A 57,457-nucleotide genomic window follows, 5' to 3' on the forward strand; every position below is an offset into this window, starting at 1 on the left:
AAGCAATGCTGGCCCTTTGTTGTAACAAGCATACCGGCAGCTTTCGTCGGCGGCTACTGGAAGATCGGAGCCTCTGCTTTTTTTGTCATTTTAGGCATCTGCCTGATCGTGGCGGCGTTGCTGCTGTGGCTCAAGCCGCAAAAGCTGACAGGCACCAAGTCTGATAACCTGTGGCTCAACGCCGCGCTGGGCGGAAGTGTAGGCTTTCTTTCGGGGCTCGTAAGCATTGGCGGCGGCATCTTCCTCTCCCCCATTCTTCACCTCATCCAATGGGACGATGCCAAAAGGATCTCGGCGCTGGCCAGCCTGTTCATCCTCGTGAACTCCATCAGCGGACTGGCAGGCCAGCTGGCGCGGTCGGCAACCATCGACTGGACCTTTATTCTGCCGCTCCTGCTTGCCGTACTGGCTGGTGGACAGATCGGCTCGCGGCTGGGTGCCCGAAAGTTCGACCCCATATACATCAAAAGGATCACGGCCCTACTCATTCTGGTGGCCGGAATTAATATTCTGAAGGATCATTTGTAAAAGTCCATGGCCGATGGTCCATAGTCCATGGCCGGGACAGTGCTGGATTTAGCGTAAGTCATTAACACGACCTTACAAGCAATCCCCGTGATTATTCACCGGTCTAACCATGGACCATCGACTATGGACCATGGACTATTCCCGACAATTTTCCCTATTTTGCGGCCTCTAAATCCCGGAAATGAAAAAAATCAACTTCCTTGAGCATGTCCTGCCCCATGTTGTGGCCGTGGGTATCTTCCTGATCGTAACACTGTTCTTTTTCAAACCTGCTTTCTTCGATAATAAAACCCTGGAGCAGCATGACATCCAGCAGTTCCTCGGGTCATCAAAGTCAATCGCCGACTACCGGGAGCAAACAGGGAAAGAAGCACTGTGGACCGATACTATGTTCAGCGGAATGCCCGCATACCTGGTGAGCGTGGAGTGGGGCAACAAGGCCGTGGGATTTCTGAAACGTATTCTTTCGCTGGGGTTGTCGCACCCCATCTGCAACATTTTTCTCGCATTCGTCTGCTACTACATTATGCTGCTGGCGTTCGGCATCCGGCCTTACCTGGCCATCGCCGGTGCGATCTGCTTCGGGCTCTCGTCATACATGATCATAGGCCTGGGCGCGGGACATAACGGGCGCATCGGGGCCATTGCATTCATGCCGCTGATCATGGCGGGCATCCACCTGGCTTTTTCCAACCGCAAGATCCTCGGTTTCGGCGTTACCACGGCCGGGCTGGCGCTTCACCTGCGGGAGAATCACGTGCAGATCACTTATTACTTCCTGATGATCGTAGCCATCTACGGCTTGATCAGGCTGATCGAAGCGATCCGGGAAAAGAACGGTATGGACTTTCTTAAGACCATCGGCGTGCTCATTCCCGCGGTGCTCATTGCTGTGGGAACGTTTTTCGGTCCGCTCTGGGCACTGACAGAATATTCGGCATACTCAACCCGTGGAAAATCCGAGCTTGTGAAAACAACACCTCAGCCGACCAGCGGGGTGAAGAGCGACAACGCGGCGGTGAAGAGCGATAACACAAAGGAGTGGGCGTTCGAATATAGCAACGGCATCCTGGAACCGTTCACCCTGCTGATCCCCAACTTCTATGGCGGAAGCTCCAATACATCGCTGGCTGAGAACAGAAAGAGTGAAACCTTCCAGGCACTGCAGAACCTTGCGAACCAGGGAAATGAGCAGATGGTGAACCAGCTTTACAACTTCACCCGACCTTACTGGGGGCCACAATCGAACACGGCACCGTATTATGGTGGCGCTATCATGGTGTTCCTGTTCGCCGTTGGCTGCGCCTTTGCAGAACGCAAGTATGTGTGGTGGCTGGCAACGGTCAGCATACTGGGCATCGTGCTCAGCTGGGGCAGCAGCTTCCCTTCGTTCAACTATTTCATGTTCGATTACTTCCCGGCTTACAATAAATTCCGCTCCGTTACCTTTACCATCATCATGGTGCTCTTCGCCATGCCGCTGCTCGGCCTCATGGGTGTAGAAAAATTATGGAAGCAGGGACTGGACAAGTCAGCAAAGCGAAAACTGCTCATCGCTTTCGGCGCCACCGGTGGACTGTGCCTGTTGTTGTGGTTGTTTGCCGGCATGTTCGGCTTTACCAGGGAGATGGAAAATCAGCTGCCGGCGTGGTTTGTTGACGCGCTCGCGGCCGACCGGAAGAGCCTGTTCAGGGCTGATGCCTTCCGTTCTTTCGCTTTCATCGCGGCAGCGTTTATCATGCTCTACTTCGATGTGCATAAAAAAATATCGCCGGTAGGATTCTATGCCCTGCTGATCTTTATGGCAACGGTAGATGTTGCTGTCGTGGATAGCCGTTATTTTTCCGAGAACAATTTCAAACGCAAAAGAGACAACACCTTTTTTGCCATGAACGAAATCGACCAGGATATTCTGCGGGATAAATCGTACTACAGGGTATACAATCTCCAATGGCAGGAAGCCCGTACCTCTTACTATCACCACTCCATAGGCGGCTACCACGGCGCGAAAATTAAACGGTACCAGGATTTCTATGATTCATGCATCACGAAAAATACGCAGATGCTGGGGGCCGATTATCAGCGGCAGCAGCTGGATTTCAACCGGTATACGGCGCTCAACCTGCTCAACATCAAATACATTGTTTTTGGAACAGAGCGTGGCGCCATGATGCAGAACACCGCAGCAAATGGTCCGGCATGGTTCGTTAGCAATATTCTTAAAGTCAACACTCCAACGGAAGAGCTTGAAAAAACGTGTAGTGTGGATACGAAGGCCAATGCAGTGATCGACGTGTCGAAGTTTCAGGTGTCATCGACGGAAGCTGATAGCACCGGCACGATCCGCATTGTAACGCACGAGCCCAACTATCTCAAATATGAAAGCAACGCCCAGGGTAATAGCCTGGCTGTTTTCTCCGAGATCTATTACCCGGGATGGGTCGCCACCATCGATGGCAAGGAAAGCCCCGTGCTCAGGGCCGACTACATTCTCCGCGCGCTGGAGGTTCCTGCCGGCACACACACCATTGAATTCCGCTTTGAACCGAAGCCATACACCGTCGGCAACAAAGTGACCACAGCGTCATCGTGGCTTGTGGTGTTAGTTTTGGTGGGAAGTCTTGGTTTCTCTTTGAGAAAAGAAACGCAGGCTGGAAAAAAGGTTTAGTGCTTTTTTTCTCGCCACAAACACACTAAGAACACGAAGAAGACACTAAGTGCTTTGTGCCTACTTTGTGTCATAGTGCCTTCGTGGCCTTAAAATCGAAGCCACGCCTATTAATTATGCTCAAATGAATTTTGAAAGACTCTCTCAAGAACAAGAAGCCATTGGCCAGGATGTAGTCAATGCTGCTTTTAAAGTACACAATGAACTTGGCCCTGGACTACTGGAAAAAGTTTATGAAGTATGCATCACTCATGAATTGAGAAAGAGCGGCCATATGGTTGCCCGACAGATCGACATTCCTATCCAGTATGATGGCATCGTCTTCGATGAAGGATTACGCCTAGATATTCTGGTAGACAACCTTGTCATTATAGAAGTCAAGGCTGTTGACATTGTAAATCCAGTCTGGCAGGCTCAGGTGCTGAGTCATCTTAAATTAACGGGACTCCGGCTCGGCTATCTGATCAATTTTAATGTTCCTAAGATCAAAGAGGGAATAAAACGTCTGATCCTATAATGCGCGGCGGTTCTTTTGCCACAGAGACACTAAGAACACAAAGAAGACACTAAGTGCTTTGTGCCTACTCTGTGTCTTGGTGCCTTCGTGGCCTAAAATACCGAAGCCATTATTTATTAATCGCCGCCAGTCTTTTCAGCAACGGCGGATGGGAATAATGAAAGAACACGTAGATGGGATGCGGATACAAATTGCTCAGTGAGTCCACGGAAAGTCTTTTCAGCGCCAGGGCCAGTGCCGGGCCGCTGTAGGTCTCGCGGGCATAGGCATCGGCCTCGTACTCGTTCCTGCGGCTGTACATGCTCATGAACAGGCCGGTGATACCCGAGATGGGCGTAAACAAAATGGTGAACGCTATCAGGTTAAGATGAAGGGAGAGCTCCCTGCCTCCCAGCGCGAGCGACAGGTTCTCGTTGTAAACCATCAGCGAAAGGATGAACAGCGTAAAGAAGATCTGCGCCACGGCAAGCACAAATCCCCATACGATATGTTTTTTCTTGAAGTGCCCCACTTCATGCGCCAGCACGGCCACCAGCTCGTCTGTGCTATGACGTGCGATCAGCGTATCGTACAAAACGATCTTCTTCTTGCGTCCTATACCCGAAAAGAATGCATTGGCTTTGTTGGAACGTTTTGATCCGTCGATGACAAAAATATTATCGAGCGGAAAATTCACTTTCCTTGCAAATTCTTCGATGGCCGATTTTAGCTCTCCGTCCTGCAGCGGTGTGAGCTTGTTGTACAATGGAAGGATCAGCGTAGTGTAAAACATATTCATGAACAGCACATACGCCGATGCGATCAGCGCAAACCAGATCCAGAAATTCTGTCCTACGGCCTGGATCATATAGATCAGCAGCGCAACGAGCGGCGCACCAATGATCACAGCCAGCAGGTATCCCTTAAGCTTGTCCATGATAAAGATCTTAGGGGTGGTCTTGTTGAAACCGTACCTTTCTTCGATCACAAAAATGGAATAAAGCTGAAAAGGTAATGTGAGTATGTCGGCGGCCAGCATCAGCACCCCAAAGAAGGCCAGCGCCAGCACGATCTCATTATTCGTAAATGTTCTCAACACACCGTCGAGCCATCCGAAGCCACCCAGCAGCAGCATCAGGGCCGACAGCAGAAAACCGAAAGCTGACGTGATAAATGAAAAGTTGGTGATATCACGATGGTAATCAAGCGATCGCAGATACTTGGCGCGGTCATAGAAAGCGGCAATATCATCAGGGATGTCTGAACGCTGTGCTTTCAGATTGATATAATCCAGGAACTGATCGAACAGGTAGCTGATCGTGGCGATGGCCAAAATAATGTATAAAATCGTCTGGGGACTCATCATCAGCAATTCTACGAAGAAAAGATGAATTTCGTTCAATTAGTCCACAGACCACGGTCCACGCCCGGATTATCCAAGACCGTCATCCAGAGCGGTGGTGGTGCGGTGGATTGTGTGAGCGACGGATCCCCCATTCGTTACTGCGTACTTAATTCGAGCACAAGCCTTACTGGATGCACTTCGCCATAAGAGGATTCATCGCTCCCCACATACCAACCCATATTCCTTGCTCTGAATGACGTAATGAGACCCCCCTTCGACTGTGGACCGTGGACTTTTGACTCATCTTTTAAACAGCTTATTCCCCAGAATGTGATTGATCACTTCATCTTTCAAATTTCGGCTGATGGGAATCCGTGCTTCGCCGATAAGGATCTCATTTCCTTCAATGGCTTTAATGTGGGGAACTGAAACGATGTAGGATTTATGCACTTTCAGAAATTGCTTCGCGGGCAGCTGATTCTCGAGGCTGGTCATGGTGATATAAGTGATCAGCTTTCTGCTCTGCGTGTGGATGATGGAGTAGTTCTGCATGGCTTCCACATAACACACTTCCTGAAAGAAGACCTTTTCAAACTTGCTATCACACTTTACAAAGAAATAATCAGCTTGTGCATCGCCGGACTGGCTGGCTGCGCGTTTCAGTAAGTGAATTTCAAGCGCTTTCTGTGCAGCCTTGAGAAAACGTTCGAAGGTGATGGGCTTCATCAGGTAATCGACCACATCGAGTGAATAACCTTCCACCGCATATTCCGAATAGGCTGTGGTGAAAATAACGAGCGGCGGGTTCTTTAACATCTTCAGGAACTCGATACCAGAAAGCTTCGGCATCTGAATGTCGAGAAAAACAAGATCGATGGCTTGTTGGTTGAGATACGCTGACGCTTTCACGGCATTCTCACATTGTCCTGCAAGGTTCAAAAAATCGATCTCATTGACATATTCCGCTACCCCTTTGCGGGCAACCGGCTCGTCGTCTACGATAAGACAATTCATCTTCATATCAGTTTACCGTTAGTTCAAGGTTCACTTCAAAATTCCCCGCAGTCTCACGAACGTCGAGCGTGTAACGTCCCTTATAGAGCAGCTCCAGCCTCCGCCGTACGTTCTTCAGGCCGATGCCATGGCCTTCGTTGTTGTTCTTCTGATTCGGGTCCAGTGTGTTTACAATGTTCAGGCGAAAGACCTTATCCTTTTTGCTCAGCGCGATGGTGATCTCGTTCCCTTTCGAAAAATGCGATACATGTTTGAAGGCATTCTCCACAAAAGGTATTAGCAGCAGTGGCGCAAGGGTAAATCCTTGCATGCCATCACATGAGAAAGTGATACGGTAATTCTCGTCTTTGCGGTGACGCTGAAGATCAACGTAGTTCCTGAGATAGGCCACCTCCTTCTCCACCGGGATCTCCTTGCCGTTGCATTCGTAAAGCTGATACCGCAGCATCTCTGAGAACGACGAAAGTGTTTCGCGCGCCAGCGTATTCTGCTTATCGATCTGAAAATAAATAGTATTGATGGAGTTGAAAAGAAAATGCGGGTTGATCTGGGCCTTCAGGTAATCGAGCTCCGTGTTGAGCTTTTCAATTTCAATTCTCCTGATCAGCTCCCGCTGTGCATACCACTCACGACTCAGCTGCAACGCCACGCTGAACGACATGTAGAAGATGGCAATCGAGAGATTATAGAATGTGTTATAGAAGAAATACCGCCTTCCTTCATCGCCTAAAAAATAACCGTAGAGATAAACATCGTGCGCGTTCTTGGCTGCCGCATAAAAGGCGAGGTCGAGCACCAGGAGCGCCGCGTAGATGATCCATTTCCGCTGCTGGGCAAACCTGGGGATGAGCACAAAGATGTTCAGGTAGATGACGAACGCGAGCAGCAGGTTACGAGCCAACACCTCCAGCAGGAACTGCCCGACCCCCACACTGGCGATCAGGTGAAGCCTGGTGAACATGTGGAAGGTCACGGTAGCAACCCAGAAGATCACATGGTCAAGCTTGTATTTCCAGAAGCGTTCCATAACGAAAATTACCGCTTTTATGAGCATGCGCCTAACATAGGATGCGCTTTTCGTCAAGAGAATGGTGCCGATGGAGGAGTCCACGGTCAACAGACCACAGACCACGGCTGGCCCGCGAATTACCAAAATGTTGTTAGAAGATCAATTGCCAGTTGAGACAGCGGAGGGCCACTCCGTACGGCCGTGGACTGTGGACTATTCGACAATCTTCCCGTTCATCAAGAATCCATTACACATCATCATAACTTCATGTCTTCGACGCCTGAAGTACCGTACTTACCATTATTAAAAGACAACCTATGAACAGAACCATGATCCTGACCATGATATTTTCGGCCCTGATGTTATCTGCCTGCGCGCAGAAAAAAGGCGGGACCGCGAAAGAACGCGTTGTTGGCGACGGCTGTGAAGGGTGCGAAGCTGTGCACGAATACGGCGCCAAAGCACTCACCTGGATCGATACACTGCCCGACTTCCACGAGCCAGGTCCAAAGCTTGAGATCAGCGGCACTATCTTCCGGAAGGATGGAAAGACACCGGCAAAAGATGTGATCCTTTACATCTACCATACCGATCAGTCAGGCGAATATTCAACCAAAGGTAATGAGACCGGGTGGGGCAAACGGCATGGCTACATCCGGGGCTGGATCAAAACCAACGCCGACGGACGATACAAATTCTACACGCTGAGACCGGCAGCTTACCCGGGCCGACAGAATCCCGAGCACATCCATCCGGTGATCAAGGAGCCTGGTATCAAAGAATACTGGATCGATGAATACCTCTTCGACGACGACCCGATCCTCTCTGCACGCGAACGCGCCAACCAGCCAGGACGCGGCGGAAAAGGAATCATTAAGACCACCCGGGATGCCAGCGGCATGCAGATCGCCAAACGGGATATTGTGCTTGGGTTGAATGTACCGGGGTATGAATAGTTTAAAGTTTCAGGTTTCAGGTTTAAAGTTGCTTCCGCGCAGGGCCGCGCTTCGGGCACTACGCTCCACCAACTTTAAACTTTAAACTTAAAATTTTCAACTACTTCAGCTTCGTCTCAAACAACTTCAGTATCCGCTTGTACTCGTCTGTCCAGCTGCTGGGTTCTACGAAAGCGTGGTCTTCCATCGGGTAAACGGCCAGCTCCCAGTCATCTTTGCCAAGCTCGATGAGGCGTTGTGATAATCTCACCACATCCTGGAAGTGAACGTTCACATCCACCATGCCGTGGCACATCAGCAGTGAACCTTTCAGGCCATCCGCATAGTAGATCGGAGAGCTTTTCGCATAAGCAAGGCTATCCATGTGAGGCACGTTGAGGATGTTGGACGTGTAGGCGTGATTGTAATGCGCCCAATCGGTAACAGGCCTGAGGGCGGCGCCGGCGGCAAATACATCGGGCGTTGTGAACATGGCCATCAGCGTGATGAATCCGCCATACGATCCGCCATAAATGCCGATGCGTTTAGGATCGATCTGGTGCTGGTCTATCAAATATTTTGCACCATCGATATTATCGGTGAGGTCTTTGCCTCCCATGAACTGGTAGATTCCAGTGCGCCAGTCCCTGCCGTATCCTGCGCTGGCGCGATAGTCAAGGTCCAGCACAGTGTATCCTTTGTCGGCGAGCAGGTTATGGAACATATATTCCCTGAAGTAGCTGCTCCACCACTTGTGCGCATTTTGCAGGTAACCCGCGCCATGCACAAAGACCACGGCGGCGCCATTGGGGTTCTTCGGTTTATAAAGTCGCGCATAAACATCTGCATTGTCGCGCGCTTTGAAGGTGATCAGCTCGGGGTCGCGCCACGCATATGCTTTAAATTCAGCCGACAGGGAGTTGGTGACCTGTACCGGTTTCGCTCCGGGTTTGTTCTCCATGATAAAGAGCTCCCACGGTTTGTTGCTGTACGAATAGCGGAAAGCGATGTATTTTTCATCGGGTGACAGCTCAACTTCATGCGCCCCGGTCATGGTGGTGAGGCGTTCGGCTTTACCTCCCGTGACCGGCAACCGGTAAAACTGTTTTTCACCCGGGTGCACTTCGTTGGTAACGATGTAAAAATATTTCTTGCTCGCGGGAATGATCACGTCCTGAACTTCATACTTCCCGCTGGTGAGCGCCTTGATATTTCCGTTTGAAACATCGGCCGTGTACAGATGCTGATAACCCGTTTCTTCAGAGAGGAACCAGATCTGCGTGTTGTTCAGCCATGCTGATACGGGCTCGCCGAAAGCCCTGCCTGCGTTAAAGTTCACCCAGGCATCGTCATGCAGGCGGTGAAGGGATGTGAGCTTGCGTGTGGCCGGATTCAGCAGACAGATCCACCGGTCTTTATTGTCCGAAGCCCTGATCACCACCGAAGCGTACTTGCCGTCAGGCGACCAGCTCAGCTGCGTAAAGATCACCTGGCGCGCATCATTCTTCTTATCCTTGCTGGCCCTGGGATCTTTTTCTGTGGATGGATTGAACAAGATCTTATCTGTGATACCGGGAAGATCATGCGCATTCACCTGGTACACTGTATCGCCGGCAATATCATAGAGAAACAATTCCTGGGTACCGGAAGCGCTGCCTACCTTGGTGCGGGCGTTGATGTCTTCCGTAAATCCGGTAGGCGTTACATAAGCCGGAACAACGGTGCCCCTGCCGCGGACGGACCGGGTGAGCCTGAACGTGATGAATTTCTCATCGGGACTGATCCGGATCATGTCCACATTTTTTTCGTCGAGGTAAATTTCTTTCGGACGCGCCGGGGCTTCGCTCTTGCGGATCTTGCTGGCCGCGGTTTGTTTGGCGTCGCGTTCTTTCAACACCTGCAACGTTCTGAGCTGATCGCGTTTCAACCACTGCTCCTGTTCAGAGAGCACTGTCGAGGCTACCTTCTTGCCTTTTCTGAAGTCGGTCAGCTGCGTGATCATGCCGGTGCCCGTCTCCCAGCTGTAAAGGTTCTGATCGCTGATGTAAAATATTTTTTGGTCATCGGCTGAGAAGCATGGCGTGAACTCGGAGGCCAGCGTTTTGGTGACCTGCGTTATTTTTTTCGAAGCAAGGTCATGCACGAAAATATCGCCGTATTTCTCAAAGACAACTTTTGTGTGCGCGTGGTTGAACTGCAACTCGCCTGACGGAAGTTTTGCACGTTCGCTTTTGTCGACCTTCACCGGGCTGGGATTCTGCGGGGTGACCTTATAGATCGAATCGGCGGCCGCATTCACAGGATTCCATAAGAAGTATAACGTGCGGGAATCAGCGGACCAGGCCGGTTTCGTTGGCAACGACCCCATCCACAGGGGGTCTCGCATGATCTTCTCAACGGTGAGTGTTTGCTGGCCAATGGCCGGAAAGGCGGCGATAAGCGCTAAGAAACAGGGAAGAAAGCGTCTCATGGGTTGCAATTAAACCGCCAATATGCTAAGACCCGGCGAGAATTAACAGCTTTTTACACAAACGGAAATCAATTGACAGTAGGCAATCCCGATAGTATCGGGAGCAGTAGACAATGGTTGTCAAGACCGAAACGTTTTGTGCTGACGATCACTATTGCGTGTTGGCGCGCCCCTGGTACCCGATAGCGATTAGGAGACTGTGGACAATGGGTACATCAAAGACTGAAACGCTTTATTTGATGGTTCCCCATTGTCTACTGAATACCGACGAAGTCGGTATTTTGTCTATTGTCAACTATTCTGCTACGGGTGCGGCTACCGGGGTATGGGGTGCCGCCTTTCTCATCACCTGTTTATGAATGAGGTACATCATGAGCATGGTGATGATCATCGCTCCTGTCACTACATATCCGAGGATGTCGTAGTGCTCAAGTTTTTGAGAAGGGGTTTGCACCACGATGAGGCCGGCGATCAGTGTGGCAATGCCTCCGGAGATCTGCTGAACCGAAGCGTTGATACCCATGAACGCCCCCCGGTCTGCGGGATCCGGCACGGCAGACATCAGCGCTGAAGAAGAAATGATCCTTGAGGAAACGCCCATGAACATGATAACACTGATGGCTACTACCACCCATAGCGGTGTAATGCCCAGGTTACAATAAATGAGCACAACGATCATGGTCAGGAGAGAACCTCCTACAAACACCTGGTATTTTCCGAGTGTATCGCTGAGCTTGCCGATGATCGGTCCTGTAGCGATGGAGAAGATCCCGGTAATCATATAGAGCAGGAACAATTTATCCACGGGAATGCCCAGGTTATGAACGCTGAACACGCTGCCAAACGGCATGAGCATAAAACCTCCCGTTGCGAGCAGGATCGTGGCGGCAAAGCCCCGGAGATAATCGGGACGTGATATGGTTTTCAGCAGGTGCACGAACGGATTCCGGGCCGACTGTATTTTCAAGTGCGCATCGACCGGCTTCATGTATAACACGATGAGCACACCAACAACAACGCTGACACCTACGATAAGAAAGAACGGAGCCTGCCATCCCCAATAGGGCGCGAGATAAAGCCCCAGCGGTATGCCCAGCACCTGGCTGGAGGCAAACGCCATCTGCACAAACCCCATCACGCGACCCCTCACTTCCATGCGGAAAAGGTCAGTGATAATGGCAAAGCTGATGGACCCGATCACACCGCCGAATATGCCCGTGACGATCCTGGCCACCAGCAGAAAGTGATAGCTGGTTGCCATGGCACACAATGCGGTGCCGACAATAAATCCAACATAAAAGAATAACAACAGTTTTTTGCGATCGAACTTATCGGCAAAACCTGCCGCAAGCAAGCCTGACGAGCCCGCGCTGAATGCGTAGGCGGAGACCACCATGGCAAACTGGGCCGGTGTGATCTTCAGCTCAGGCATAACGATAGCCCCCAGCGGCGACAATACCATAAAGTCAAGTATAATGGTGAACTGAAGAATGGTAAGGATGGCAATAATGAATACGTCGTATGAGTTAAATATTTTCTCTTTCATTAGTAATGGTTCGTTTTAAACGATAAATGGTTAGTAAATAGATCAGTCAAGGAGCTCTTCACAACGGAAGCCCGCCCTGGTGATCATGTGAATAATGTGTTCCGGATTATAGTCGTCTGACTCGATCCGCAACACACGGTCTATGTCATCACGGTCAATGTTCCATTTGCGCACGTGCAGGTCTGAATTCAGCAACTGCGCTACTTTTCTCACATCGCCCTCGGCGTGGATGTTGGTTTTGAAGATGAGTATTTCGGAGACCATATGTTGCAAATTTAAAATCGGTGTTCTGTCAACTACTGTCAGGGTTTCAATGCTTTTAAGACCAGCGACAACGTCTGGTTCATGATCTTTTCATCCAGCACAAATTTTTCTGCCCCACCACGCAGGCCCCTGCCAGACATGTGGAACTTCACCAGCTGATACAACGGGGCAAATGCCACCGACCAGTAAACTTCCAACGGTAGCCTTACCAGCTCTTTGTTCCTGATGGCGTTATGCGCAAACTCCCCCATAGTAGTCACAAAGGTATTGTTCAGGTGCTTGATTGTCAGGTGGTGATAGGGCGAATACTTGATCTGCTCCATGAAATGCATGCTGACAGGATTATCCATAAAATACTTCGCCCGGTTCATCCACTGCACCTTGAGGCCCTCGTCGAAAGGCATGGCCGGATCGAAATCTTTCAGGGTAATGCTAAACATCTTTTCCATCTCTTCCGTCCACAGCTGCACGATCAGGTCGTCGCGGTCTTTGAAGTAGATGTAGATGGTGGCCGGTGATACCCCGGCAGCTTTGGCAAGCTTCTGCATGCTGAGGCCGTCGAAACCCTTCTCAACGATCATTTTAAGGGCTTTCTGGCAAATTGCCATCCGTTTGTTCTCGTCGCGCGTCCGCATGATGGCTCAAATATAAATGAATGTTCGTTCTTTTATACAAGGGTGGAGCAGAAATTTTATCAGCCGCTCCTGGCACGCACGTATGCCGGATTTTACATACCTTTCGTCTTATGGAAACATCGCAACCGTTGCCGGACGGAGAAATATTGCTGAGCCTGGTGAGAATGAAAATGCCTTTCGGTAAATATAAAGGCACGGTGCTCTGCGATCTGCCGGTGAGCTACCTCGAGTGGTTTGCCAAAGAAGGATTTCCTGCCGGAAAGCTCGGTATGATGCTGGCCACCATCTATGAAATAAAGATCAACGGTTTAACATACCTGCTGCAGCCACTCAGAAAGAATCAACAGAACGCCACTTGAAAAAGTTATTCACCAACCTCACTTTCTGGGTCCTTACTGCCATCACGGCCGGAGCGCTGCTGGGCCATTTTGTTCCCGATGTTGCTGTCAAAATGCAACCCATCGGCACCGGGTTCATCGATATCGTCAAGCTCTTCATCAACCCCATTATCTTCCTTACCATTTCGCTGGGCATCAGCGGCATGAACGACCTGAAAAAAGTAGGCAGGGTTGGCGGCAAGGCCATTCTCTATTTCGAGATCGTAACCACCCTCGCGCTGATACTGGGTGTCATCGTAGCCCACGTGATCCGCCCCGGCGAAGGTATTGTAACGTCCGCCGCGAGCACGCAGAACATCGACAGTTATACCCAACGCGCGCAGGATTTCAGCTGGCTTCATTTCCTGAAAGAGAACATCACCATCCAGGTGTTGCTGTTCTCCATCCTGTTTGGCATTGTGCTGAGCAAGATCCCGTCATCAAAGAAAATCATTGACGTGCTTCGCAGCATCTCCAAATACGTCTTCAAAGCGTTGCACTTCGTAATGATCTTCGCACCGGTAGGCGCTTTTGGCGGAATGGCCTTCACCATCGGTAAATACGGCATCGATACGCTGGTGCCCCTGGCCAAGCTCATGGCCACAGTCTACACCACCATGGGACTTTTCATCTGCGTGGTATTGTACCTGATCATGCGATGGTATAAGGTGAACCTCTGGAAGTTCCTGAAATACATCCGCGAAGAGCTGCTCATTGTGCTGGGCACATCTTCTTCGGAAGCCGGGTTGCCCTCGCTGATGGAAAAGCTCGAACGCATGGGATGCTCAAAACCCGTGGTAGGATTGGTAGTGCCCGCAGGATACTCTTTCAATCTCGATGGAACCACCATCTATCTTTCCATGGCCGTGATCTTTCTGGCACAGGCGTTTGGCATCGAGCTTACGCTGTCACAGATGTTCTCCATTATCGGTGTATTGTTCATCACATCAAAAGGAGCCGCTGGTGTAACAGGAAGCGGATTTGTGGTGCTGGCCTCCACGCTGTCAGCCGTGAAGATCATCCCGGTGGAAGGGCTCGCCTTGCTGCTGGGTGTAGACCGGTTCATGTCAGAAGCAAGGGCGCTGACGAATTTCATTGGCAATGGGGTGGCCACCGTATGGCTTGCCAACAATGAGAAGGAGTTTGACCGCGCAAAGATGCACGAGGCTTTCGGCCATGTCAGTTATACAGAAAATATAATCGCTGACAACCTGGGCCAGCCCAATCCCGAGCAAGGAAGTAAAAAGCAAAACGCCTGACCTTTTGGGCCAGGCGTTTTTATCACTCCTCTCTCCCGCTCCGTTTCAACTTCACCTCTCCCCACTAGTCGTATCATTAGAGGTGTTCCTTCCGGTGATTTCCCGGGTGAACGCCTTATTATTTTTTCTGGAAATATCCAGCGTCTCAAGATCAACATGTACCCGTTCCATTTCTTCGTTCGGGTTTGTTACATCGTTACGCTCCGGGAAACCCACCTGTCTTTCAGGATAATCATGTCGCCTGCTTCCCTTCTTATGATCTGTACTGATTGTTTTTGTTTTCATGGCTTTTCACTTTAATGCTAAGCTTTTGCGCCTAACACATACGCGCCTCCGGGGCTCTGAAAATAAAATCGTATGCCGTAGAGCAGATCTGCGGCTGTCCGGAATTTTAAGCAACAAAAACCTCAGCTTTACAGCCGGATGAGTACCTAATTCCACAGGAAAGCACCGGTATCTGAAAAAAGCAGCAATAACGCTACCGTTGCTTACTTCACAAGGCGGGCGATTGTTTCTCTGTATGATTGAAACTGAAAGGAGTCGAGCACAGCAAGCATGGCCGAACGGATCTGCTCAAGCGCCAGGTTGCCAATGCTCCCTTCGTGGGTATGCTTTACTGTTGTTTGAGGATGGTAGTTGTTCGCCTCGATATCGAGACCTACCTTTTTATAGGCGTCGCGGAATGGCATCCCCGAAAGCACAAGTCGGTTCACCTCTTCCACACTGAACAGGTATTTGTATTTTTCGTCGGCCAGGATCTGCTCTTTTACCTGGATGTTGCTGAGCATGAGCCGGGCTATGCGCAGGCAGTCTTTCAGGCTTTGGATGGCGGGGAACAGAACCTCTTTCAACAGCTGAAGGTCACGGTGATACCCTGAAGGAAGGTTGGCCGTCATCAGGGCAATATCGTTGGGTACGGCCTGCAGCTGGTTGCAGCGTGAGCGGATCAGCTCGAACACATCCGGGTTCTTTTTATGCGGCATAATGCTGGAGCCCGTGGTAAGCTCGTCAGGGAAGCTGATGAATCCGAAGTTCTGGTTGAGGAAAAGGCATGCGTCCATCGACAGCTTGCCCAGCGTAGCGGCAATATTCGATAAGGCGGCAGCAACAATACGCTCCGTTTTGCCCCGTCCCATCTGCGCGTACACCACATTGTAATTGAGGTCCTCAAATCCAAGCAGCCTGGTAGTCATGGTGCGGTTCAGGGGAAACGACGAGCCATAACCGGCGGCGGATCCCAGCGGGTTTTTATTGACCACACGGTAAGCGGCTTGCAGGGTGATCAGGTCATCCACAAGGCTTTCCGCGTAAGCGCCGAACCAAAGTCCGAACGACGAAGGCATGGCCAGCTGCAGGTGCGTGTAGCCCGGCAGTAAATGTTCCTTGTATTTATCGCTCTGGCTTACCAGCAGGTCAAACAACTCTTTCACCTCATGGACCACCTGCTCGATCTCGTCGCGGAGATACAGTTTAATATCTACCAGCACCTGGTCGTTCCGTGAGCGGCCGCTATGCATCTTTTTCCCCACGTCGCCCAGCTTACGGGTAAGCTCCAGCTCCACCTGCGAGTGCACGTCTTCAGTTCCTTCTTCCAGTACAAACTGACCGGCTTCGATGTTCCGGTACAGCTGCTTCAGCTCGGCAGTCAGGATCTCCAGCTCTTTCTTCTCCAGCAGGCCGATGCTCTCCAACATCTGGATGTGCGCCAGCGATCCCATCACATCAAAACGCGCCAGGTACAGATCCATTTCGCGGTCTCTGCCTACGGTGAATTTTTCAACTTCTTTTAACGATGTTTTGTCTTTCTGCCAGATCTTCATATTGGTTGCCGGTTATCAGTTGCCGGTTGCCGGTTTAGTTTCGTGTATATTTTTAAATGTGACTTCTCAAACTGGACTCACTCCTAACTTTAAACTTTAAACTTCAAACCTTAAACTTCAAACTTTAAACTTCAAACTTTAAACGATCGCCCCCAACCGGCCACCCGGTAACCGGCAACCGGTAACTAGTGCACCACCTCATTCAGCAAGCTCACATAAGTGTCGATACCCTTCACGATCTCTGCGATGTAGATGAACTCGTCAGCGGTGTGCGAGCGCGCAGAGTCTCCCGGGCCGATCTTGACGGATGGCACAGGGATGAGCGCCTGGTCTGAGGTGGTAGGCGATCCGTACAATTGAAGTCCCATTTTCCTCGCGGCGTTCACCAGCGGATGATCGTGGTCGATGCCGGAAGACCGCATGCGTAGTGATCTTGGCGTAACCTCACACTTCACGTGGGCCTTGATGGTCTCCAGCACTTCTTCCAGGGTGTACATGTCCGTAACCCGTACATCCACGGTGAAGTTACATTCGGCAGGCACAACATTGTGCTGTTTGCCTGCGCTGATGATGGTGACCGTCATTTTGATCTCGCCCAGGGTTTGAGACACCTTCGGAAATTTGTAGGTCCTGAACCACTCGATATCTTTCAGCGCTTCGTACAAGGCGTTCACACCTTCTTCGCGCGCTGCGTGCCCTGATTTTCCTTTGGCCAGGCAATCGAGCACCATCAGTCCTTTTTCAGCAACGGCCATCTGGCACAGGGTAGGCTCCCCTACAATGGCGAAGTCGATGTTGGGCAGCAGCGACCAGATACTCTCTATTCCGCCAGTACCAGAGATCTCTTCTTCTGCCGTGGCGGCGATAACGATGTTATATTTTAAGTTCTGCTGCGGGTAAAAGTTCAGGAAGGTTGCAATGAGCGTCACCAGGGGTCCGCCGGCATCGTTGCTTCCCAGGCCATACAATCTTTCATCTTCGATCACTGCCGCAAACGGATCGCGTGTATAGCCTGGGTTGGGGCGCACCGTATCATGGTGGGAGTTCAGCAGGATGGTGGGCAGCTCCGGGTTGAAATGCCTGTTGCGTGCCCACACGTTGTTGCCCTTCCGCTCTGTTGGAACGCCATGCTGCTTAAAGAACTCTTGCAGTACAATGGCGGTTTTATCCTCTTCTTTGCTGAACGAAGGGATCGCAATAAGCTGCTGAAGCAGGTTGATCGCTATTTCATCCGGTTGTAGATCCATATTGCGCTGGATGACGGATACCATGACACCGGCAAACCCGGCTCAGGAACTGTGCATCGGTTATAAGGTTATGAGTGTTCCTTCTGTTTCCTGCCCTGTGTTCTTTACCAGGTCGCTGGCCTCGCCGATCAGCACTTCCTTCACACCGGCATGAATGGCCGCATACGCGTTCTCCAGCTTGGGAAGGATACCGTCTACGAAAGCCTTTTTGCCGAGCAGGTCCTCGTATAATTTCCGCGGCAGGTGACGGATCACAGAGTCCAGGTCATTCACGTCTTGCAGTACCCCTTTCTTCTCGAAACAGAAAATGAGGCGTACATCAAAGTGTTTGCTCATGGCTACTGAAAGCACAGAAGCAATGGTGTCGGCGTTGGTGTTGAGCATCTTGCCATCGGCGTGGGTAAGCGGCGCAAACACCGGCACCGTATTCTGCTTGAGCAGGAAATACAGGAGCGAGGTATTCACACTGTCTTGTTTGATGTCGCCCACATATCCATAATCGATATCTTTAACAGGGCGCTTCACGGCTTTGATCATATTGGCGTCGGCACCGGTCAGTCCCAGCGCGTTGCATCCCAGCTTCTGCAGCGAGGCAACGATCTGTTTGTTCACAAGGCCTCCGTAAACCATCGTTACCAGGTCAAGCGTGGCGGCGTCAGTGATCCTTCTGCCCTGAATGTAGTTCGATTCGATGCCCAGCTGATTGCCGATCTTGGTGGCGATCTTTCCGCCGCCATGGATCAGCACTTTCGGTTCCTTGATAGACGAGAAGTCGTGCAGGAATTTCTCCAGTGCATCCGGGTGATCCAGCACATTGCCACCGATCTTGATTACAAAAAGCCTGTTCATATCCGCATCACTTATTTTTTTACATTGGCCAGCAACTCGCTGAGCACAGCCTGGGCAGCCCACGTTCTGTTGGAAGCCTGTTGTGTAACAATGCTGTTGAAGCTGTCGAGCACTTCGTCGCTCAGCTCAACATTTCTGCGCACCGGCAGGCAGTGCATCACTTTGGCGTGGTTGGTATTCAGCAATTTTTCTGTGGTCAGCATCCACTCGGGGTCGTTGCAGTAGATCCTCCCATAGTCAGCATACGTGCTCCAGTTCTTCACGTACACGAAGTCGGCATCGCGCAGGGCGTAGTCCTGGTCGTGTGTGATGGCGGCACCTTTGGTGAAAGCAGGATCGAGCTCGTAGTCTTCAGGGTGTGTGATCACGAAGTCGGCGTGTCCCCACGCGTTGATCCACTGGGCAAAGCTGTTGGCCACGCATTGCGGCAGGGCCTTGACGTGCGGCGCCCAGGTGAGCACGATCTTCGGCCTCCGGTGCTCCTTGAACGTTTCCGTGATGGTGATAATGTCCGTAAGGCTTTGCAGGGGATGCAGTGTGGCGCTTTCGAGGCTCACCACCGGCACGCCCGCATATTTGATAAATTGTTTGATGTAAAGCTCGCTGTAGTCATCCGCTTTGTTCTGCAGCGACGGGAATGTGCGGATGCCCAGGACATCGAAATATCTTCCGAGGATAGGCGCGGCGTCTTTCACGTGCTCAACGGTGTTTCCGCTCATGATGGCCTCATCTTCGAACTCGAACGTCCATCCCTCCTGTCCTACATTGAAAACGATCGCTTCCATGCCGAGGTTGGCGGCGGCGATCTGTGTGCTGAGCCTGGTGCGCATGCTCGGGTTCAGGAAGATGAGCCCGATGCGTTTGTTCGCGCCCAGGGCTTTATCGCGCAGCGGATCGGCTTTGTAGGCCAGCGCTTTGTGCACGAGGGCATTGATATCGTGTGCGTCGTGTACGGAAATAAAGTTCTTCATTGCAGTTCCTTGTTCAATGCGGTTAAAAACAGATCAGCTTCATCTTTGGTCATGGCCAGCGAAGGCAGCAGCCTGATGGTGTTGGGCTTCGCTTCGCCTGTAAAGATATGATGTTTAAAAAGCAAATCCTGTCTTACGTGCTTCAACGTTTCAGGCACGTCGAAGCCGATCATCAGCCCCCGGCCACGCAGACCCGTGATGGCAGGAAAGGTGGCAAGTTTGTCGAGCCAGTAAGTGCCGATGGTGGCTGCGTTCCGGATGAGGTTCTCTTTCTCCATTACCTCCAGCACGGCCAGACCGGCAACAGATGCCAGGTAATTGCCCCCAAAAGTTGTTCCCAGCATGCCGCTCCAGGGTTTGATGTCAGGGTGAATGAACAATCCACCGATGGGAAAACCGTTGCCCATACCTTTGGCCGTGGTGATCAGGTGCGGCCTGATGCCGGCAAACTGGTGCGCAAAGAATTTCCCGGTGCGGCCATAGCCCGACTGAATTTCATCCAGGATCAGTAAGGAACCGTTCGCCGCACATTTCTTCTCCAGGAACTTGAGGAACGAATCGTCAGGCACCTGGATGCCGCCCACACCCTGAATGCCTTCGATGATCACAGCCGCAACATCGCGATCAAGTGCCTGCGAGAAGGCAGTCTCGTCATTGAACGGCACAAAAACGATCTCGTGCCCCGCATTGAAGGGCGCCACGATCTTGGGATTGTCAGTGGCCGCAACAGCACCTGAGGTACGACCGTGAAAAGCCTTTTTGAAGGCGATCACTTTTTTCCTGCCCGTAACGAACGATGCAAGCTTCAAAGCGTTCTCGTTGGCTTCCGCGCCCGAGTTGCAGAGAAAAAGCTGGTAATCTTCATAACCAGAGATCTTGCCGAGCTTTTCGGCAAACTTCGCCTGCAGATCGTTCTGCACACTGTTGGAGTAAAATGCAATTTTAGCAAGCTGATCGCTCAGGCTTTTAACATAGTGAGGATGTGAATGCCCAATGGAGATCACGGCATGACCGCCATAAAGGTCCAGGTACTTCTCGCCTTTTTCATCCCAGAGCCAGGAGCCCTGCGCTTTTACGGGTGTGATGTTGAAGAGCGGATAAACGTCGAATAGTTTCATTGCTTAGCAGAGGGGAATCGTGCTTTGTTTATGCACAGAATTTTAGAATACAATACTTTTAAGTTTCAGTCCTGAGGCCTCCGGCAGACCGAACATGAGGTTCATGTTCTGAACGGCTTGTCCTGAAGCGCCTTTCAGCAGGTTGTCGATAGCGGAATGCACCACCAGCTTGTCGCCTTCTTTCTCCAGCCCGATCACACATTTGTTGGTGTTCACGATCTGCTTGAGGTCCACCGTATCCTGCGATACGAGGGTGAAGGGATGGCCGTGGTAATAGTCCGCGTAAAGTTTTTTCACTTCGTCGAGCGGTTTGTCTACGGTGACGCACGAGCTCACGAAGATGCCGCGGGTGAAGTCGCCGCGCCAGGGCACAAAGTTGATCGCGCTGTTGAAGGCAGGCTGCAGCTGTTTCAACGAGCGGTTGATCTCTTTCAGGTGCTGATGGGTGAGCGTTTTGTAAGCCGAAATATTGTTGGCGCGCCAGGTGAAGTGTGTTGTATCCTGCAGCTTCTGCCCTGCCCCTGTAGAGCCGGTGATGCCGGTAGTGTATACCTCCTGCAGCAGTCCCGCTTTGGCCAGGGGCAGCAAGCCAAGCTCGATAGCGGTGGCGAAGCAACCAGGATTGGCAATATTGGAAGCCTGTTTGATGCGGTCGCGATTCATTTCAGGAAGGCCGTAAACAAACTCGCGTCCGGGCACGGATTCACCCAGGCGGAAATCCTGGCTCAGGTCAATGATTCTGATCGAAGGGTTGATCTTGTTCTCTTCCAGGAATTTTTTACTCTCGCCGTGGCCCAGGCACAGAAACAGCACATCCACCTGCTGCTGGATCACATCCGTGAACAGCAGGGAGGTCTCTCCCAGCAGATCAGGGTGCGCCGCATGCAAGGGACTGCCCGCATGACTCCTGCTGTGCACAAACACCAGCTCCGCCTGCGGATGGTTCAACAAAAGCCTGATGGCCTCGCCTCCTCCGTATCCCGCACCACCGATGATTCCAATTCTGATTTTCATTTTGTTATAGACACCTAAATTTCAAAACTTCGTTTTGGTTGCCAGTTGCCTGTTGCCGGTCTCGAGTCAGTTTCAGTTTTCAGTACCCGAACTTCGAAAAGTTAGACCGGCTTGAACCGGCCATCCGGTAACTGGCAACTGGCAACCGATCTCACTTCTCTTTCTCTGCCTTCACCTGATTATAGATCATCGTCTGATTTCCGAAGATCTTCGAAAACCCTTTCACGTCATCACCCGACCAGCCCAGGTTCATCTCTCCGTATTTGCCGAACTTGGACGACATGAGGTCATACCCTGATTCGATGCCCAGCACCTGGAAGCGGTAGGGATGAAGCTGCACATGCACTTCTCCCGTTACATGCTGTTGTGTGTTGGTGAGGAAAGCTTCGATGTCGCGCATCACAGGATCGAGGTACTGGCCTTCGTGCAGCCAGTTGCCATAGAACTGGGCAAGCTGATCTTTCCAGCTCAGCTGCCACTTGGTGAGCACGTGTTTCTCCAGCGCGTGGTGTGCCTTGATCACTACCATCGGTGCGGCAGCTTCGAAGCCCACACGGCCTTTGATGCCGATGATGGTGTCGCCCACATGCACATCTCTTCCGATGCCGTAAGGTCCGGCGATGGATTGTATATATTGGATGGCTTCCGTGGGGTGTGCGAACTTTTTATCGTTCACCTCCAGCAGTTCGCCCTTCTCGAATTTCAGCTTCAGGGTTTCGGTGCCATTTTTGGTCACCTGTGTAGGCCACGCTTCTTCCGGCAGCATGCCCAGCGACTTCAGGGTCTCCTTGCCACCAACGGATGTGCCCCAGATACCTTTGTTGATGGAGTACATGGCCTTGTCGAAGTTCATCTGCACACCCTTCGACTTGAGGTAGCTGATCTCTTCCTCGCGCGACAGCTTCATATCGCGGATCGGCGTGATGATCTCGATGCCGGGCACGAGGATGTTGAGGATCATATCAAAACGCACCTGGTCGTTTCCAGCGCCTGTGCTGCCATGCGCCACGGCATCGGCTTTCAGCGCACCGGCGTAATTGGCCGTGGCCAGCGCCTGCGACATCCGCTCAGCGCTCACGCTCAGGGGATAGGTGTTGTTCTTGAGAACATTGCCATAGATGAGGAACCGGATCACCTTGTCGTAATAATTCCGTGTTTCATCCACGGTCTTATGGGAGGCCACGCCCAGACTTTTCGCGCGGTCTTCAATGGCCTTGATCTCGGCCTGATCGAATCCGCCGGTGTTCACGGTGAGGGTGTGCACTTCGTAGCCCAGATCCTCGCTCAAATACTTAACGCAGTAGGACGTATCTAACCCACCGCTAAAAGCCAAAACAACTTTTTTCTTCATTTAACAGATGCAATGATTATGATGGTCAAAGGTATACCTTTCCTTTTTACAAGTACATTGATCTTCCCGGAAAGGGCCGGAAAGTTTACCAGAAAAAGAAAAAGCTCAGTATGGATTTTTTCCGATCGGATGAGTCGGCTTGTCCGTCGTCCTTCTTACCGAACGCTTTCAGCAGCACAAACTGCTTGAAGCGAACCCATCGCTCGAACAGCCTGAAGTTGCCTTTGAAGCCGCGCTGGTAGTGGTGGTGGTTGACCAGTTCGCCCTGCGGTGTAACGGCAGCGCCCTGCTTGACAGGAGGCAACGGCATGTTGAGCTTGGCGGCAGCTTCCACGGGATCGAAAAGCATGGCGGTGCAGAGGCAGTTCTTCCGCTGCTTGCTCATGAGGATGTCGTAGTTCACGCAGCTTCTGCAGCCCTTCCAGAACTCTTCGTCGGTGGTGAGCTCGGAGTAGGTTACCGGCTCGTAGCCAAGGTCCGAGTTGATCTTCATCACGGCGAGGCCTGTGGTGAGCCCGAAGATCTTGGCGTTGGGATATTTTTGTCTCGATAGTTCGAAGATCTTGCTTTTGATCTCTGTAGCCACGCCAGTCTTGCGGAATGCGGGTGACACGATCAGGCCGGAGTTGGCAACGTATTTATCGTGCTGCCAGGCTTCGATGTAGCAGAAACCTACCCAGGTGCCGTCTTTGGTGACGGCAATAACTGCTTTGCCTTCCTCCATTTTTCTGACAATGTAGTCAGGCGAACGCTTGGCGATTCCGGTGCCGCGCGCTTTTGCTGATTCTTCCATCTCTGTGGTGATGGTCTCAGCGTAATGTTTGTCGTCAGACGTAGCCAGTCTGACAATTATATCGTTCGTTTCCAAAGTTATTTCTCAAGTAAAAGTGGTTGTTAAAATAAAATAATGCCTAAAAGCATTTGCGGCATGACGTCCTTGACATCGTGCCGTTTTTTAACACAGAATGTTAAGGGTATGTTATCAAATCCGCGGGCAGCGTGCGGGTCGGGGTCGCCTGGTCACCATCAAGGCGGTAGAGAAGAACTGAACTGTTCTGAGGGAGTGGTAAGCAGCCATAGCTGCTGACATAAGGGTGAACACTGTTTTCAATTTCTTTTAACTGTTTGGTTAACGTTAGAGGAAAGTCATTCAGTTTGTTTTTAATATTTATGCAAAATTAAACGATAAAGTTTTCACAATGACAAACATTTACGCAAAAACTTTAAAAAAAGTTTCTGCACGAACGAAAGTTAGTTGAAGAGTCGACGGTCCATGGTCCACAGTCCACAGACGGGTTCGCGTGAAGTCACAACCTTGTACTTCGTGCCAGGAGTTTTCAAATTGGCAAAGATGCTGTAGGCAAAATCGACGTTAACACGATCTTGCCGTGGACCGTCGACTGTGGACCGTGGACTCTGTTCAGAAATCGGGGCAGGGAATTACCAGCTTATCCTTCGGTGGTTTGCGCGGGTTGCGCATGGGCCAGGTGTACACCAGGCTGAACTCGTGGGCTCCGCCGCTTCCAGGGCCGAGCTTGGAAATGGTATAATCGAAGCTGTAGCCGATGTTGATGGCATCTTTGGCGCCCAGCTTGGTGAAGCCGAGGAGCAGCACGATGGATTCGTTGTTCACAAATCCGTTCACACTTTTGAAAGGCACACCCCGGTACCAGGTTCCCAGCACCAGTGGCTCGAAAGTGAAATACAAACCGAGGTCGAGCTGATCGAAATTGCCCTGGTGGCGATACTGGAACGCAGGCGCAATGCTTCGCTCGGCATTCCGCGCATACACGCCACTGCCTACCACACCTGACCTCATGAAATATTTGAAACCTCCGTGGGCAGACAACTTCACAGGAAGGGGGGCTTTTTCCCCGATGAGGGTCTGGTTGGGTTTGTTCAGGTGGTTGGCGGCGAACCCGAGCCAGGCCACCTTGGTGAACACCACACCGCCTGCGGAAAGATCAACAAATGTTCTGCTGCCTTTATCGCCAAACTGCTCCGCGGTAGGCCGGTCAATGAATTCGCCCGTGTTGGGATCGAACTGATCTCCGAACGTGAGCTTGTCGAAGCCCACATCGCGGTTATACAAGCTCACCTGAAAGCCGGGACGAAATCCCAGATTCTTGGTGATCTCTAACTCGTAAGAATACTGCAGGGCGAGTTGCAATGATCGCAGGCTGGCCAGCCCTTCCTGGTCGCGCATCAGCATCACGCCCACCCCACTGCTCTTGTCTTCGATAAAGTAATCGAAGTAGGCAGACATGGTGGTGAAATTGGCATCGATCGCAGGCCACTGATTGCGATAGTTGATGCCGGCGCGGGCCTGTCCTGTAGACCCGGCAAAAGCGGGGTTCAGATACAAGGGCGCTGCATAAAACTGGGAAAACTGCGGATCCTGAGCAGTTACTGTCCCCATCGTCACCAGCATCAATAGGCACATCAGCGATAACCGGAACGGGGTGGTCCGCCATTTTACAGGAAATATCCCCGAAGGGCGGCCACTGATCTGCAGACTTATGTGTCTATACATTAATAGGATAATAAAAAGTATGTAATCAAGGCAAATTAAAGGTATATCGGAACAAGATTTAAAGATTTGCAGGATTTGTGATTAAATTTTTAGGCCAGCATCCTGTTATTCCGCCATCTTGTCTATTCTGTTTATTCTGCCATTCTGTTAATCGTGTTATTAACGGTATTTTTAGGCCAAATTGTATACTTTAGATGAACTTGAGCGTTTTAGTTTTGCCCCTTCCCATGTTTGATTGTAAGTTGTTAAAGTGAAGAAAGTTTCCATGCACCGAAGTTTACCGCTATCATTCCGTGCGTTGCCATTGCTTTTGATGGTCATCGCATCATTCCAGGTGGCTGCCCAAAACTACGCCGGCCATAACTGGTATTTTGGTAACAGCAACCTGGCCATACGGTTCAACCGCGCTGACAACCTGCCAACCCTCCTGAACAACAAGGCCATACCTTTTGGAACGGGCGGAAGCGCCGTGGCTACCGATCCCGTCAACGGCAACCTGCTCTTCTACACCGATGGTGCTAACATCTATGACGCCACGCATCTCCTGATGCCTGCGGGCGGGGGCCTTACCGCCAACACTGCCGGCAACCAGCCTGTTGCCATCGCGAAGGCGCCCGGGCAGAAAACACAGTACTATGTGTTTATGAACTCGGCGAATTACACCACGGGAGGCACGGTCTCCTACCGGGTCGTTGACATGGCATTGTTCGGCAACGCTGTGTTCCCAAGACCCGCGCTGGGTGACGCCACCGGAGGCAATGTTGCCATTGCAGGATTAACCGGCAGATCGGAGGCCATGATCACCATCCCGCACGCGAATGGAGAAGACTTCTGGCTCATCACCCATGCCAACGGAGCACCCGACTATATCGTAACACCGTTTACCGCCACCGGCCCCGGAACCTCGATTGCCATCACCAACCTGGGCCTCATCGATGTGGCCGCCAACTTCGCCTACCATCCTGCTTCGGGCCGCATAGCCGTCTCACCGCAGGAAGATACGCGCGACATCGAGATCCTCAGATTCAATAATGCCACCGGCGCGCTCACCTTCGGGCAAACCGTGCTGAACACCGCCGTGCAAAGCACCGGACCGCAGGCCATCTACGACGTGGAGTGGAGCAATAATGGCCAGTATCTTTATGTATCGAGACATGGCGAGGCCGGCATCCAGGCAGACGTAATGCAGTATGACCTTTCCAGCAACTTCTCAACACTGACGTCGGTGCTACCTCCCCCGACGCCTCCAGCCACACCCATTTTCAGGAGCTACGGACTACAGATGGGGCCTGACAGCGTCATCTACCATCTTTACCAGGCTGCATCCGGCGGCCCATTTTTGCTGGGCGCGCTGACCAACACAGACACCGTGGCCAGCGAAGTGAACTATGACCCCAGCGCTTTCACCGCCAATCCGAACTTCAACGGCACACAGTTCTCTACATTTGCGCCGAAAGACACCGTTAAGCTTACCGTCAGCTTCACGTCGCAGGGAACTTGCTCCGGCGCACCTACTTCATTCTTCCCCACCGTTTCACCCGGAGCAGACAGCCTCGTGTGGGACTTTGGCGATGGCAGCGGCTCCAACGCCTGGAGTCCCGTATATGCTTACCAGGATGGCGGCGCCTATAACGTACGCGTCAGGGCCTACCTGAAAGGTGATACCGCCAGCTTCACCCAGACCGTGAACATCACCCAGTTCGACCTTCAGCTCAACCTGGTGCAGGATACTACCGCCTGCGTGTGCGAGCTGCCCGTGAACAACGGAAAGCCTACTGCTAACCCTTCGGTGACCTGTCCTAACGACACCAGCGACGACATGCAGGTAACGGTGCAGGCACAGGGTGGATCACCTACATTCCAGTGGTTCGGCCCCGGAGGTATGCTGACAGGTCAGACCACAGCCACCCTCAGGCCGGATTCCGCCGGCTACTATTACGTGGTGGCCACCATGGCGGGATGCTCGGCGTACGCGGGGGTGAATATCAAGGAATACGATTCGCTCGACCAGCGTGCCAACATCTGGTACTTTGGGCAGAATGCAGGCATCGACTTCAACGGACTGCCGGACGACCCGGCGGTAGCCATTACCGGTCCGCTGAATACACCCGAAGGCACGGCCGTGATCAGCGACCGCAACGGTCAGGTGATCTTTTCGACCGATGGCCAGAAGATCTACGATAAAGACGATAACGAAATTGTTTTACCCGCTCCCGGTCTCGGCGGCGAGAACCAGTCAACACAATCATCACTAATCATCCCCGTGCCGGGCGATGAAACGTTGTATTATATCTTCACCACGCAGCAGGTAGACGATGTGGCGCCGTACGAGCTCCGTTATTCGCTGTTCGACTTAAAGCTCAACAACGGACAGGGCGGCCTGCGACAGTTCAATCAGCTTTTATTCTCCGGAAGCACCGAGCGCATCACAGGTAACGACAACTGGCTCATCGCCCACGAATATGGCAACAACTCATTCCGCGCCTACCGCATCGGTCAGGACGGCATCGGCAACCCCGTAGTCTCTGCTATCGGCTCAGACCACCAGACAAGCATTGCCGAACAGGGACAGGGATACATGGAGCTGGGCGCACAGAACCGCCTCGCGGTAGCACTGTCAACACCCGGCGTTTCAAACGTAGTGGAGATCTTCGATTTCATTGACTCAACGGGCGTGGTCACAAACTTCAGAACCGCCGACCTGAAAAGCCCCACCGGCCAGGTATACGGCCTGGAGATCTCTCCCGGGGGAAATAAACTTTTTGCAACGCTCAGCAACGCAGGCTCACAGATGTATGAGTTTGCATTCGATACGCTGGGCATACCCCACCTGAAACAACAGGTGAGCCACACAGGAGAGCTTGGCGCGATGCAGATCGGTCCCGACGGACAGATCTATGTGGCCATCAACGGAAGTTCGAGCCTCGGCACCTTCACCGCCAATGAAGATACCACGCAGCTGTCTGCCATCACAACACTGCAGCCTTTTGCACTGGCAGGGGGCACGCAAAGCCTGAAAGGTTTGCCGAACTTCACCCAGATCATCTCCAACCCTACGCAAACCCCCGGCTTCAGCTTCACAGGACTTTGTTTGGGTGACTCGACACAATTCTCCGCCACCGGTAAAGATGCAGCCATCGACAAGTTCGACTGGTTCTTCGGCGACGGCCAGGCGCAGGCTGATGGAGGGGCGCAGATAGCCCACCTCTATTCGGCGCCAGGGACCTATACGGTGAACGTGCGGATCTACAACAAGTGCGAGGAAGTGGGAACCTTCACAGAAACCGTGATCATCAACGATGTTCCGCCCGATCCATCCCGCGGCGTGGCACTCTGTACGGGAGGTGCAGTGCTCGATGCCAACCCCACCGACCTGCCAGACCTGACATACGAGTGGGATGATGGCCAGACGACAGAAACGATCACAGCCAATGTTCAGGGAAACTATCTCGTAACAGTGACCGACAAGAATGGATGTTCTACAGACGGAACCTTCCTGGCCGTGGATAACCGTCCGCGGGTGCAGTTCGGTCCAGACCCTACCATCTGTCAGAACGTTCCCATCGCACCGCTCAATGCACAGAATCCGGGCGCTACCTATGCCTGGGAACTGAACGACGCTGCCAATGGAAACGTGGCACAGACTCAATCGGTGAATACTTCAGCACCAGGTGTGTTCGAGTACAAGGTAACGATCACAGATCCGGTCACAACCTGCTTCGCCATCGATTCGATCACGTATACCATCAACCCGTCACCGGTGTTCACAGCTACAGGAAGCACGATTGCCTGCGGCGCCACCAACGGACAGATCGGTTTGAACATCACAGCACCGGCTACAAGCCTGTTCAGTTACTTCGTCACAGGACCCTCTACGGTTTCTGATACAGACAGAAGTGTAGGGGCGATCACGTTGACAAGTCCACCGAACGCTTTTGCTGCCGGCACCTATGGTGTCTCAGTGAGCGACCAGGTTTCAGGCTGCGCCACCACTACAACGGTGAGCATCATCAACAATGCGTTCACGGTAAATCCGGTGACACCTACTGCCACCTGCGATCCTATCCGGTTGAATGTTACTGTGAACCCTACACCTGGGCCTTTGGTTTTCCCGTTAACCTATCGGGTGATCGACAATGCTAACCCCGGTACTCCGGCGGAGACAGGTACTACCGCTACCGCTAATTTCCAGACGACTGCTGCATTGCCCAGCAACAACCGCCAGTACGTGGTTGAGGTGAGAGACAATGGAGGCTGCCTGGCCACAAGCAGCGCGGTAACCGTGAATGAAGCTGCAACCGTACAGCCCACGTTCACAACCAATACCTGCACCAATCCCATTTCATTAACGGCGAATGGTGGTACAGGCTGGATGTGGACCGGGCCGGGTATAAGCCCTACCGCCACGCAAACGGTACAGATCCTCAATGCACCGCAGGGATTGCAAACCTATAACGTGAGGATCACCGATGCCACGCTTTGTGCGCTGGATACTTTCCTTACGGTGAATGTAGAAAACAACGTTACAGCAACCATCACGCCTACTGACCCGTGCGCCAACCAGGTAACCCTGACGGCTGCACCGGCGGGTAATTACACCTATCGCTGGTATAGAAACGGCACCATGCTTCCCGGGGGTGGTGGCCGTCAGATCGTGATCGGCACAGCTGACAACGGCGCCCAATACAGAGTGGAAGTGGTCAGCACGTTATCGGGCTGCGTCTTCCCATCAACTCCCGTAACCGCCAATGTAGCGGGTAACGTCACCGTTGACATTACGTCCACAACACCTTGCGAGGGATCGCCTTTCACGCTTACAGCAACCACCACACCAGCCACCGGCGCCGCCATGCAGTGGGCACTGAATGGCACGGTGATCCCCGGCCAGACAACCACTACCCTGATCGATACGCGCGCAGGCAACTATGTGGCTACCGCTACTATTTCGGGGTGTTCTGTGACCGATGCCTTCAACATTGTGCTGGCACCGGTAACGGCGGGACTGCTGAACGACACGGGCATCATCTGTCCCGATCCGGCAAACCCTGACATCACCACACGCGAAGTGGTGCTGAACCCCGGAGCGAATTTCACAAGCTACGACTGGTTCAAGGAAGAGGTATCCATCGGCGTTACAACACAGACCTACACCGCTACTGAAGCGGGGCTCTATTCCGTGAACCTCATCAACTCATACGGGTGCCCCAGCTCGGACAAAACAGAGCTGATGGAAGAATGTGATCCGCGCCTCACAGGTCCTAATGCTTTCAGGCCTTCGAGCACCGTGAGCGAAGCCGGTGAGTTCAGCAACCGCGACTTCAAGCTCTTCAGCTTCTTTATCGCGGATACTGACTTTCAAGTGTTCATCTTTAACCGGTGGGGAGAGATGGTCTACCAGTCGAATGAAAGGCTTTTCCGCTGGAATGGAGGCTATAACAATAACCTGGGTCAGCCACTGCCACCTGGCACCTATACGTATGTGGTGCGCTTCAAAAGCTCTTACAGGCCTGAAGAAGGCATCCAGGAAAGACGCGGCGGCGTGGTATTGCTCCGGTAAGCGTGCAAACGGCCTGGCCGCAGAAAGTCGCCTGATACCACAGGCGACTTTTTTATTGTATTTTCACGATGTGTGCGCGGGCACACAGAGATTATTTCCTAATTATGTCTCTCCAAAATCTCCAAACCATATGAAAAAAGTTTACACCATCCTGTTCCTGTTTGCCTTGACGGGATTCACGGGCAGGTTCAACCAGGCCGACCCGAAAACGGTGAGCATCGTTCCTAAACCAGTATCGGTATCGGTGGGCAGCGGCAGCAAAAAATGGAGCGGCAACGTTGTGGTTGTTGCCCGTTCAAAAGACGAGAAGCAGGTTGCTACCATCCTGCAGGAATTACTTCAGACCAAAAAGCTGAAGGCGTCCGTGAAAGATAAATCCTCCGACAAAAATAAGATCGTGCTTTCCACCGTCAACGATCCGGCGCTGGGCAAGGAAGGTTACAAGCTCTCGGTAAATGACAACGGCGCTGTGATCCAGGCCAACTCAGGCGCAGGATTGTTTTACGGAACACAAAGCCTGCTGCAGCTCTTCACGGGTACAGAAACACCTTTTGTTGAGATCACCGATTATCCGCGCTTTGCCTATCGCGGCCTTCATCTCGATGTGGGCAGACACATGTTCCCTCCTGCCTTCATCAAAAAATACATCGACCTGCTGGCACACCACAAGATGAACCGTTTTCATTGGCACCTCACCGAAGACCAGGGTTGGCGCATCGAGATCAAAAAGTATCCGAAGCTTCAGGAAGTTGCTGCCTACAGAAAAGAGACTGTGATAGGTCACGCCGCTACCCGCACAAGAGGAGAAAAGAAACAGTATGACGGCCAGCGTTATGGTGGATACTATACACAGGAAGAGGTGAAAGACATTGTGAAGTACGCTGCCGACAGGCACGTGACCGTGATCCCCGAGATAGAATTGCCGGGACACGCCCAGGCCGCACTGGCCGCCTACCCGAACCTCGGCTGCACCGGTGGCCCCTATGAAACCGCTACAACGTGGGGTGTTTTCAATGACGTATTCTGCGCCGGAAAAGAAGAGACCTTCACCTTCCTGCAGGATGTGTTCAACGAAGTGCTGCCATTGTTCCCCAGCACCTATATCCACATCGGTGGTGACGAGTGCCCCAAAACACGCTGGAAGGAATGCCCGCATTGCCAGAAGCGAATGGAGACCGAAAAGCTGAAAGACACCCACGAGCTGCAGAGCTACTTCATTCAGCGCATGGAAAAATATTTGAACAGCAAAGGACGCCAGATCATCGGCTGGGATGAGATCCTCGAAGGAGGACTGGCACCCAACGCCACCGTGATGAGCTGGCGAGGCGAGGAAGGCGGTATCGCGGCAGCACGCCAGAACCATGACGTGATCATGACGCCCGGCAACTGGTGCTACTTCGATCACTACCAGGACACCACCAAAAAAGAGCCGCTTGCCATTGGCGGATACACCACCGTGAAGGAAGTATACGGCTACGAACCCGTTCCGCCGCAGCTGAATGAGACTGAAGCCAAACACGTACTGGGCGCGCAAGGCAACGTCTGGACCGAGTATATGAAAACCTCGAACTACGTTGAGTACATGGTGTACCCACGTGCCTCAGCGATGGCTGAAGTGGTTTGGTCGCCCAAAGAAAGCCGTAACTATGACGACTTCGTGCAACGTATGAAGACCCACGTTAAACGCCTGGAAGAATGGGGCGTGAATTATGCGAAGCACATCGAGAAGGAATTCTGAGATAGTTACCAGTTAAAAGTTTAAGGTTTAAAGTTGAGAGGCAATCCGGGCAGACGGATTGCTTCTTTGTTTTCGCAGATATTTCATAATTTAGGAGATTAAAATGAACCGAATATGAAACCTGCTTTCAAACCGCTTTACGTTTTATGTCTTTCGCTTGCAGCCCTGGGCTTTGTGATCACGGCTTCGGGCTTTCAGCTCATTAAAACCACACTCAACCTCACTGTACGTGACGAGCTGGGAAACACCGTACAGGGTGCTAATGTCAAGCTGTTCGAAACAGAAGAAGATTACACAGCCGAAAAGAACGTGGCTGCGGAAGGTGTCACTGACGCAAAAGGTATCCTGAAGCTGAAGGACCTGAAAGCCATCCCCTACTTTGTGATGGTGAAGAAAGACGATAAAGACAATGTGGGTGGCGGCGAACAAACCGGCAAGCTCGAAGCCAAAAAGATCAACAAGGTGACCATCGTCATCCAGTAATAAATTTCATTACGCAACCGTTTTTTGATGTTCACGCGCGAAAAGCTCATCGAGGCTTTGCATCGTTATCATTCTGACTTTTCGGAGGAGCGTGACTTCCGGGAAGCTTTTCTCACGCTGCTGCAGCACCCGCGCTGCTTTTTCAGGGATCATATGCCTGGTCATATTACCGCCTCGGCGTGGATCATCGACGAGCAGGCGGAATTTATCCTACTCACCTTACACGCAAAGCTCAACCGGTGGCTGCAGCCCGGAGGTCATGCTGATGGCGATGAGGACGTGCTTGCGGTGGCCTTGCGGGAAGTTGAAGAAGAAACGGGGCTCAAAGGAGTGAAACCTCTCCAAGAATCGGTTTTCGACATCGACGTCCATACCATCCCTGCCCGGAAAGATTTTCCCGAGCACCTGCATTACGATGTACGGTTTCTCTTCAGGGCATCGCGTGAAGAACCGCTCATCATCACATCAGAGTCGCATGCGCTGGCATGGAAACATGTTTCCGATCTCCCGCGGGTCACGGCCAACAATGATTCCATGCTCAGGATGGCAGCAAAAGTGAAGAAGTTATTTTGATGCTACCAGCAAAGTGCCGAAAGCGATCACCGCGATCCAGAATTTGTACGGCGAAATAATGGGTATCGCCACCCATCCAACCTGCATCATCACAGTCAGCAGCACCAGGATCACAGCGATAGCTTTGAGGATAGACCTTGTTTTGTTACTCATGGGGTAAATTAGATTTTAGATGTGAGATATGAGATTAAAAAATTTGGTTACAGCGTATCAATAGCCATGACCTTCAGGTCGAGGGCTTCTGGTTTATTTATTAAGCTGCAGCACATAGATCATAGGCCAGAATTTGCCGGTGACCAGCAGTAGCTTGGTCGTTGGGTGATACGCGATGCCGTTCAGTACGTCCGACTGGGGGTTGCGCATCTTCGCATCGCGTGTGAGCGTGCTCAGGTCCAGTTTTCCCACCACCTTTCCCGTGGCCGGATCGATCTTCACAATATTATTCGTCTCCCAGATGTTGGCCATGATAAAACCTTCCACATACTCCAGCTCGTTCAGCATCTTCACCGGTCCGTAGTTATCGGTTACTGACAATGTCTTCACGGGTTTGAGGCTCAGGGTATCGAGGAATCTCAGCTTGTCGGTGCCGTCGCTCATGATGAGATGCTCGCCGTTGTGGGTAATGCCCCAGCCTTCGGTATCGTAATTGAACTCGCTGAGCTTTTTGAACGTGTGGAGATCGTAGATGAAACCTACCTTCGACTGCCATGTCAGCTGGTAGATCTTATTGTTGAGAATGGTGATGCCTTCGCCGAAATAAGCATCGTCCAGCACAACCTTCTTGTCGGGTTTGCCGGTATTGATGTCTACGATGCCGATCCACGATTGCTTCTGGCCGGTGCTTTCATACAGTTTTCCGTTGTGGATCACAAGACCCTGCACGAAGGCCCGGGGATCATGCGCCCACTGGGTTCTTACGGTGTAGTTCATGAGCAATGGATCTTTCGCGGGAGGTGTTTCCTTCGACTTCTCTTTTCCGCAGGCAATCATCAGGACTATCAGCAGGGGGAGGAAATGAGTGGCAGATTTCAAGTTTTAAGTTTAAAGTTAAAAATTTCTGTTCCAGGAACTCCGGCCCAAAGTTAACAGTTTCCACGTAATTTCAGATTTATGCCCGGCACACAATCGTAGACCTAAAATCACATCCCGATAGTTATCGTGGCTGCAATTTTCTTCTTTACCTTGCATCGTCGTTAAGCCTGGCTCAGTGCCGGGGCGTCAGACAATTGTGCACATGGCCGAGATCGGAAAAGACATTCAAAAAGCAAAACATCTCCTGGAACAAGGCGAGCTCGTGGCCATTCCGACTGAGACTGTCTACGGGCTCGCGGGAAATGCCTTGAATAATCATGCCGTGGTCGGGATCTTTCAGGCAAAGGCAAGGCCGCACTTCGATCCGCTGATCGTGCATGTACCTTCGGTTGCAGCGGCCCGTCAATATGTGGAAAACTTTCCGCCGCAGGCTGTACAGCTCGCAGAAAAATTCTGGCCCGGTCCCCTCACATTGCTGCTGAAAAGAAAAACCATCATTCCTGACCTTGTCACGTCTGGCCTGGACACCGTAGGTATACGTTGCCCGAACCATGCGCTCACCCATGAGCTGCTGAAGTCGCTGGCGTTTCCGCTGGCGGCACCCAGCGCCAATCCTTTCGGCTATGTGAGTCCCACCACACCACAGCACGTCAATGAACAGCTTGGTGACAGGATAGCATATATCCTCGATGGCGGCCCCTGCGAAGTGGGCATCGAGTCTACCATTCTCGGGTTCGAGCACAATGCACCAGTGATCTACAGAATGGGCGGACTGGGCATTGAAGCGCTCGAGCGCATTGCCGGCAAAGTCACCGTTCAGGCGCACTCAACGTCAAATCCCAAGGCACCGGGACAGCTCAAAAGCCACTATGCCCCCGGCAAACGTGTCATCCTGGGCGATATAGACGAGTTGCTGCAGCAGCACGCATCACATGCCACCGGTCTTCTCACCTTTCAGAAGAACTACCATCACCCGCACCAGGTAGTGCTCTCCCCTGACGGCTCCCTGGAGGAAGCAGCACGTAATCTTTTTGCCGCCTTACGCACACTCGACAAAATGCCCGTCGATGTGATCCTCGCAGAGCTCGTACTCGACACCGGCCTCGGCAAAGCGATCAATGACAGGTTGAGAAGAGCAGCCGCCGAATAGGTACGAAGTACGATCTACGAGGTACGAAGTCGGTCCCCGATCGAAGACACCCTTCTCCTTACTCCTTACTCCTGGCTCCTTACTCCTTTTTTTAACTATCTTTCGATTGATAAACCAAAAACAGAATGGAGAAAGTGAAAAAAGTGCTGGTCCTGACAGGTGGTGGCGATTGCCCGGGGTTGAACGCCGTGATCCGTGGCATTGCCAAGCGGGCGCGAAGGGAAAAGGGCTGGGAAGTTTACGGAAGCATCGAGGCTTTTAACGGCGTGTTCAATGAACCGCAGGAGATCATCAAGCTCACCAGCAAACGCACCGCGGGGATCCACATCAAAGGCGGCACCATTCTTAAGACCACCAACAAATCCAATCCTATAAAATTTCCGGTAACACAACCGGATGGCACCGTCAAGTTCATCGACCGCTCCGATGAGCTGGTAAAAAAACTGAAGGCGCTGAAGTTCGACGCGGTGATCAACATTGGCGGAGATGGCTCACAACGCATTTCAAAAGTGCTGCACGATAAAGGTATTCCCGTGATCGGCGTGCCGAAAACCATTGATAACGATCTTTCCGCCACCGATGTCACATTCGGTTTTCAGACGGCGCTGCAGATCGCAACCGACAGCTTCGACAAGCTGGTGACCACCGCAGAAAGTCATCACCGCGTAATGATCATGGAGGTGATGGGCCGCGATGCGGGATGGATCGCCCTGCACACAGCCATTGCCGGCGGCGCCGAAGTGTGTCTCATCCCTGAAATTCCGTATGACATCAGCAAGATCGTAAAACGTATCAACGGACGTTATAAAAAAGGTCGCGGCTTTGTGAACATCGTCGTGGCTGAGGGCGCGAAGACCAAAGAAGGTACCATCACCGCATCCGCCGCCGAGAAAGGCTCGGAGCACGTGCGCCTGGGTGGTGTTGCCTACCAGCTTTCCAAACAGCTGAAAGATGCTGGCTGCAAGGCCGAGATCCGCGAGACGGTGCTGGGTCACGTGCAGCGGGGCGGAAGCCCTATTGCCTTCGATCGCGTGCTCGCATCATTGTTTGGCGTAAAAGCCTTCGAGCTTGTGCTGGAGAAAAAATTCGGACAAATGGTTGCCTTCCGCAACAACGAGTACACCAGCGTTACCCTCGAAGAAGCCACCCGCGATTATCATGTGGTAAGCAAAGACTCTTACATGGTGAGGGCAGCGAAGGGACTGGGCATCAGCTTCGGAGACTAATTTTTGGGCATTGGAAAATGGCATTAGGTCAATAGTCCATGGTATTTAGTATTAATGGTATTAGCAACTACGAATTCCCCGGCCTGTCCGTTGAATCACCACTGCTATGTACTATGGACGATAGACTATCGACTTTCTGATACAAGATGAAATTCAAGCCAAACAGAAAAAGTTATATCAAAGGCACGCTCGCAGCATCGCTGATATTGCCTTTTGTTATTATTTTCTTTACCTGGAGGTCTTTTTTGGAAGGGCCCGCTATGATGGTGCCGCTGTTTTTGCCTTTCGGAATTTTTCTCTGGATCTATTTTGGAACGTATTACATAGTAAGTGGCCATAAGCTCTTCTACCGGTCAGGGTTTCTCCGGGGGCAGATCGATATCAGCAAGATACGGGAGATCATTGTGGGGACGACCGTTTGGACAGGAACAAGGCCCGCTACCGCTACCAATGGCCTGCTGATAAAATTCAATGCTTACGACGAGATCTACATCTCCCCTGAAAGCAATGATGCGCTGGTCGATGCATTGACCCAGGTCAACCACCAGATCAAAGTAACAAGTAACAACACCCGACCATGACCATCACCGCCACGATCAGAAATAGCCATCAGCAAAACGACATTGTTGTGTCGACCAATGGCAACAGTAAAGGAGTTGTTATTCCGGGAAAAGTGGAAGGTGGCTCCTCGGTGAACGGAGGTGAGCTGCTGTTCCTGGCGCTGGCCACCTGTTTTTGCAATGACATTTACAGGGAAGCCGCGCGGAGAAAGATGACCGTTACCGCGGTGGAAGTTACCGTACGAGGACAGTTCGGCAAGGAAGGCGAACCAGCTTCCAATATTACGTACGAGGCAAATGTACAGGCTCCCAAAAGCTCACCGCAGGAAATTGCTGGCCTTATTGCTTACGTCGACGGTGTAGCCGAGGTCCACAACACCCTCAGAAAAGGTGTGAGTGTAACGTTAAAATAAAATAGCTGCCGTTGCTGGTGTGCCGTTGTTGGTGTTCTTCACCAACAACCTGTGCCGTGGTTGGTGTTCTTCACCAACAACCAACAACCCAATAACCGCATTCAACGATCCTACGATCCATACTCCAACAACGTCAACGCCAGGTTCCGGTTATGAACAGGTAGCTCCGGTGTATCCGGTGTGGTGTAATTCTCAACCACCTTAAATCCAAAACCTTTATAGTATTCAATGATCGTCGGGTTCGCCGCCCAGGTATCCATCCGCACAGACTTTAATCCTTTTTCCTTAATGTGATCCAACGACCACTGAAGAATCGATCCAAAAAGTTTCTGACCCTTGAAGGCGGGGTTCACCACAATCCTGTGAAGATAAACAGACTCTCCCCTATCCATCTCGCGCCAGATGATCTTATCGCGATAGGCAACACTGAAGACCATGGCAACCGTGGAGTTGACAACGATCTTGTATTGATTTTTTTCCCGAATGTCTCTGGTAATGGCATCCTTGTCATAGTTTTTCCATACCGGGTAACCTTTCTTTTCCTGATAGCTGATCGAATGTTGAAAGAGCTCATGGATCAGCGGAAGGTCTGCCATTTCTGTGTTGACGATGTGGTGGTTATTCATAAACACCAATATCAACAAATTCAATGAAATGCAAAACCGCTAAGGGCGCAGAGAAACCGCAAAGAACGCGGAGGAATGCAAAACACTCTCTCCTGGCTCTGCGGCCCTCTGCGTATTCTCCGCGACCTCTGCGGTTTGGCTTTCTACTTCAATTCAGCACTCAACGTGATCGTCGCATTCAACGCTTTTGAGATGGGGCAAATACGTTTTGCATTCTCTGCTATTTCGAGGAAGTCAGCCTTCGAGATCTTATCAACCTTTCCGGTGAGCTTCAGCTGGATCTGGGTGATAGCGCCGTCTTCAAATACTACATGGGCTTCGGTGTCGAGCTGTTTGTCCTGGTAGCCGGCCGCGTCGAGCAAAAAGCTCAGCTGCATGGTAAAACATCCTGCGTGCGCCGCCCCGATCAGCTCTTCCGGGTTGGTACCCGCGCCGTTCTCGAACCTCGTTTTGTACGAATACTGTGTTTTGTTCAATACGGTGCTGTCTGTGGTGAGTGATCCAAGGCCATCTTTGCCTGTGCCTTTCCATTGGGCGGAAGCTTTGCGTGTAAATTTCATAGTGATTAAACAATTTGTGTTTTTGATGGCTCAAAGGTGCAGGCTTGGCAATGATAAATCAAATTAATAATATTGTGATCGCATAAGAATTATTTATAATCATGACCTTGCAGCAACTCAAATACATTATTACACTCGACCAGGAAAGGCATTTCGCCCGCGCTGCCGAACTCTGCGCGATCACCCAGCCAGGCCTCACTATCCAGCTGAAAAACCTCGAGGAAGAGATCGGTGTGAAGATCTTCGACCGGTCACGGGTGCCGCTTACCCCCACGCCCATCGGTGAAGAGATCATTGAAAAGGCCAAAAAAGTGCTACGGGAAACGGAGAGCATTCAAAACCTCGTCATCAACAAAAAGAACGACCTGCAGGGCACGTTGAACATCGGCATTATCCCCACGCTCTCGCCTTACCTCGTACCGCTCTTTATCCGCCAGCTGGAGCAAACGCTGCCGAAGATGAAGTTTGTGATCAGGGAGTCGTCAACCGGAGAGCTCATGAACAGCCTGGAGACGGGCAGGATCGATGTGGCCATCATGTCAACACCCACGGGCAATGCTAACCTCAGGGAGTTTCCCTTGTTTCATGAGCCGTTCATCGCCTACCTCCACCCGAACCACCCGGCGCTCAAGGAAAAAACCTATCAGCTGCGGGAACAAGATAAGCTGGAGCTGCTTCTGCTGCAGGAGGAGTATTGCTTCAACGCCCAGCTGCTGGACATCTGCAGCAAGGGAAAAAAGAAGAACCACGAGCGGTTCATGTACGACATCAATTCGATAGAAACCCTGAAGAACCTGGTTCGCGCTTCGCTGGGTTTTGCCGTGGTTCCGTGGCTGTCGGTAATGAGCGAATGGCAAAACGGATTTTGTAAAGTTTTTAAGGAGCCGGTGCCAGTACGGGAGATCAGCCTTGTGGTGAGCGACTCTTTTACGCGGAAATTATTACTCGAAAAATTAAGCGACGTGATCTGGAAAAGTTTGCCGGAAGCCCTGAAAGAGAACAGAAAATACAAACGGATCCGGTGGAATGACTCACCGTACTTTATGAAGGTTGTGGAGGAGTTTAAAGAGGGAAAGAGTCGATAGTCGATGGTCCATAGTCCATGGAAGAGCAGTGCTGCTTCAACTGGCATGCCCTTGCATCTGAGTGGCTGCCACTGGGAATAGAACACAGATGTTGCCGCTTTACACAAATGCCATGGACCATCGACCATGGACTATGGACACTGGGCCAGCACAATCGATTTCGGAAAAAAGGGCAATCATCTGTTTATCAGTAGGGATGATTTCTTAAATTCGTCCCCGTTCTAACAACAACCAGTATTCATGAAAACCATACGCGACATCAACTTCAAAGGGAAACGTGCATTGATCCGGGTCGATTTTAATGTACCGCTCGACAAAAGCTTCAAGGTTACCGACGACAACAGGATCAGGGCTACTATTCCCACGCTGACGAAGATCCTCAATGATGGCGGGAGCTGCATTCTGATGTCTCACCTGGGCAGACCTAAAGAAGGCCCTGAAGAAAAATATTCACTGAAACATACCATTTCCACCACCGAAAGCCTGCTGGGCAAAAAAGTGCAGTTCGCTGCAGACTGCATCGGCGACGAAGCGAAGACCAAGGCTGCCAATTTGAAACCGGGAGAAGTGCTGTTGCTGGAGAACCTGCGTTTTTATAAAGAAGAGGAGAAAGGCGACCTCGCGTTTGCCGACAAGCTTTCAAAGCTCGGAGATGTTTACGTGAACGACGCTTTTGGAACCGCGCACCGTGCCCATGCCTCCACTACCATTGTGGCCCAGTTCTTCAAAGAGAAGTGCGCCGGACTGGTAATGGCCGCGGAGCTTGACAATGCTAAAAAGGTAATGGAGAATGCGGAGAAACCGTTTACCGCGATCATGGGCGGCGCCAAGATCTCTGACAAAATACTGATCATCGAAAAACTGCTCGACAAAGTAAACCACCTGATCATCGGCGGTGGCATGGCTTACACTTTCTTCAAGGCGCTGGGCGGAAACACAGGCAAGTCGCTGGTGGAAGAAGACAAGCTCGACCTGGCCAAGGAACTCATTCAGAAAGCCAAGGCAAAAGGTGTTGAGCTTCACCTGCCCATGGATTCGGTAATAGCAGACAAGTTCGATGCACAGGCCAATACCAACATTGCCAACAACAATGCCATTCCTGACGGATGGATGGGACTCGATATCGGTCCGCAGGCATCGCAGGTATTTGCCGACGTGGTCAAACGTTCGAAGACCATTTTGTGGAACGGACCTATGGGTGTATTCGAGATGGAAAAATTTTCAGGCGGAACGAAAAAGATCGCAGAGGCGGTGGTGGATGCTACGAAAAGCGGAGCGTTCTCGTTGATCGGCGGTGGAGACTCTGCGGCTGCAGTAGCCTTGTTCGGCTTTAGTGAAAAGGTAAGTTATGTATCTACCGGTGGCGGCGCGTTACTGGAATACTTCGAGGGTAAAGTGCTTCCTGGTGTTAAAGCACTGGAGTAGAGGGCAGCAACGCTCATTGCATCAGCTGCATACCCATGAGTAGCAAAAACATACAAAGGCCAATTAACATGCTTATGATCTTCCGTTTCATTATCGTAAGTTTTAATATCTGTTATTGTTAAAGTTTCATTCCCACTACATCTGTATCAAAAAAAGGGCCGTCATCAGGCGTAATGACGGCCCAAAAACGGAGTAACTCAATCTAATTGCGCAGATCGATCTGCTCAATTTCCTCAAACCACTTCTTATCCCCTTGGAAGTTTCAGTGCACTTCCCCGGCACGTTACCCTGTTTATTGTTGTGTGCATCCGCTTACGGGCAAATGCAACGTCATTCATTCGTTGTTAAGCTTCAACAGGTGCCTTGCCATTCTTGGCATGTGAAGCTGCTTTTCCAGCGCCCACATATCCTGCAACCTGCTTGGCAAGTTTCCTGGTTTTCTTCTCAATGTTCTTGCGCGTTTTTTTTCCCGACGTTGGTGCTGCAAGCAACCCCGTCACCGCGCCGATAACCGTTCCCAGGAGAAAACCTGTAATGATCTTAGCAGTTGTATTCATTGTGTTAATCGTTTCAGTAGTTAAAAAAATTATAGTGCCAGTTGCCAAGCGCCCGTTCTGAAGCGGCAGAATGGGATGATTTTCAAACAGTTACCTTCTACAATTCGTTGCTTAACCATCGCCAGCTGGGATTTTTTTCCACAGTCCCCGGCAATCGTATGCATGTGTAAGCAGCGGTAACTGGAGCACAAGCAGCAGCCCTATCGTTGTTTTTCAAGCCTCAGAGCGCTCTCCTGCATTTTTTAACGCACACAGGCGCCGGAACAGACAATTATGGCACGGCCTTTCGATATAGTATGGGCAGAAGGAAAATATGTCCAACTAAACAAAACACATTATTATGAAACAGGTATTAGGAAATGTTGCTTTGTTGCTATGTGCGGGAATGATGATGATAGGAATAGCAGAAGCACAAGCACAACGTAGCCCACGGGTAGGATTTAAAGGTGGTCTGAATCTCAGTAATCTATATGTTAATGACGTCGACGACGAAAATGCGCGCATCGGATGGCATGCAGGCGTTTACACACAGCTGTTCTCCAGCGAAGCGTTCGCCATCCAGCCTGAGATCAACTATTCAACAAAGGGTACCGGCGTTACTTTCGTCAACAACCTTAACAACATAGACCACGACGTGAAGTTCAACATCAATTATCTCGACATTCCGATCTTGGCCGTGTTCAAGCTTGGAAGGGCAGCCGAGATCCATGCCGGTCCGTACTGGGCTTATCTGCTAAACGCCAGTATCAGGAACATGGACAACGATCCGAACAACGAGTTTGATGACATCGATCGCGACAACTTCGACCACTGGGATTACGGTCTGGTAGGCGGCATCGGCTTCAACCTCGGCAAGGGCGCACAGCTTGGTGCACGTTATAACTATGGATTGAACAACATTGCCGAATCAGCTGGCGCGAGAAGGTTGCTCGGTAGTTCTAAAAACCAGGTAGCCCAATTGTATCTGTCGTTCAACCTGAACGCAGACGACGACGATGAAGACGGATACAGCAGAGGATATTAACCATCGTGGAAAGAAATGAAAAAAACCTGGTTTACGGACCAGGTTTTTTTTATGTCAGGATCCCTCGCAGAGATCTTGAACTCGGGAAAGTTGCCACCGGCATAGGTGCCGATAGCAGACGGAAATCTTAATACGCCAGGTTCTTCTGCCGCTTCAGAGGCCGGTTCATTCTTCTCAATGCCCTTGTCCGGGCAGGCCTTAGCTTCTTATCAGCTTCTTCATCCTCCTCGATCTGGATCTTGGGGAACAGCAGGCGCATCAACAGATACGAGACAGAAACAAACAATCCGTACGCACAAATCAGGGCCACTACGATCTTCAGTATGTTCATAACCTCAATTATTTAAAAGCTGCTCTGTGAAGACAAAAACTAATGCCAACGGCTGGTAAAGCTTAAAAAACGCATGGTCGCTAATACACGCTGCGGCAAAAACCTCAGGATCAGGTATAAAATTCCCCAGTTCGGCCGCTCTTAAAGGCGCTGACGGAATATTTAAAACCGGCACCGTCAAACCGCCTCCCTTGGCATTACTTTTTGATTTTTAACAGTGTACCAAATATTCATAATCATGAGCGATTTACTTTATGTACTTGCCGTTATCCTCATCATCGGCTGGATCCTGGGCGCTTTCGTGTTCAGCGTCGGTGGATTGATCCACATACTCCTGGTAGTAGCGGTGGTTGCCATCTTGCTGCGATTGATCAGAGGAAGAAGTGTTTAAAACCAGGTAAACAATAAAAAAAGGCTGTCTCAAAAACAGTACGTTCGTTGGGACAAAGCGATATACATCACGAGTGCTATCGTTGTCGCTCCATGTGACCGGCTTGTGAGACAGCTTTTTTACCGTACCCCCTGGCCGTCCGCATAATTATACTATCCTGATATCGGGAAGGTTCTCTAGCTTAACGCCGGCAATCCTGCTTTTTGTATAACCCTTGATTCAACGGCACAAACGTTTTATAGAAATTATCAGCAACTCGTCTGAAACTTGCCGGCACAGTCCACAAAAGGACGTTAATGGTGTTGATTTAAGTGTTTTCAGTTGAGGGATCATGTCCTTTTTTAATGGCAAACAAGAACAAGCATTCACTGAAGGCAGTAGTACGCAAGATCTTTGCGGCATTTTTACTGGTCTCCATTGCCATCGTACTGGCACTGGCCATCGCACGATTCTCTTTCCGCGAGCTGATGAGCACGGTGGATGAGCTTTCAGCACCCAATGAAAAGCTCGCCATCCTCAACAGCGTATTCGAAGAGATCACCATGCTGGATCAGCTGCAGCGGGCAGAAGCGATCAAGAACCCGAACACGCCTTATAATATCTTCCTGGAACAATCCGCGGAGCTCAACACGATGATCGATTCATTAAAAAAGCTCCCGTGGGATACAGCACAGCTCATCCGCCTCAACGAAATGAAAGAGATCCTGTCTGAGCGCAACAAGCTCTTCTTCTCGTACCTGAAAGTAAAGGCAAACCTGCTTGATAACCGTGAATTCTCCGTACAGCTCGATACGCTTGCCGCCATCCTCCAGAATGACAATCTCGCGATAGACACTACGTTGATCACCACGCAAAAAAAGATCACTACCACTTACCTTCGTGATACAGTATCCTTGAAAAAGGGTGACCAGCGGTCGTTCCTGAAAAAACTGTTCAGCCGAAAGAAAGAACAGCAGCCCCTGGATACGCCCAGGATCAAGGTACAGGAAGAGCTAAGCGTGAAAGTAGATACCCTGGCCGTTGCCCGGCAGAACGAGGCCCTGCTGGAGATCGAAAAGATCATGCGTGAAATGGAAAGGGAGCAGCAACAGCAGCAGAAAAAACTCCAGCGCCAGGAGCTCGAGCTCATCCATTCCAACAGCCTCTTCGTGAACCAGCTGCTCAGCATTCTTCACGAGGTGGAACGGGAGGAATTCCAGCAAATGCGCGATAATAACAGTCATGCGGTATCGGTCATGAGCCAGAGCATCAGCCGCACCAACATCCTCATGCTTTGTTTCTTCGTGGCCGCCGCCATTCTGGTTTACCTGATCTGGATAGACATCAGCAGAAGCAATTATTACAAGGAGCAGCTGGAAAAAGCCCGCGATGAGGCGGAAGAGCTGACCAAGATAAAGCAGCGCTTCCTGGCCAACATGAGCCACGAGCTGCGCACACCCCTGCAATCGATCATCGGGTTTGCAGAACAGCTGAAACAGAAAAACACTGCCGCCGCCAAAGAAGAGGCGGAGGCCATCTACAGCTCATCCGAGCACCTGCTCCACATCGTCAACGAAGTGCTCGATTATAGCCGGATCTCTTCGGGTAATTTCACCATGGCCCGCGAGAAATTCAAAGTGATGGCGCTGGTCAGGGAGATCGAAGCAGCCATGCGCATCCAGGCCGATCGCAAACACCTTACCTTTCTGCTCGACCACGAGAAAGCCGCTGAATTTACCCTCACGGGCGATCCGTTCCGTTTACGTCAGATCCTTTACAACCTGATCGGCAACGCAATAAAATTCACCAACCGGGGGTTTATCAAGCTCACCGTTAACACCGTGGACGAAGGCAGCCACGTATCGTGCGCTTTTGAAGTAACCGATTCCGGTATCGGCATTGAAAAGAGTGACCTCGACAGGATCTTCAACCAGTTCGAGCAGGCCAACACGCTGATCGCTAAAAATTACGGCGGCACCGGCCTGGGACTCACCATCGTAAAATCGCTGGTAGACGTACAACACGGGCAACTGGAAGTGACAAGCGAGCCAGGCATCGGGTCCTGCTTCCGCGTGGTGCTGCGTTTCGAAAAAGCGCCGGGTTCCCTTGTTGGTAAGACCGCAAGCGCCAGGACTGCCACCCCCCCTTCATTCAAAGGCAAGGTCATCGTTGTTGATGACGACCCGCTGATCGTCAGGTTGTGTGCCCTTATCCTCAAAAAGAACAAGATCGACTTTTCCACTTTTAACAGCGGCCGTGATCTTCTCGACGTACCACCCGATGCGCAGGCCTCTCACATCTTCCTCGACATACGAATGCCCGACATCAATGGTGTGGACCTGTGTCATTCGCTGCGCAAGCAATATGGAAGCGCTACGAGGTTCATTGCCCTTACAGCCCACGTGCTGCCCGAAGAGCGCGAAAGCCTGCTGAAGGAAGGATTCGATACCATACTTCCCAAGCCCTTCCATGAAAGAGAGCTGCTCGAAGTGCTGAATGTAGCTGCGGCCGGTGAAGAAGAAACTGTTGACGAGCGTCCCAACCTTTCGCAGCTGCGGGAGATGACCCTGGGCGATGAAATGCTTTTTCAGTCAATCGTAGCCCAGTTTGTGGAAGAAACGCTGGATGACCTGGTGCGGGTCAAAGAAAAGCTCAGTGCCGGTAACGAGGCCGCCATGCGGGAGATCATTCACAAAATGTCGGGCAGGTTTGCCCAGCTCGGCATCCGCTCCTTATCAGAAAAGCTGCATGGCATTGAAAGAAAACTCGTGGCAGGCTACAGCATCGACGATCTCGCACCGGAGATCAGCCGCGCCGCCAAAAAAGCAGACGAGATGATCGTGCAGATCAGGCTCACAACGATGGAACAACTGAACTAGTTGCCAGTTGCCGGTTACCAGATAACCAGTTAAGGTAGTCTGAATCTCACTACCAAATTTCAAACTCGATGCTCGGATAATAAACAAGTAGCGAAATTAACACCAACCGAACCGGTAACAGGCAACTGGCAACCGGCAACTATTCAATGCCGTATTTCTCCATCTTAAGATAGAGCGTCTTGCGATCGATGTTGAGGATGCGCGCGGCTTTGGATTTGTTGTAGCGAACTTCCTGTAAGGTCTTGATGATCATCTCACGCTCCTGCACTTCCTGGAGGGCCTTCAGGTCATACACGGTGCCCATCTTTTCGCGGTGCACCTGGCGTACACTTTCCAACATCTCAGGGGGAATTGTATCGAGCCTGATGGTATCTCCTTTTGACAGCAGCACAGACCTTTTCACCACGTTTTTCATTTCACGGAGATTACCGGGCCAGTCGTATTTTTCAAAAAGCTCCAGCACCTCACGGTCGAAGTCTTTTACATTTCGTCCCAGCTCATGGTTGGCGGACTCTCTGAAATGGTCGAGGAACTCGTAAAGATCGTCACCCCGCTCTTTGACGGAAGGCACCTTCAGCTTGAATTCGTTCACCCGGTGATAGAGATCTTCCCTGAACTCACCTTTCCTGACACTTTCGGCAAGGTCGTCGTTTGTAGCGGTGAGGATCCGCACATCAACCCTGATCTCACGGTTGCTTCCGATCGGCTGGATGATCCGTTCCTGAATAGCCCTGAGCAGCTTGACCTGCACTTCGTATGAGAGGTTGCCCACCTCATCGAGGAAGATGGTGCCTTTATGCGCCGCTTCGAACTGCCCGACTTTATCCAGCACTGCGCCGGTAAAAGCTCCTTTGACGTGGCCGAACAGCTCGCTTCCTGCAAGCTCTTTGGAGAGCGCTCCGCAGTCGACAGCCACAAATGGTGCTTTAGAGCGGGGACTCAACTGATGGATCATACGCGCCACATTCTCCTTGCCGGTGCCGCTTTCGCCTTCAATGAGCACAGACATGTTAGTGGGCGCCACGAGCTTCACAAAATCGTACAATTGTTTTGAGAGTGGGCTGCTGCCTTCAACAAACTGGCTTTTGACCGGCGTGATGGTGACGGCTTCAGGCCTCTTTTCTTTCTTCAGGGCCTGCTGCACGATCATTAAAAGCTCGTCGGGGTTTACAGGCTTGGTGATGTATTCGAAAGCGCCGGATTTGATCGCTTTTACAGCGGTACGGATATCCGTAAAGCTGGTCATGATCACGATGGGAACCGTGAGGTTTTCCTTCTTGATCTCGAAGAGAATATCCATCCCCGTGGTGTCTGGCAGGCGGTAGTCCAGAAGCACCATATCGAAAGAACGCGACTGAAAGGTCTTCAGCCCTTCCTTTCCCTTGTTGCTGAGGGTAACCTGATGTCCGTGTTTGGTAAGAAAACCCTCCAGTATCCTTGAAAAAGTGAGGTCGTCTTCGACGAGTAGAATGGAAGCCATATCAAGGCTGAAAATAAAAAGAAAAGCTGGAATAAATCCAGCTTTCTCGGTAGTCAAGTTTTATTTCTAAGTGGAGGGCGATCTGACGCAGGTGGTTACTTGTTGTCCTGGCCTTCAGGGCCCTGACCGTCAAGCTTTTTACCGTCTTTGTCAAACCTTACAGTTTTGGTCTGCGCACCGTTCTTCAGCTCAACCACATACATTTCCTGCGCATAGGCTCCGGTATTTCCAGTATTTCCTGATACCGACGTAGTGTCCTGCTGGCCTGAAGATGAGGAAGAGGTAGTGTCGCTTTGATTCATGTCGGAAGTGCCTTTTGATTTGTATGCGGCGTTTACGAGCCATCCCCGGTATTCCTGGCCTTCGAGTGATCTCTTGATAGCATCGGGCAGGTCACGTGAGTTGATCTTTTCCCGGTCCTGATCCTGGCCTTGCATGGTTGGGTATTGTGATTGCTGCTGGTCTCTCGATGTGGAATCCTGCTGCTGTGCATACGTCACAATACCCCCGAGTAACAGACAGAAGGCTAACATTACTTTTTTCATATTCATTTCGGTTTTAGTTGAACATCTTGTTGTTCATCTATAGCCGAATGTTATGCCACCGCGTTGTTTTTAAAAACAATACATTGCCTCCCAGACACTTAGCAATTGGCCCCGTCATTTCCACACGCCGACCTGTTGAATCTTTCTACAAGCATGTTGAAAATCGTGCACAAAAACGCCGGCTTTTTTAAGCCAGCCGGCGTTACAACGTAATGGATATACGCATTTGATAATGTCGCTTAAGCGGTATCGCTGCTTACAGCGTGCGCCTGTCATTTTCCGCCTCACGCCTGATCTTTTTTTCTTCGATCAGGTAAGCCGCTCCAAGGCCGGCGCCGCCGAGTATCAGCAGCATCGAGAAGTAGCCAACTTCTTCCATGTAGAACTTAGCGTCCAGGAAATAGCCGAGCAGCAGTCCTACGCCCGCGCCGATCAGCAGCAGCGAAGCCCGCAACGCGCCTGAAGTGGTGCGTGGCTTTTTTGCGAAGTGCGCAGGGTCCAGGCCCTTATCGATCATGGCCATCCGCTCTTCATTTTCATATCTCCGCAGGTATATCACCATAACAACAATACCGATAATGCCGACGATCGGGATCATGATACCAAAAATTGCAACTTCCATAGTTTTAAAATTCGTTGATTTGCCGCTTTGACGCGGTTATTAGTTTCAGGTTACAAAGTTTGAAGTTTAAAGTTGGGGCTCAATAACTCAACGCTCGACGAACTTTAAACTTGAAACTTTAAACTTCAAATCTGTAATCTGTAACTTACAACTACCGACTGGCGTCCAAGGCAAAAGTCATGACGAACCTTTTGGATCTTGCGATAATCGACAGGGTACTGGCCGGCGAGCAAAACCTGTACGCGGAGCTTGTGAACCGGTACAAGAGCTATGCGTATACCATTGCCCTGAAGATCCTTCAAAACCGGCCTGAAGCGGAGGAGGCGGCACAGGATGCTTTTATCAAGGCTTTCCATCACCTTTCGGGCTTCAACCGCCAATCCAAGTTCTCTACATGGTTTTACAGGATCGTTTTCAACACGGCCATCAGCTATAAAAGAAAACACCGGCACCAGTTCCAGAGCATCGACACCGCGGTGATCGAATACCACCAGGAAGCTGACGTTACCCTTGAAAAGAACGACAAACAGCGATACCTGCAGCAGGCCATGGCCAAGCTGAATGAAGCCGACCGCACCGCCCTTACCTTGTTTTACATGCAGGAATTTTCACTGGAGGAGATCTCGGAGATCATGAGCATGCAGGCAAACACCGTCAAGGTACGCATCCACCGGGCGCGTCAACGGGTGGCTGATGAATTGAAGAACATTTTACAGAAAGAAGCATTAACTTTATAGGCGCTATGAAGAAGTTATCACAGCACATCGAAGAGACCCTGTCAGACTACCTGGATGGCGTGCTGGAGCCAACCCGGCGGGAAGCGTTTGAGCAGCTGCTCCGGCAGGACATAGAGCTGCAGAAACGTCTTGAAGCACTGCAGGCTGCCGACAGCTTATTGAAACAATCCACTACGGAACAGCCCTCCAAAAATTTTACGAGCACCGTCATGAGCCGGCTGGATCAGTATCCGCTGCGGTCAGGATTATCCATCCGCAATGGCATTCTGCTGCTGGTGGGTGTCGTTGTGGTAATGACCACGGCCGTAATATTGCTGGCGGCAGGCGCTTTCAACGACACAGCCACCCTTGATCTCAACAGCCTCACGGTTACGCAACGGTACATTCGTCAAACGCTTCCCAGCATTGCGATCGATGGCAAGCTCATGGTCAACATCATCGTGCTGCTGAACCTCGCCCTGGCCTTTGTGGTGCTTGACAGGGCAGTGTTGAAGCCCTGGTTTCAGAGAAGAATGGGGACCAATTGACAGTTGACAAATCCCGATAGTCATCGGGAACAATTGACAACCAGGGCTGAGCAGCCCATCACGTTTTGTCCCACCTCAAACTTTGTCAATTGTTCGTTTGTCAATTGTCAACTTCTATCTCGAAGCACCAATTGGGATCGAAGTTCTACCTACTGCCCGGGCTGCTCTTTCACTTCCGGACACTCGATCTTCCAATCTTTCTGCAGCGCCAGCTGTCCTTCTTTCGCCTGCTGAATGATCTCGTTCTTCTTTTTGGTGTTCTTGCAGCCGATGTCGGTGTAACGATATTTTCCACCATCCACCTTGAAATTAAAATAACAGGTATTGGAGGCTTTGTGCATCTTCATGCAGATGAACTCTACATTGTCTCCCTGCACAGGGGTGAAACCGCTCATGGCAACCACGGCCAGGAGCATTAAACGGGTAAAAATTTTCATCTCAAACGATTTCTCAAAAGTTGACACATAAAAAAGCCCCGCGACTCCTCGAGGGGCTTTTATTATTCAAAACACAATGATCAATATCTGTAGTAATCAGGTTTGAAGGGGCCTTTCACTTCAACACCGATGTATTTGGCCTGCTCCGGTGTAAGGGTCTCGAGCTCAACACCGATCTTCTTCAGGTGCAGGCGCGCTACTTTCTCATCCAGGTGCTTGGGCAGCATGTAAACTTTGTTCTCATACTTTTTGGTATTGGTCCAAAGCTCGAGCTGGGCCAGGGTCTGGTTTGTGAACGAGTTAGACATCACAAACGAAGGGTGGCCAGTGGCGCAACCCAGGTTCACAAGGCGGCCTTCTGCCAGCAGGATCACCTGACGGCCATTCTTCAAGGTATAAAGATCCACCTGAGGCTTCACTTCATCTTTGCTGGCGGCGTTCTTGTTCAGCCATGCCACGTCGATCTCGTTGTCGAAGTGACCGATGTTACAAACGATGGTCTTGTCTTTCATCATCTCGAAGTGGCGGCCCAGCACGATACCGAAGTTACCGGTTGCGGTCACAACAATATCAGCGTCTTTTACGGCTTCGTCCATTTTGCGCACGGCGTATCCATCCATGGCAGCCTGCAACGCGCAAATAGGGTCGATCTCCGTAACGATAACACGGGCACCGGCACCACGCAATGACGCTGCAGAACCTTTGCCTACGTCGCCATATCCGGCAACAACAGCTACCTTACCGGCCATCATCACGTCGGTTGCCCTGCGAATGGCGTCCACCAGTGATTCTTTACAGCCGTATTTGTTATCGAACTTGGATTTTGTTACCGAGTCGTTGATGTTGATAGCGGGCAACGGGAGCTTGCCATTGTGCATACGCTCGATGAGTCGGTGCACACCGGTAGTGGTCTCTTCGGAGATACCACGGATGCCGGGAACCAGCTCAGGGTAACGGTCCAGAACCATGTTGGTAAGGTCACCACCATCGTCGAGGATCATATTCAACGGTTTTCCGTCCTTAAAAGCATACAGCGTTTGCTCGATACACCAGTCAAACTCCTTCTCGTTCATTCCCTTCCAGGCATAAACCGGAATTCCTGCAGCAGCAATGGCAGCAGCGGCGTGGTCCTGGGTAGAGAAAATGTTACAGGACGACCAGGAAACTTCAGCGCCCAATTCCACCAGCGTCTCGATCAGTACCGCGGTTTGAATGGTCATGTGAAGGCAGCCTGCAATGCGGGCGCCCGCTAAAGGCTTCTGCTTGCCGAATTCCTCGCGCGTAGCCATTAAACCGGGCATTTCTGCCTCAGCCAACTTGATCTCTTTTCTTCCCCAGCTAGCCAGGGAAAGGTCTTTTACCTTGAATTTGAGCTTCTCGTCTACTGTCATTTTTTTCTGTTGCTTATTTGGGAGGACAAAAATAAGATAAAGGTCGTTAATAAACTAGTCCATGGTCGATGGTCGATAGTCCATGGAAGGGGCGTTTTGGAATCAAGAATAGGGGCCCAATTGTGATTCTGCCTCGCCGCTATGGACCATGGACCATCGACTGTGGAGAGCATCGCCTACTGCTTTTTTGCCTACTGCCTACTGCCTCCCAGAACTATTGATCCAATACGCATGTTCTGAAGGCTATGAAGCCAAAGATCAAAATAGGAGTTGTTTCCGACGTGGTGTGCCCCTGGTGCTACATCGGCAAACGCAGGCTGGAAAAAGCCATGCATGAGCTTTCGGGTAAGTTCGATTTCGAAGTGGAATATTTTCCGTTTGAGCTGAATCCCCAAATCCCCGCCTCGGGGTTGAACCAGAAAGAATACCTGGCCAAGAAGTTCGGTGGCGAAGAGCGTTATCAGCAGATCACCGGAAACGTGACCACCACCGCAGCCCGCGAGGGACTGAAATTCGATTTCGCATCGCAGAACGTATCCCCCAATACCCGCAATGCACACCGCCTTATTCAGCTTGCCAAAGAAGACAACAACCATGTAGCCCTGGTTGAAGCATTGTTCAAAGCATACTTCACCGATGGTACAGACCTTTCTAAAAATGAAAACCTCGTGAAGATCGCAGAGCAGGCCGGCATGGACAAAGTGAAGGTTGAACAATTCTTACAAAGCGATACAGGCATTGTGGAGATCGAAATGGCTGAACGTGAGCTTCAGCAGATAGGCATCTCAGGCGTACCCTTCTACATCATCAACAATAAGTACGGCATCTCCGGGGCACAACCCAGCGAATCGTTCATCAAGGCATTCGAAGAGATCGCCACCGCTCCTGTCACAACAGACGGAGGTGAGGCTTGTGATGTCGACGGCACCAATTGTTAATTTATTGCTGATCGAGCTTCTGCAACAGCTCCAGGCCAAAGCTCCACTCACCCAGCGATGACAGAGCGTTGATGTGGCCGGCATTTTCGAGGGTGATCAGCTCGCTCTTCCACGCATTGGCGAAAAAACGCGCCCTCTCGGGGGTCACGTAGAAATCGTCGGTGCTGGTCACGGTGATGGTCTTGAAAGGAATTCGTTCCAGCGGCATCGGCTTGAATCCGGTAGTGCCGGGCGGTAAGTTTCAGCTTCGGTATCGCTGGGTGCAACCATGAGCGCTCCCCTGATCTTTCGCTTGTAACGTATGCTCCAGTAGCCGATCGTACAACATGCGAGGCTGTGGCCTACGAGGATGACCTCGTTCAACGGAAGATTCTTGAGCGCAGTGTCGATCGTGCTGATCCAGTCCTCACACACGGGCTGGTCCCAGCTCTGCTGATGAATGCGCGTAAAGTCCGGAAATTTTTTCTCCCATAAGGTCTGCCAGTGCAGGTCACCGGAATTTCCCAATCCCGGCAGGATAAATATCTTGGATCGGAAGCTCATCATTTGGTGGCAGCGAGGTCTTCATGCCTGATCACCGCGGTCCACACACTGGTTTTGCCGTTGTCCATGCGTGTCCAGACCGGCGTGATAATCCCTTTACACGCATCGATGTTGAGGTAGTCTCCAAAAAAGCTGTTGCCCGACGGTGTGAACGGTTCCTCACTGATCTTTACATTTTTAAATCGCAATCCTCCATCCACGGAGTAAGCCAGGTACACATCGGTCTGCAGGTCGTCATGGTTTCTGCGGTCATAATAAAGTACATAGATGTAGCCTGTCGTCTGATCAACCGCCATCCACGGCAGGTACTGGTGTTTACCGGGACCGTCGTCATTGACCCTGGTCGGTGCTGACCAGTTGTCGCCGAAGTTGTTGGAACGGGTGAACCAGATATCGGTATCATCTTCTCCCCTCCGCTGGTCGGCCCACAGCACGTAGAGGCTTCCACGGTAGTGTCCCTTGCTCCGGTCTGTCAGAAGCACAGGCATGCCGTTGCTCCGGTCGTGCCCCGGAATTTTCATGTTCCAGCCACCGGGCTGATCTGCAATGGCAATATCATTACTAAGCCACATCCGGCCGCCGTCAAAAGATCGGTCAAGAAAGATCTTTCCCCCCTTGGCCCAGGCCACGAACATTTTTCCATCGAACGATACCGCTGGCACCGCTCCCTGTACCGTGTTATCATCATCGAGACAATCGCCGGGGTTTTGTGACAACGATACGGGGTCGCTCCACTTTTTTCCGTTCTTCGACGTGCTGATCATGATGTTGGACTGGCAGTCGGGGTTGGTATCACGGTATTTATCAAACTGGGTCCACGTTACATAGAGGTTATTCTTCATATCGATGGCCGGCCAGGGCTTGTCCTGGTCTTTGGGATGGTTGAGGCCAATGGATTCTCCATCGCTCCAGGTCTCTCCCCCATCGCCGGAAATCTGCACCACGATCCGGTCGAGCTTTTCACTTTCATAATCGCCTTTGCCACCGGTGGGATCGGAAAGGTGGAAATAGTAAAAAGTGCCATGGGTGTCGGCAATGAGCGCGGGGTCGCCATAGACGCCAGAAGTCGATTCAAGCTTCTTCTTTTGCCAGGTGGCGCCTCCATCCTTCGTATAGTAAACATTATTGAGCACCGATGCCGCCACAATATTGAGGGGATCCCTCGGGTTGATGGCGATGCTGGGTTCGCAGCTGTAATTATCGGTGGTTTGTTCGTCAAGCCTGATGTTTTTGAACTGGGCATCAACGGCACCCGAAAGAAGTGCAAAAAACAGCACTGCAAAAAACTTTACCTCCCTCATGCAAACAAATGAATTAGCGGTTTGGGCCGGCACCCGGGTCAGGGACCCCGGCCATGATCCTTCTCCTTTTTCTCCACCGGCTCAGCCAATAGACCAGGGCCGCGATCAAAAGGATAAAGGGCCATAGATAAAGCACGCCGGTTAAAAATGCAAGCAAATTATCCCATCCCTGCCCTAAAGCCGCGATGGGATCTCGATCCAAAACCAAAGTTTGTCCCAATTACCTCATAAAACGTGACATTCAGGGTGCTCGGGCTTTCATTTCATAAAAACGCGGCGTCTTTTTATCTTTCGCGTGGAAAAATCTCAACCTCTATGCTTAAAAAATCAATCGTTATCCTGCTGATGGGGCTTAGCTCCGTGGCATTTGCACAAAAGATCAAACTTATTGAAGGCGACCTCCAAGCCCTGAAAGGTCTGTCGGGCATCAAGACCGAGTTCACGTATGACAACATGATCGTTGGAAAAGACCTGACCGAAAAAGAATACATCGTTGAAAAGAAAGGCAAGCTGGATCAAAAGGAGGCCGGCAGGGGTGACAAATGGGAGAAGGCCTGGGTGAGTGACCGCAAAGAAAGATTCGAGCCTCAATTCCGCGAGCTGTTCTCGAAACATTCGGCGCTTTCTACGGTAGACGACAAAGCCCCCTACACACTGATCTTCAAAACTACCCGCACCGAACCCGGATGGAACGTGGGGGTAATGCGTGTACCAGCTTATATCGATGGTGAGGCCTGGATCGTTGACTCGGCAAATCCTTCGAAGGTGATTGCCAAGATCAGCGTGACCAAAGCGCCGGGCCGCGACGCCATGGGATTTGACTATGAGACAGGTGCCCGCCTCCAGGAAGCTTACGCCAAAGCAGGTAAAGAGCTGGGCGGCTTCATCAAGAAACAGACTAAAAAATAACTTTACTGTAGCCTGGCCGCTTTTTGCGCACAACGCTTGTCATAGCGGCCAGGCTCTTCACATCTCCACAAGCTGTGGAATAATTCTGCAGACTCGCCTCCTGGTTCCGAACACGGTCGGATTGCCGCAAGTCATTCATTGCCTCTAATGGCAATCCGTCACCTCATAATGTTACTGGGCGGTGCCGCAATAAACTGCCGGTTCGTTGTCCCGGAATTTGATCATAGAAGTGAAAATCAAAACACTGAAAATATGATCAAAAAATTCATCCTAGGTTTATCCGTGATTGGAATGCTCTGGGGGTGCAGGAATGAAGAAAAGGAAAGAGCTCTTCAAACTCAGATCGATTCCCTCAAAACCGAACTACACACCAGCCAGGAGACCGCACAACAGTTGCAGGACGTTGGAGTCCTGATAGATTCGATCGACGCCAGCAGACAATTGCTGCGCACCGATATGGTAGAAGGTACTTCTTATAAGAACTATAAGGAACGCCTCGCAGGCATCAGCGCTTATATTAAGGAAACTCAGGCCAAGATTGCCGACCTCGAGAAGTCTGCTAAAAAATCAAGGCTGTATGCAGGAACCATCAAAAGACTGAAAGCCGACCTGGAAGCAAGAACACAACAGATCGCAGTGCTGGAACAGGAAGTGCAAAAGGTACGTGGCGAGAATCAATCGCTGTCGAGAACCGTATCGCAGCGTGACTCTGTGATCAGCGTGAACACCGAGACCATCAAGGTACGTGAAGAGAACCTTGCCGCGATGGAGTCACGTGTTCAGGAGATGAACATTCAGGCGAAGAACGATCAGGCCGAAGCTTACTTCAAACAGGCACAAGCCCTCGAGAAAGCTGCAAGCCGTACCAAGTTCGCTCCGCGCAAGAAAAAAGATACACAACGCGAAGCACTGGAGCTTTACAAGATGGCGCTTTCCCTGGGTAAGAGTGAAGCACAGGCAAAAGTGGAAGAATTGGAGAAAGACCTCGG

The 57,457-nt window shown here is 51.3% G+C and carries 55 protein-coding genes (1 of these 55 cut by a window edge); 24 read left to right on the top strand and 31 right to left on the bottom strand.

Annotated elements, in window-relative coordinates; genetic code table 11:
• From KK083_RS22360 to KK083_RS22370, 3 genes are all read left to right on the top strand, one after another.
• The coding region (locus tag KK083_RS22360) for a sulfite exporter TauE/SafE family protein (protein WP_254167740.1) at positions 1–528 on the top strand (528 nt) is incomplete at its 5' end.
• A gap of 181 nt (positions 529–709) precedes the next feature.
• Complete coding sequence (locus KK083_RS22365; protein ID WP_254167742.1) at positions 710–3,196, top strand: YfhO family protein; 2,487 nt, start codon at positions 710–712, stop codon at positions 3,194–3,196.
• A 124-nt stretch (positions 3,197–3,320) separates the two neighbouring features.
• Complete coding sequence (locus KK083_RS22370; protein WP_254167744.1) at positions 3,321–3,713, top strand: GxxExxY protein; 393 nt, start codon at positions 3,321–3,323, stop codon at positions 3,711–3,713.
• Positions 3,714–3,822: 109 nt separating this feature from the next.
• Here KK083_RS22370 and KK083_RS22375 read toward each other — a convergent pair whose 3' ends face one another.
• From KK083_RS22375 to KK083_RS22385, 3 genes are all read right to left on the bottom strand, one after another.
• On the bottom strand, positions 3,823–5,094 hold the full coding sequence (locus KK083_RS22375; protein WP_317195244.1) for a M48 family metallopeptidase: 1,272 nt from the start codon (positions 5,092–5,094) through the stop codon (positions 3,823–3,825).
• Between the two features lie 243 nt (positions 5,095–5,337).
• Entirely contained in the window at positions 5,338–6,051 is a 714-nt protein-coding gene (locus tag KK083_RS22380; RefSeq protein WP_254167745.1) for a LytR/AlgR family response regulator transcription factor, read from the bottom strand.
• 7 nt (positions 6,052–6,058) lie between these two features.
• Positions 6,059–7,078: a sensor histidine kinase gene (locus tag KK083_RS22385; RefSeq protein ID WP_254167746.1), complete on the bottom strand. Its 1,020-nt coding sequence runs from the start codon at positions 7,076–7,078 to the stop codon at positions 6,059–6,061.
• Between the two features lie 299 nt (positions 7,079–7,377).
• Here KK083_RS22385 and KK083_RS22390 point away from each other — a divergent pair, with 299 nt between their 5' ends.
• Positions 7,378–8,016: a dioxygenase family protein gene (locus KK083_RS22390; protein WP_254167747.1), complete on the top strand. Its 639-nt coding sequence runs from the start codon at positions 7,378–7,380 to the stop codon at positions 8,014–8,016.
• Between the two features lie 100 nt (positions 8,017–8,116).
• On the opposite strand, the gene KK083_RS22395 is transcribed toward KK083_RS22390, so the two are convergent.
• The 4 genes from KK083_RS22395 to KK083_RS22410 all read right to left on the bottom strand — a co-directional run bounded on the left by KK083_RS22395 (position 8,117) and on the right by KK083_RS22410 (position 12,910).
• Positions 8,117–10,465, bottom strand: a complete 2,349-nt coding sequence (locus tag KK083_RS22395; protein WP_254167748.1) for a prolyl oligopeptidase family serine peptidase — start codon at positions 10,463–10,465, stop codon at positions 8,117–8,119.
• A 295-nt stretch (positions 10,466–10,760) separates the two neighbouring features.
• Positions 10,761–12,011 carry an MFS transporter gene (locus KK083_RS22400; protein ID WP_254167749.1) on the bottom strand — a complete coding sequence of 417 codons (1,251 nt, stop codon included), beginning with the start codon at positions 12,009–12,011 and terminating at the stop codon, positions 10,761–10,763.
• A 42-nt stretch (positions 12,012–12,053) separates the two neighbouring features.
• A complete protein-coding gene (locus KK083_RS22405; protein WP_254167750.1) occupies positions 12,054–12,275 on the bottom strand; it encodes a hypothetical protein in 222 nt (73 codons plus the stop codon).
• A 38-nt stretch (positions 12,276–12,313) separates the two neighbouring features.
• Positions 12,314–12,910: a TetR/AcrR family transcriptional regulator gene (locus tag KK083_RS22410; protein ID WP_254167751.1), complete on the bottom strand. Its 597-nt coding sequence runs from the start codon at positions 12,908–12,910 to the stop codon at positions 12,314–12,316.
• A gap of 110 nt (positions 12,911–13,020) precedes the next feature.
• On the opposite strand from KK083_RS22410, the gene KK083_RS22415 reads away from it, so the two are divergent.
• Together KK083_RS22415 and dctA are read left to right on the top strand one after the other, a co-directional pair.
• Entirely contained in the window at positions 13,021–13,269 is a 249-nt protein-coding gene (locus KK083_RS22415) for a DUF3820 family protein (protein WP_254167753.1), read from the top strand.
• Positions 13,266–14,546 (top strand): C4-dicarboxylate transporter DctA, encoded by a 1,281-nt coding sequence (dctA, locus tag KK083_RS22420; RefSeq protein WP_254167754.1) that lies wholly within the window; start codon positions 13,266–13,268, stop codon positions 14,544–14,546. Before KK083_RS22415 ends, dctA begins: the two co-directional genes overlap by 4 nt.
• Before the next feature lie 51 nt (positions 14,547–14,597).
• Here dctA and KK083_RS22425 read toward each other — a convergent pair whose 3' ends face one another.
• The 10 genes from KK083_RS22425 to KK083_RS22470 all read right to left on the bottom strand — a co-directional run bounded on the left by KK083_RS22425 (position 14,598) and on the right by KK083_RS22470 (position 25,449).
• Positions 14,598–14,831, bottom strand: coding sequence for a hypothetical protein (locus KK083_RS22425; protein ID WP_254167756.1), 234 nt, complete (start codon positions 14,829–14,831; stop codon positions 14,598–14,600).
• Between the two features lie 203 nt (positions 14,832–15,034).
• Entirely contained in the window at positions 15,035–16,366 is a 1,332-nt protein-coding gene (gene argH, locus KK083_RS22430) for an argininosuccinate lyase (protein ID WP_254167758.1), read from the bottom strand.
• Positions 16,367–16,551: 185 nt separating this feature from the next.
• Positions 16,552–17,613 carry a M20 family metallo-hydrolase gene (locus KK083_RS22435; protein WP_254167759.1) on the bottom strand — a complete coding sequence of 354 codons (1,062 nt, stop codon included), beginning with the start codon at positions 17,611–17,613 and terminating at the stop codon, positions 16,552–16,554.
• A gap of 60 nt (positions 17,614–17,673) precedes the next feature.
• On the bottom strand, positions 17,674–18,462 hold the full coding sequence (argB, locus tag KK083_RS22440; RefSeq protein WP_254167760.1) for an acetylglutamate kinase: 789 nt from the start codon (positions 18,460–18,462) through the stop codon (positions 17,674–17,676).
• Positions 18,463–18,473: 11 nt separating this feature from the next.
• Positions 18,474–19,433: a Rossmann-fold NAD(P)-binding domain-containing protein gene (locus tag KK083_RS22445; RefSeq protein WP_254167761.1), complete on the bottom strand. Its 960-nt coding sequence runs from the start codon at positions 19,431–19,433 to the stop codon at positions 18,474–18,476.
• Entirely contained in the window at positions 19,430–20,551 is a 1,122-nt protein-coding gene (locus KK083_RS22450; RefSeq protein ID WP_254167762.1) for an aspartate aminotransferase family protein, read from the bottom strand. The genes KK083_RS22445 and KK083_RS22450 overlap by 4 nt, the downstream gene beginning before the upstream one ends.
• Positions 20,552–20,593: 42 nt before the next feature.
• Positions 20,594–21,565 (bottom strand): N-acetyl-gamma-glutamyl-phosphate reductase, encoded by a 972-nt coding sequence (gene argC / locus KK083_RS22455; RefSeq protein ID WP_254167763.1) that lies wholly within the window; start codon positions 21,563–21,565, stop codon positions 20,594–20,596.
• A gap of 151 nt (positions 21,566–21,716) precedes the next feature.
• Complete coding sequence (gene argG / locus KK083_RS22460; RefSeq protein WP_254167765.1) at positions 21,717–22,916, bottom strand: argininosuccinate synthase; 1,200 nt, start codon at positions 22,914–22,916, stop codon at positions 21,717–21,719.
• Positions 22,917–23,001: 85 nt separating this feature from the next.
• Positions 23,002–23,784 carry a GNAT family N-acetyltransferase gene (locus KK083_RS22465; RefSeq protein ID WP_254167767.1) on the bottom strand — a complete coding sequence of 261 codons (783 nt, stop codon included), beginning with the start codon at positions 23,782–23,784 and terminating at the stop codon, positions 23,002–23,004.
• Between the two features lie 552 nt (positions 23,785–24,336).
• Complete coding sequence (locus tag KK083_RS22470; RefSeq protein WP_254167769.1) at positions 24,337–25,449, bottom strand: PorP/SprF family type IX secretion system membrane protein; 1,113 nt, start codon at positions 25,447–25,449, stop codon at positions 24,337–24,339.
• Between the two features lie 265 nt (positions 25,450–25,714).
• On the opposite strand from KK083_RS22470, the gene KK083_RS22475 reads away from it, so the two are divergent.
• From KK083_RS22475 to KK083_RS22490, 4 genes are all read left to right on the top strand, one after another.
• Positions 25,715–31,006, top strand: coding sequence for a PKD domain-containing protein (locus KK083_RS22475; RefSeq protein WP_254167770.1), 5,292 nt, complete (start codon positions 25,715–25,717; stop codon positions 31,004–31,006).
• A gap of 130 nt (positions 31,007–31,136) precedes the next feature.
• Positions 31,137–32,744 carry a beta-N-acetylhexosaminidase gene (locus KK083_RS22480; protein ID WP_254167771.1) on the top strand — a complete coding sequence of 536 codons (1,608 nt, stop codon included), beginning with the start codon at positions 31,137–31,139 and terminating at the stop codon, positions 32,742–32,744.
• A gap of 114 nt (positions 32,745–32,858) precedes the next feature.
• Positions 32,859–33,227 (top strand): carboxypeptidase regulatory-like domain-containing protein, encoded by a 369-nt coding sequence (locus KK083_RS22485; RefSeq protein WP_254167772.1) that lies wholly within the window; start codon positions 32,859–32,861, stop codon positions 33,225–33,227.
• Between the two features lie 27 nt (positions 33,228–33,254).
• Complete coding sequence (locus KK083_RS22490) at positions 33,255–33,800, top strand: NUDIX hydrolase (protein ID WP_254167773.1); 546 nt, start codon at positions 33,255–33,257, stop codon at positions 33,798–33,800.
• Here the strand turns inward: KK083_RS22490 and KK083_RS22495 are convergent.
• Together KK083_RS22495 and KK083_RS22500 are read right to left on the bottom strand one after the other, a co-directional pair.
• Positions 33,792–33,953 (bottom strand): hypothetical protein, encoded by a 162-nt coding sequence (locus KK083_RS22495; RefSeq protein WP_254167774.1) that lies wholly within the window; start codon positions 33,951–33,953, stop codon positions 33,792–33,794. The genes KK083_RS22490 and KK083_RS22495 overlap by 9 nt on opposite strands.
• 93 nt (positions 33,954–34,046) lie before the next feature.
• Complete coding sequence (locus tag KK083_RS22500; protein ID WP_254167775.1) at positions 34,047–34,832, bottom strand: glutaminyl-peptide cyclotransferase; 786 nt, start codon at positions 34,830–34,832, stop codon at positions 34,047–34,049.
• Between the two features lie 202 nt (positions 34,833–35,034).
• Between KK083_RS22500 and KK083_RS22505 the strand changes: the two genes are divergently transcribed.
• The 4 genes from KK083_RS22505 to KK083_RS22520 all read left to right on the top strand — a co-directional run bounded on the left by KK083_RS22505 (position 35,035) and on the right by KK083_RS22520 (position 38,181).
• Positions 35,035–35,982 carry an L-threonylcarbamoyladenylate synthase gene (locus KK083_RS22505; RefSeq protein WP_254167777.1) on the top strand — a complete coding sequence of 316 codons (948 nt, stop codon included), beginning with the start codon at positions 35,035–35,037 and terminating at the stop codon, positions 35,980–35,982.
• A 134-nt stretch (positions 35,983–36,116) separates the two neighbouring features.
• The gene (locus KK083_RS22510; protein WP_438834728.1) at positions 36,117–37,208 is read left to right on the top strand and encodes a 6-phosphofructokinase; all 1,092 of its coding nucleotides are present in this window, start codon (positions 36,117–36,119) and stop codon (positions 37,206–37,208) included.
• 146 nt (positions 37,209–37,354) lie between these two features.
• Entirely contained in the window at positions 37,355–37,789 is a 435-nt protein-coding gene (locus KK083_RS22515; RefSeq protein ID WP_254167781.1) for a PH domain-containing protein, read from the top strand.
• Complete coding sequence (locus KK083_RS22520; protein WP_254167783.1) at positions 37,786–38,181, top strand: OsmC family protein; 396 nt, start codon at positions 37,786–37,788, stop codon at positions 38,179–38,181. The genes KK083_RS22515 and KK083_RS22520 overlap by 4 nt, the downstream gene beginning before the upstream one ends.
• A gap of 110 nt (positions 38,182–38,291) precedes the next feature.
• Here the strand turns inward: KK083_RS22520 and KK083_RS22525 are convergent, their stop codons facing one another.
• Positions 38,292–38,807, bottom strand: coding sequence for a GNAT family N-acetyltransferase (locus KK083_RS22525; RefSeq protein WP_254167785.1), 516 nt, complete (start codon positions 38,805–38,807; stop codon positions 38,292–38,294).
• Between the two features lie 143 nt (positions 38,808–38,950).
• Positions 38,951–39,367, bottom strand: coding sequence for an OsmC family protein (locus KK083_RS22530; RefSeq protein ID WP_254167787.1), 417 nt, complete (start codon positions 39,365–39,367; stop codon positions 38,951–38,953).
• 101 nt (positions 39,368–39,468) lie between these two features.
• On the opposite strand from KK083_RS22530, the gene KK083_RS22535 reads away from it, so the two are divergent.
• Positions 39,469–40,452, top strand: coding sequence for a LysR family transcriptional regulator (locus KK083_RS22535; protein ID WP_254167789.1), 984 nt, complete (start codon positions 39,469–39,471; stop codon positions 40,450–40,452).
• A gap of 240 nt (positions 40,453–40,692) precedes the next feature.
• Positions 40,693–41,877, top strand: coding sequence for a phosphoglycerate kinase (locus KK083_RS22540; protein ID WP_254167790.1), 1,185 nt, complete (start codon positions 40,693–40,695; stop codon positions 41,875–41,877).
• A gap of 344 nt (positions 41,878–42,221) precedes the next feature.
• On the opposite strand, the gene KK083_RS22545 is transcribed toward KK083_RS22540, so the two are convergent.
• Positions 42,222–42,434, bottom strand: a complete 213-nt coding sequence (locus KK083_RS22545; protein WP_254167791.1) for a YtxH domain-containing protein — start codon at positions 42,432–42,434, stop codon at positions 42,222–42,224.
• Positions 42,435–42,774: 340 nt separating this feature from the next.
• On the opposite strand from KK083_RS22545, the gene KK083_RS22550 reads away from it, so the two are divergent.
• A complete protein-coding gene (locus KK083_RS22550; RefSeq protein WP_254167792.1) occupies positions 42,775–43,458 on the top strand; it encodes a porin family protein in 684 nt (227 codons plus the stop codon).
• Positions 43,459–43,585: 127 nt separating this feature from the next.
• On the opposite strand, the gene KK083_RS22555 is transcribed toward KK083_RS22550, so the two are convergent.
• Entirely contained in the window at positions 43,586–43,789 is a 204-nt protein-coding gene (locus KK083_RS22555; RefSeq protein WP_254167793.1) for a hypothetical protein, read from the bottom strand.
• A 238-nt stretch (positions 43,790–44,027) separates the two neighbouring features.
• Between KK083_RS22555 and KK083_RS22560 the strand changes: the two genes are divergently transcribed.
• Entirely contained in the window at positions 44,028–44,180 is a 153-nt protein-coding gene (locus tag KK083_RS22560; protein ID WP_254167794.1) for a lmo0937 family membrane protein, read from the top strand.
• A gap of 344 nt (positions 44,181–44,524) precedes the next feature.
• On the top strand, positions 44,525–47,038 hold the full coding sequence (locus tag KK083_RS22565; RefSeq protein ID WP_254167795.1) for a hybrid sensor histidine kinase/response regulator: 2,514 nt from the start codon (positions 44,525–44,527) through the stop codon (positions 47,036–47,038).
• A 139-nt stretch (positions 47,039–47,177) separates the two neighbouring features.
• On the opposite strand, the gene KK083_RS22570 is transcribed toward KK083_RS22565, so the two are convergent.
• The 3 genes from KK083_RS22570 to KK083_RS22580 form a co-directional block, all read right to left on the bottom strand.
• The gene (locus KK083_RS22570; protein WP_254167797.1) at positions 47,178–48,518 is read right to left on the bottom strand and encodes a sigma-54-dependent transcriptional regulator; all 1,341 of its coding nucleotides are present in this window, start codon (positions 48,516–48,518) and stop codon (positions 47,178–47,180) included.
• Positions 48,519–48,613: 95 nt separating this feature from the next.
• Complete coding sequence (locus tag KK083_RS22575) at positions 48,614–49,063, bottom strand: hypothetical protein (RefSeq protein WP_254167799.1); 450 nt, start codon at positions 49,061–49,063, stop codon at positions 48,614–48,616.
• Positions 49,064–49,319: 256 nt separating this feature from the next.
• Positions 49,320–49,685, bottom strand: a complete 366-nt coding sequence (locus tag KK083_RS22580) for a DUF6249 domain-containing protein (protein ID WP_254167801.1) — start codon at positions 49,683–49,685, stop codon at positions 49,320–49,322.
• A 179-nt stretch (positions 49,686–49,864) separates the two neighbouring features.
• Here KK083_RS22580 and KK083_RS22585 point away from each other — a divergent pair, with 179 nt between their 5' ends.
• Positions 49,865–50,422 carry an RNA polymerase sigma factor gene (locus tag KK083_RS22585; protein ID WP_254167803.1) on the top strand — a complete coding sequence of 186 codons (558 nt, stop codon included), beginning with the start codon at positions 49,865–49,867 and terminating at the stop codon, positions 50,420–50,422.
• A 5-nt stretch (positions 50,423–50,427) separates the two neighbouring features.
• A complete protein-coding gene (locus tag KK083_RS22590) occupies positions 50,428–50,949 on the top strand; it encodes an anti-sigma factor family protein (RefSeq protein WP_254167805.1) in 522 nt (173 codons plus the stop codon).
• A gap of 149 nt (positions 50,950–51,098) precedes the next feature.
• On the opposite strand, the gene KK083_RS22595 is transcribed toward KK083_RS22590, so the two are convergent.
• Positions 51,099–51,386 carry a hypothetical protein gene (locus KK083_RS22595; protein WP_254167807.1) on the bottom strand — a complete coding sequence of 96 codons (288 nt, stop codon included), beginning with the start codon at positions 51,384–51,386 and terminating at the stop codon, positions 51,099–51,101.
• 80 nt (positions 51,387–51,466) lie between these two features.
• The gene (gene ahcY, locus KK083_RS22600) at positions 51,467–52,777 is read right to left on the bottom strand and encodes an adenosylhomocysteinase (RefSeq protein WP_254167809.1); all 1,311 of its coding nucleotides are present in this window, start codon (positions 52,775–52,777) and stop codon (positions 51,467–51,469) included.
• Between the two features lie 245 nt (positions 52,778–53,022).
• On the opposite strand from ahcY, the gene KK083_RS22605 reads away from it, so the two are divergent.
• Positions 53,023–53,715 carry a DsbA family oxidoreductase gene (locus tag KK083_RS22605; protein ID WP_254167811.1) on the top strand — a complete coding sequence of 231 codons (693 nt, stop codon included), beginning with the start codon at positions 53,023–53,025 and terminating at the stop codon, positions 53,713–53,715.
• A gap of 1 nt (position 53,716) precedes the next feature.
• On the opposite strand, the gene KK083_RS22610 is transcribed toward KK083_RS22605, so the two are convergent.
• Genes KK083_RS22610 through KK083_RS22620 form a run of 3 tightly spaced genes read right to left on the bottom strand, consistent with a single transcriptional unit; the run spans position 53,717 to position 55,559 of the window.
• On the bottom strand, positions 53,717–53,923 hold the full coding sequence (locus KK083_RS22610; protein ID WP_254167813.1) for an RBBP9/YdeN family alpha/beta hydrolase: 207 nt from the start codon (positions 53,921–53,923) through the stop codon (positions 53,717–53,719).
• Complete coding sequence (locus KK083_RS22615; RefSeq protein WP_254167815.1) at positions 53,884–54,261, bottom strand: RBBP9/YdeN family alpha/beta hydrolase; 378 nt, start codon at positions 54,259–54,261, stop codon at positions 53,884–53,886. The genes KK083_RS22610 and KK083_RS22615 overlap by 40 nt, the downstream gene beginning before the upstream one ends.
• Positions 54,258–55,559, bottom strand: coding sequence for a sialidase family protein (locus KK083_RS22620; RefSeq protein ID WP_254167817.1), 1,302 nt, complete (start codon positions 55,557–55,559; stop codon positions 54,258–54,260). The genes KK083_RS22615 and KK083_RS22620 overlap by 4 nt, the downstream gene beginning before the upstream one ends.
• 315 nt (positions 55,560–55,874) lie before the next feature.
• Here KK083_RS22620 and KK083_RS22625 point away from each other — a divergent pair, with 315 nt between their 5' ends.
• Together KK083_RS22625 and KK083_RS22630 are read left to right on the top strand one after the other, a co-directional pair.
• Positions 55,875–56,468: a hypothetical protein gene (locus tag KK083_RS22625; protein WP_254167819.1), complete on the top strand. Its 594-nt coding sequence runs from the start codon at positions 55,875–55,877 to the stop codon at positions 56,466–56,468.
• Positions 56,469–56,720: 252 nt separating this feature from the next.
• A protein-coding gene (locus KK083_RS22630) for a hypothetical protein (RefSeq protein ID WP_254167821.1) crosses the window boundary here: on the top strand, positions 56,721–57,457 show its 5' portion. 4 nt of this gene lie beyond the right edge of the window; the window shows 737 of its 741 coding nt (coding positions 1–737); its start codon is at positions 56,721–56,723; its stop codon lies off the right edge, out of view.

The organism is Chryseosolibacter histidinae (assembly GCF_018598225.1).
Lineage (GTDB): Bacteria > Bacteroidota > Bacteroidia > Cytophagales > Cyclobacteriaceae > Chryseosolibacter > Chryseosolibacter histidini.

What these genes read in the sequence shown, in the direction of transcription:
- argG (WP_254167765.1), bottom strand. Translation starts at nt 22,916, where the DNA reads ATGAAGAAAAAAGTTGTTTTGGCTTTTAGCGGTGGGTTAGATACGTCC.
- KK083_RS22585 (WP_254167803.1), top strand. Translation starts at nt 49,865, where the DNA reads ATGACGAACCTTTTGGATCTTGCGATAATCGACAGGGTACTGGCCGGC.
- KK083_RS22475 (WP_254167770.1), top strand. Translation starts at nt 25,715, where the DNA reads ATGCACCGAAGTTTACCGCTATCATTCCGTGCGTTGCCATTGCTTTTG.
- KK083_RS22425 (WP_254167756.1), bottom strand. Translation starts at nt 14,831, where the DNA reads ATGAAAACAAAAACAATCAGTACAGATCATAAGAAGGGAAGCAGGCGA.
- KK083_RS22435 (WP_254167759.1), bottom strand. Translation starts at nt 17,613, where the DNA reads ATGGATCTACAACCGGATGAAATAGCGATCAACCTGCTTCAGCAGCTT.
- KK083_RS22370 (WP_254167744.1), top strand. Translation starts at nt 3,321, where the DNA reads ATGAATTTTGAAAGACTCTCTCAAGAACAAGAAGCCATTGGCCAGGAT.
- KK083_RS22565 (WP_254167795.1), top strand. Translation starts at nt 44,525, where the DNA reads ATGGCAAACAAGAACAAGCATTCACTGAAGGCAGTAGTACGCAAGATC.
- argC (WP_254167763.1), bottom strand. Translation starts at nt 21,565, where the DNA reads ATGAAAATCAGAATTGGAATCATCGGTGGTGCGGGATACGGAGGAGGC.
- KK083_RS22540 (WP_254167790.1), top strand. Translation starts at nt 40,693, where the DNA reads ATGAAAACCATACGCGACATCAACTTCAAAGGGAAACGTGCATTGATC.
- KK083_RS22595 (WP_254167807.1), bottom strand. Translation starts at nt 51,386, where the DNA reads ATGAAAATTTTTACCCGTTTAATGCTCCTGGCCGTGGTTGCCATGAGC.
- KK083_RS22410 (WP_254167751.1), bottom strand. Translation starts at nt 12,910, where the DNA reads ATGCGGACGCGCGACGAGAACAAACGGATGGCAATTTGCCAGAAAGCC.
- argH (WP_254167758.1), bottom strand. Translation starts at nt 16,366, where the DNA reads ATGAAGATCTGGCAGAAAGACAAAACATCGTTAAAAGAAGTTGAAAAA.
- KK083_RS22405 (WP_254167750.1), bottom strand. Translation starts at nt 12,275, where the DNA reads ATGGTCTCCGAAATACTCATCTTCAAAACCAACATCCACGCCGAGGGC.
- KK083_RS22580 (WP_254167801.1), bottom strand. Translation starts at nt 49,685, where the DNA reads ATGGAAGTTGCAATTTTTGGTATCATGATCCCGATCGTCGGCATTATC.
- KK083_RS22525 (WP_254167785.1), bottom strand. Translation starts at nt 38,807, where the DNA reads ATGAATAACCACCACATCGTCAACACAGAAATGGCAGACCTTCCGCTG.
- KK083_RS22515 (WP_254167781.1), top strand. Translation starts at nt 37,355, where the DNA reads ATGAAATTCAAGCCAAACAGAAAAAGTTATATCAAAGGCACGCTCGCA.
- KK083_RS22590 (WP_254167805.1), top strand. Translation starts at nt 50,428, where the DNA reads ATGAAGAAGTTATCACAGCACATCGAAGAGACCCTGTCAGACTACCTG.
- KK083_RS22490 (WP_254167773.1), top strand. Translation starts at nt 33,255, where the DNA reads ATGTTCACGCGCGAAAAGCTCATCGAGGCTTTGCATCGTTATCATTCT.
- KK083_RS22505 (WP_254167777.1), top strand. Translation starts at nt 35,035, where the DNA reads ATGGCCGAGATCGGAAAAGACATTCAAAAAGCAAAACATCTCCTGGAA.
- KK083_RS22415 (WP_254167753.1), top strand. Translation starts at nt 13,021, where the DNA reads ATGGAAACATCGCAACCGTTGCCGGACGGAGAAATATTGCTGAGCCTG.
- KK083_RS22365 (WP_254167742.1), top strand. Translation starts at nt 710, where the DNA reads ATGAAAAAAATCAACTTCCTTGAGCATGTCCTGCCCCATGTTGTGGCC.
- KK083_RS22545 (WP_254167791.1), bottom strand. Translation starts at nt 42,434, where the DNA reads ATGAATACAACTGCTAAGATCATTACAGGTTTTCTCCTGGGAACGGTT.
- KK083_RS22520 (WP_254167783.1), top strand. Translation starts at nt 37,786, where the DNA reads ATGACCATCACCGCCACGATCAGAAATAGCCATCAGCAAAACGACATT.
- KK083_RS22400 (WP_254167749.1), bottom strand. Translation starts at nt 12,011, where the DNA reads ATGAAAGAGAAAATATTTAACTCATACGACGTATTCATTATTGCCATC.
- KK083_RS22615 (WP_254167815.1), bottom strand. Translation starts at nt 54,261, where the DNA reads ATGATGAGCTTCCGATCCAAGATATTTATCCTGCCGGGATTGGGAAAT.
- KK083_RS22530 (WP_254167787.1), bottom strand. Translation starts at nt 39,367, where the DNA reads ATGAAATTTACACGCAAAGCTTCCGCCCAATGGAAAGGCACAGGCAAA.
- KK083_RS22555 (WP_254167793.1), bottom strand. Translation starts at nt 43,789, where the DNA reads ATGAACATACTGAAGATCGTAGTGGCCCTGATTTGTGCGTACGGATTG.
- KK083_RS22535 (WP_254167789.1), top strand. Translation starts at nt 39,469, where the DNA reads ATGACCTTGCAGCAACTCAAATACATTATTACACTCGACCAGGAAAGG.
- KK083_RS22385 (WP_254167746.1), bottom strand. Translation starts at nt 7,078, where the DNA reads ATGGAACGCTTCTGGAAATACAAGCTTGACCATGTGATCTTCTGGGTT.
- KK083_RS22575 (WP_254167799.1), bottom strand. Translation starts at nt 49,063, where the DNA reads ATGAAAAAAGTAATGTTAGCCTTCTGTCTGTTACTCGGGGGTATTGTG.
- KK083_RS22620 (WP_254167817.1), bottom strand. Translation starts at nt 55,559, where the DNA reads ATGAGGGAGGTAAAGTTTTTTGCAGTGCTGTTTTTTGCACTTCTTTCG.
- KK083_RS22485 (WP_254167772.1), top strand. Translation starts at nt 32,859, where the DNA reads ATGAAACCTGCTTTCAAACCGCTTTACGTTTTATGTCTTTCGCTTGCA.
- KK083_RS22470 (WP_254167769.1), bottom strand. Translation starts at nt 25,449, where the DNA reads ATGTATAGACACATAAGTCTGCAGATCAGTGGCCGCCCTTCGGGGATA.
- KK083_RS22480 (WP_254167771.1), top strand. Translation starts at nt 31,137, where the DNA reads ATGAAAAAAGTTTACACCATCCTGTTCCTGTTTGCCTTGACGGGATTC.
- KK083_RS22625 (WP_254167819.1), top strand. Translation starts at nt 55,875, where the DNA reads ATGCTTAAAAAATCAATCGTTATCCTGCTGATGGGGCTTAGCTCCGTG.
- KK083_RS22445 (WP_254167761.1), bottom strand. Translation starts at nt 19,433, where the DNA reads ATGAAGAACTTTATTTCCGTACACGACGCACACGATATCAATGCCCTC.
- KK083_RS22605 (WP_254167811.1), top strand. Translation starts at nt 53,023, where the DNA reads ATGAAGCCAAAGATCAAAATAGGAGTTGTTTCCGACGTGGTGTGCCCC.
- KK083_RS22395 (WP_254167748.1), bottom strand. Translation starts at nt 10,465, where the DNA reads ATGAGACGCTTTCTTCCCTGTTTCTTAGCGCTTATCGCCGCCTTTCCG.
- KK083_RS22450 (WP_254167762.1), bottom strand. Translation starts at nt 20,551, where the DNA reads ATGAAACTATTCGACGTTTATCCGCTCTTCAACATCACACCCGTAAAA.
- KK083_RS22495 (WP_254167774.1), bottom strand. Translation starts at nt 33,953, where the DNA reads ATGAGTAACAAAACAAGGTCTATCCTCAAAGCTATCGCTGTGATCCTG.
- argB (WP_254167760.1), bottom strand. Translation starts at nt 18,462, where the DNA reads ATGAACAGGCTTTTTGTAATCAAGATCGGTGGCAATGTGCTGGATCAC.
- ahcY (WP_254167809.1), bottom strand. Translation starts at nt 52,777, where the DNA reads ATGACAGTAGACGAGAAGCTCAAATTCAAGGTAAAAGACCTTTCCCTG.
- KK083_RS22560 (WP_254167794.1), top strand. Translation starts at nt 44,028, where the DNA reads ATGAGCGATTTACTTTATGTACTTGCCGTTATCCTCATCATCGGCTGG.
- KK083_RS22610 (WP_254167813.1), bottom strand. Translation starts at nt 53,923, where the DNA reads ATGCCGCTGGAACGAATTCCTTTCAAGACCATCACCGTGACCAGCACC.
- KK083_RS22570 (WP_254167797.1), bottom strand. Translation starts at nt 48,518, where the DNA reads ATGGCTTCCATTCTACTCGTCGAAGACGACCTCACTTTTTCAAGGATA.
- KK083_RS22390 (WP_254167747.1), top strand. Translation starts at nt 7,378, where the DNA reads ATGAACAGAACCATGATCCTGACCATGATATTTTCGGCCCTGATGTTA.
- KK083_RS22380 (WP_254167745.1), bottom strand. Translation starts at nt 6,051, where the DNA reads ATGAATTGTCTTATCGTAGACGACGAGCCGGTTGCCCGCAAAGGGGTA.
- KK083_RS22550 (WP_254167792.1), top strand. Translation starts at nt 42,775, where the DNA reads ATGAAACAGGTATTAGGAAATGTTGCTTTGTTGCTATGTGCGGGAATG.